47 protein-coding genes, 1 pseudogene and 1 riboswitch (2 of these 49 cut by a window edge) are annotated in these 57,671 nt (G+C 69.2%); of the genes and pseudogenes, 15 read left to right on the top strand and 33 right to left on the bottom strand.

Annotated elements, in window-relative coordinates; all coding sequences use genetic code 11:
- The 3 genes from treY to GPY60_RS07835 form a co-directional block, all read left to right on the top strand.
- Nucleotides 1–2,280 carry the 3' portion of a malto-oligosyltrehalose synthase gene (gene treY, locus GPY60_RS07845; protein ID WP_156687076.1) on the top strand. The gene continues 21 nt to the left of window position 1, outside the view, so only the last 2,280 of its 2,301 coding nucleotides appear in the window; its start codon lies off the left edge, out of view; the stop codon is at nt 2,278–2,280.
- Nucleotides 2,273–3,991, top strand: a complete 1,719-nt coding sequence (treZ, locus tag GPY60_RS07840) for a malto-oligosyltrehalose trehalohydrolase (RefSeq protein ID WP_156687075.1) — start codon at nt 2,273–2,275, stop codon at nt 3,989–3,991. Before treY ends, treZ begins: the two co-directional genes overlap by 8 nt.
- An 84-nt stretch (nt 3,992–4,075) precedes the next feature.
- A complete protein-coding gene (locus tag GPY60_RS07835) occupies nt 4,076–4,975 on the top strand; it encodes a class I SAM-dependent methyltransferase (protein WP_156687074.1) in 900 nt (299 codons plus the stop codon).
- Nucleotides 4,976–5,010: 35 nt separating this feature from the next.
- Here GPY60_RS07835 and GPY60_RS07830 read toward each other — a convergent pair whose 3' ends face one another.
- The 15 genes and pseudogenes from GPY60_RS07830 to GPY60_RS07760 all read right to left on the bottom strand — a co-directional run bounded on the left by GPY60_RS07830 (nt 5,011) and on the right by GPY60_RS07760 (nt 24,266).
- Nucleotides 5,011–6,084 (bottom strand): acyltransferase family protein, encoded by a 1,074-nt coding sequence (locus GPY60_RS07830; RefSeq protein ID WP_197283593.1) that lies wholly within the window; start codon nt 6,082–6,084, stop codon nt 5,011–5,013.
- Between the two features lie 17 nt (nt 6,085–6,101).
- Nucleotides 6,102–7,100: a cellulase family glycosylhydrolase gene (locus GPY60_RS07825; RefSeq protein WP_197283592.1), complete on the bottom strand. Its 999-nt coding sequence runs from the start codon at nt 7,098–7,100 to the stop codon at nt 6,102–6,104.
- 53 nt (nt 7,101–7,153) lie between these two features.
- On the bottom strand, nt 7,154–8,296 hold the full coding sequence (locus GPY60_RS07820) for a glycosyltransferase (RefSeq protein ID WP_231639453.1): 1,143 nt from the start codon (nt 8,294–8,296) through the stop codon (nt 7,154–7,156).
- A 35-nt stretch (nt 8,297–8,331) separates the two neighbouring features.
- Entirely contained in the window at nt 8,332–8,955 is a 624-nt protein-coding gene (locus GPY60_RS07815) for a YveK family protein (RefSeq protein WP_156687070.1), read from the bottom strand.
- The gene (locus tag GPY60_RS07810) at nt 8,952–10,175 is read right to left on the bottom strand and encodes a GNAT family N-acetyltransferase (RefSeq protein WP_156687069.1); all 1,224 of its coding nucleotides are present in this window, start codon (nt 10,173–10,175) and stop codon (nt 8,952–8,954) included. Before GPY60_RS07810 ends, GPY60_RS07815 begins: the two co-directional genes overlap by 4 nt.
- Nucleotides 10,172–11,011 carry a glycosyltransferase family 2 protein gene (locus tag GPY60_RS07805; RefSeq protein ID WP_197283590.1) on the bottom strand — a complete coding sequence of 280 codons (840 nt, stop codon included), beginning with the start codon at nt 11,009–11,011 and terminating at the stop codon, nt 10,172–10,174. The genes GPY60_RS07810 and GPY60_RS07805 overlap by 4 nt, the downstream gene beginning before the upstream one ends.
- Complete coding sequence (locus GPY60_RS07800) at nt 10,984–13,245, bottom strand: glycosyltransferase (RefSeq protein ID WP_197283589.1); 2,262 nt, start codon at nt 13,243–13,245, stop codon at nt 10,984–10,986. The genes GPY60_RS07805 and GPY60_RS07800 overlap by 28 nt, the downstream gene beginning before the upstream one ends.
- Nucleotides 13,242–14,624: an O-antigen ligase family protein gene (locus GPY60_RS07795; RefSeq protein ID WP_156687066.1), complete on the bottom strand. Its 1,383-nt coding sequence runs from the start codon at nt 14,622–14,624 to the stop codon at nt 13,242–13,244. Before GPY60_RS07795 ends, GPY60_RS07800 begins: the two co-directional genes overlap by 4 nt.
- A complete protein-coding gene (locus GPY60_RS07790) occupies nt 14,617–16,017 on the bottom strand; it encodes a lipopolysaccharide biosynthesis protein (RefSeq protein WP_156687065.1) in 1,401 nt (466 codons plus the stop codon). Before GPY60_RS07790 ends, GPY60_RS07795 begins: the two co-directional genes overlap by 8 nt.
- Nucleotides 16,014–17,096 (bottom strand): hypothetical protein, encoded by a 1,083-nt coding sequence (locus tag GPY60_RS07785; RefSeq protein WP_156687064.1) that lies wholly within the window; start codon nt 17,094–17,096, stop codon nt 16,014–16,016. Before GPY60_RS07785 ends, GPY60_RS07790 begins: the two co-directional genes overlap by 4 nt.
- A gap of 159 nt (nt 17,097–17,255) precedes the next feature.
- Nucleotides 17,256–18,233: pseudogene (gene gmd, locus GPY60_RS07780) on the bottom strand (GDP-mannose 4,6-dehydratase); the annotation flags it as partial.
- 85 nt (nt 18,234–18,318) lie between these two features.
- On the bottom strand, nt 18,319–19,299 hold the full coding sequence (locus GPY60_RS07775; protein WP_156687062.1) for a GDP-L-fucose synthase family protein: 981 nt from the start codon (nt 19,297–19,299) through the stop codon (nt 18,319–18,321).
- 45 nt (nt 19,300–19,344) lie between these two features.
- The gene (locus GPY60_RS07770; RefSeq protein ID WP_231639451.1) at nt 19,345–20,622 is read right to left on the bottom strand and encodes a sugar transferase; all 1,278 of its coding nucleotides are present in this window, start codon (nt 20,620–20,622) and stop codon (nt 19,345–19,347) included.
- Nucleotides 20,623–21,072: 450 nt separating this feature from the next.
- Nucleotides 21,073–22,398 carry a PPE family protein gene (locus GPY60_RS27515; RefSeq protein ID WP_156687060.1) on the bottom strand — a complete coding sequence of 442 codons (1,326 nt, stop codon included), beginning with the start codon at nt 22,396–22,398 and terminating at the stop codon, nt 21,073–21,075.
- Between the two features lie 1,205 nt (nt 22,399–23,603).
- Entirely contained in the window at nt 23,604–24,266 is a 663-nt protein-coding gene (locus GPY60_RS07760) for a LuxR C-terminal-related transcriptional regulator (protein ID WP_156687059.1), read from the bottom strand.
- Between the two features lie 96 nt (nt 24,267–24,362).
- On the opposite strand from GPY60_RS07760, the gene GPY60_RS26570 reads away from it, so the two are divergent.
- Nucleotides 24,363–24,518: a DUF6131 family protein gene (locus GPY60_RS26570; RefSeq protein ID WP_197283588.1), complete on the top strand. Its 156-nt coding sequence runs from the start codon at nt 24,363–24,365 to the stop codon at nt 24,516–24,518.
- A gap of 40 nt (nt 24,519–24,558) precedes the next feature.
- Entirely contained in the window at nt 24,559–25,152 is a 594-nt protein-coding gene (locus GPY60_RS07755) for a mismatch-specific DNA-glycosylase (protein WP_370462667.1), read from the top strand.
- Here GPY60_RS07755 and GPY60_RS07750 read toward each other — a convergent pair.
- On the bottom strand, nt 25,142–26,449 hold the full coding sequence (locus GPY60_RS07750) for an aminotransferase class I/II-fold pyridoxal phosphate-dependent enzyme (protein WP_156687058.1): 1,308 nt from the start codon (nt 26,447–26,449) through the stop codon (nt 25,142–25,144). The two genes, GPY60_RS07755 and GPY60_RS07750, sit on opposite strands and share 11 nt — an antisense overlap.
- 40 nt (nt 26,450–26,489) lie before the next feature.
- On the opposite strand from GPY60_RS07750, the gene GPY60_RS07745 reads away from it, so the two are divergent.
- Nucleotides 26,490–27,176 carry a pyridoxamine 5'-phosphate oxidase family protein gene (locus GPY60_RS07745; protein WP_156687057.1) on the top strand — a complete coding sequence of 229 codons (687 nt, stop codon included), beginning with the start codon at nt 26,490–26,492 and terminating at the stop codon, nt 27,174–27,176.
- On the opposite strand, the gene ilvA is transcribed toward GPY60_RS07745, so the two are convergent.
- The 6 genes from ilvA to dnaE all read right to left on the bottom strand — a co-directional run bounded on the left by ilvA (nt 27,158) and on the right by dnaE (nt 36,453).
- Nucleotides 27,158–28,438, bottom strand: a complete 1,281-nt coding sequence (ilvA, locus tag GPY60_RS07740) for a threonine ammonia-lyase (RefSeq protein ID WP_156687056.1) — start codon at nt 28,436–28,438, stop codon at nt 27,158–27,160. The two genes, GPY60_RS07745 and ilvA, sit on opposite strands and share 19 nt — an antisense overlap.
- A gap of 32 nt (nt 28,439–28,470) precedes the next feature.
- Nucleotides 28,471–28,908 carry a nitroreductase family deazaflavin-dependent oxidoreductase gene (locus GPY60_RS07735; RefSeq protein WP_156687055.1) on the bottom strand — a complete coding sequence of 146 codons (438 nt, stop codon included), beginning with the start codon at nt 28,906–28,908 and terminating at the stop codon, nt 28,471–28,473.
- A 45-nt stretch (nt 28,909–28,953) separates the two neighbouring features.
- Entirely contained in the window at nt 28,954–29,763 is an 810-nt protein-coding gene (locus tag GPY60_RS07730) for a COG4705 family protein (protein ID WP_156687054.1), read from the bottom strand.
- A 64-nt stretch (nt 29,764–29,827) separates the two neighbouring features.
- Complete coding sequence (locus tag GPY60_RS07725; protein ID WP_156687097.1) at nt 29,828–30,574, bottom strand: DUF6065 family protein; 747 nt, start codon at nt 30,572–30,574, stop codon at nt 29,828–29,830.
- A gap of 234 nt (nt 30,575–30,808) precedes the next feature.
- The gene (locus GPY60_RS07720) at nt 30,809–32,722 is read right to left on the bottom strand and encodes a lysophospholipid acyltransferase (protein ID WP_156687053.1); all 1,914 of its coding nucleotides are present in this window, start codon (nt 32,720–32,722) and stop codon (nt 30,809–30,811) included.
- A 188-nt stretch (nt 32,723–32,910) separates the two neighbouring features.
- Nucleotides 32,911–36,453 carry a DNA polymerase III subunit alpha gene (gene dnaE / locus GPY60_RS07715; RefSeq protein ID WP_156687052.1) on the bottom strand — a complete coding sequence of 1,181 codons (3,543 nt, stop codon included), beginning with the start codon at nt 36,451–36,453 and terminating at the stop codon, nt 32,911–32,913.
- Between the two features lie 91 nt (nt 36,454–36,544).
- Between dnaE and GPY60_RS07710 the strand changes: the two genes are divergently transcribed.
- The 3 genes from GPY60_RS07710 (at nt 36,545) to GPY60_RS07700 (ending at nt 40,651) form a co-directional block, all read left to right on the top strand.
- Nucleotides 36,545–37,141: a TetR/AcrR family transcriptional regulator gene (locus tag GPY60_RS07710; RefSeq protein WP_156687051.1), complete on the top strand. Its 597-nt coding sequence runs from the start codon at nt 36,545–36,547 to the stop codon at nt 37,139–37,141.
- Nucleotides 37,142–37,349: 208 nt separating this feature from the next.
- Nucleotides 37,350–37,754 (top strand): MmpS family transport accessory protein, encoded by a 405-nt coding sequence (locus GPY60_RS07705; RefSeq protein ID WP_156687050.1) that lies wholly within the window; start codon nt 37,350–37,352, stop codon nt 37,752–37,754.
- Complete coding sequence (locus tag GPY60_RS07700) at nt 37,751–40,651, top strand: MMPL/RND family transporter (RefSeq protein WP_156687049.1); 2,901 nt, start codon at nt 37,751–37,753, stop codon at nt 40,649–40,651. The genes GPY60_RS07705 and GPY60_RS07700 overlap by 4 nt, the downstream gene beginning before the upstream one ends.
- On the opposite strand, the gene GPY60_RS07695 is transcribed toward GPY60_RS07700, so the two are convergent.
- From GPY60_RS07695 to GPY60_RS07685, 3 genes are all read right to left on the bottom strand, one after another.
- A complete protein-coding gene (locus tag GPY60_RS07695; protein WP_156687048.1) occupies nt 40,652–41,083 on the bottom strand; it encodes a type II toxin-antitoxin system Rv0910 family toxin in 432 nt (143 codons plus the stop codon). It abuts the gene before it with no gap.
- Between the two features lie 104 nt (nt 41,084–41,187).
- Nucleotides 41,188–41,991, bottom strand: coding sequence for an SDR family NAD(P)-dependent oxidoreductase (locus tag GPY60_RS07690; RefSeq protein ID WP_156687047.1), 804 nt, complete (start codon nt 41,989–41,991; stop codon nt 41,188–41,190).
- Nucleotides 41,992–41,995: 4 nt separating this feature from the next.
- The gene (locus tag GPY60_RS07685) at nt 41,996–43,048 is read right to left on the bottom strand and encodes an SDR family NAD(P)-dependent oxidoreductase (protein WP_156687046.1); all 1,053 of its coding nucleotides are present in this window, start codon (nt 43,046–43,048) and stop codon (nt 41,996–41,998) included.
- A 280-nt stretch (nt 43,049–43,328) separates the two neighbouring features.
- On the opposite strand from GPY60_RS07685, the gene GPY60_RS07680 reads away from it, so the two are divergent.
- Together GPY60_RS07680 and GPY60_RS07675 are read left to right on the top strand one after the other, a co-directional pair.
- Nucleotides 43,329–43,733 (top strand): group I truncated hemoglobin, encoded by a 405-nt coding sequence (locus tag GPY60_RS07680; protein WP_156687045.1) that lies wholly within the window; start codon nt 43,329–43,331, stop codon nt 43,731–43,733.
- A 37-nt stretch (nt 43,734–43,770) separates the two neighbouring features.
- The gene (locus GPY60_RS07675) at nt 43,771–44,529 is read left to right on the top strand and encodes a class I SAM-dependent methyltransferase (RefSeq protein ID WP_156687044.1); all 759 of its coding nucleotides are present in this window, start codon (nt 43,771–43,773) and stop codon (nt 44,527–44,529) included.
- Nucleotide 44,530: 1 nt separating this feature from the next.
- On the opposite strand, the gene GPY60_RS07670 is transcribed toward GPY60_RS07675, so the two are convergent.
- On the bottom strand, nt 44,531–45,457 hold the full coding sequence (locus GPY60_RS07670; RefSeq protein ID WP_156687043.1) for an RluA family pseudouridine synthase: 927 nt from the start codon (nt 45,455–45,457) through the stop codon (nt 44,531–44,533).
- Nucleotides 45,454–46,059 (bottom strand): signal peptidase II, encoded by a 606-nt coding sequence (gene lspA, locus GPY60_RS07665; RefSeq protein WP_156687042.1) that lies wholly within the window; start codon nt 46,057–46,059, stop codon nt 45,454–45,456. The genes GPY60_RS07670 and lspA overlap by 4 nt, the downstream gene beginning before the upstream one ends.
- Before the next feature lie 86 nt (nt 46,060–46,145).
- Between lspA and GPY60_RS07660 the strand changes: the two genes are divergently transcribed.
- On the top strand, nt 46,146–47,096 hold the full coding sequence (locus tag GPY60_RS07660; RefSeq protein ID WP_156687041.1) for an asparaginase: 951 nt from the start codon (nt 46,146–46,148) through the stop codon (nt 47,094–47,096).
- Here the strand turns inward: GPY60_RS07660 and GPY60_RS07655 are convergent.
- Complete coding sequence (locus GPY60_RS07655; RefSeq protein ID WP_156687040.1) at nt 47,061–48,452, bottom strand: DNA polymerase IV; 1,392 nt, start codon at nt 48,450–48,452, stop codon at nt 47,061–47,063. The two genes, GPY60_RS07660 and GPY60_RS07655, sit on opposite strands and share 36 nt — an antisense overlap.
- A gap of 24 nt (nt 48,453–48,476) precedes the next feature.
- Between GPY60_RS07655 and GPY60_RS07650 the strand changes: the two genes are divergently transcribed.
- A complete protein-coding gene (locus GPY60_RS07650) occupies nt 48,477–49,046 on the top strand; it encodes a class I SAM-dependent methyltransferase (protein ID WP_156687039.1) in 570 nt (189 codons plus the stop codon).
- Complete coding sequence (locus GPY60_RS07645) at nt 49,043–49,537, top strand: hypothetical protein (RefSeq protein ID WP_197283587.1); 495 nt, start codon at nt 49,043–49,045, stop codon at nt 49,535–49,537. The genes GPY60_RS07650 and GPY60_RS07645 overlap by 4 nt, the downstream gene beginning before the upstream one ends.
- A gap of 52 nt (nt 49,538–49,589) precedes the next feature.
- On the opposite strand, the gene GPY60_RS07640 is transcribed toward GPY60_RS07645, so the two are convergent.
- The 5 genes from GPY60_RS07640 to GPY60_RS07620 all read right to left on the bottom strand — a co-directional run bounded on the left by GPY60_RS07640 (nt 49,590) and on the right by GPY60_RS07620 (nt 56,802).
- Entirely contained in the window at nt 49,590–50,504 is a 915-nt protein-coding gene (locus GPY60_RS07640; protein WP_156687037.1) for a hypothetical protein, read from the bottom strand.
- 155 nt (nt 50,505–50,659) lie between these two features.
- Nucleotides 50,660–53,818 carry an isoleucine--tRNA ligase gene (ileS, locus tag GPY60_RS07635; protein ID WP_370462666.1) on the bottom strand — a complete coding sequence of 1,053 codons (3,159 nt, stop codon included), beginning with the start codon at nt 53,816–53,818 and terminating at the stop codon, nt 50,660–50,662.
- 319 nt (nt 53,819–54,137) lie between these two features.
- On the bottom strand, nt 54,138–54,395 hold the full coding sequence (locus GPY60_RS07630; protein ID WP_156687036.1) for an Rv1535 family protein: 258 nt from the start codon (nt 54,393–54,395) through the stop codon (nt 54,138–54,140).
- A 278-nt stretch (nt 54,396–54,673) separates the two neighbouring features.
- A riboswitch (M-box (ykoK) riboswitch) is annotated at nt 54,674–54,843 on the bottom strand.
- A 139-nt stretch (nt 54,844–54,982) separates the two neighbouring features.
- The gene (locus GPY60_RS07625; RefSeq protein WP_156687035.1) at nt 54,983–56,107 is read right to left on the bottom strand and encodes an NAD(P)H-dependent flavin oxidoreductase; all 1,125 of its coding nucleotides are present in this window, start codon (nt 56,105–56,107) and stop codon (nt 54,983–54,985) included.
- A gap of 101 nt (nt 56,108–56,208) precedes the next feature.
- The gene (locus GPY60_RS07620; RefSeq protein ID WP_156687034.1) at nt 56,209–56,802 is read right to left on the bottom strand and encodes a carboxymuconolactone decarboxylase family protein; all 594 of its coding nucleotides are present in this window, start codon (nt 56,800–56,802) and stop codon (nt 56,209–56,211) included.
- Nucleotides 56,803–57,564: 762 nt separating this feature from the next.
- On the opposite strand from GPY60_RS07620, the gene pks2 reads away from it, so the two are divergent.
- Nucleotides 57,565–57,671: the 5' portion of a sulfolipid-1 biosynthesis phthioceranic/hydroxyphthioceranic acid synthase gene (pks2, locus tag GPY60_RS07615; protein WP_231639449.1), read on the top strand. It continues 6,136 nt past the right edge of the window; 107 of the gene's 6,243 nt are visible here — the first part of the coding sequence; the start codon lies at nt 57,565–57,567; the stop codon falls past the right edge of the window.

The following is a 57,671-nucleotide window of genomic DNA, read 5'->3' as shown; positions in this document are numbered from 1 at the left end:
ACCTACCGGTTACAGCTGCGCGGGGAGGCGAGCGGGTTCGCGTTCACCTTCGCTGACGCCGAAAAAATGCTCGACTACCTCGGCACCCTCGGAGTGTCGCACCTGTACCTGTCGCCGATCATGACGGCGGCGTCCGGTTCGAATCACGGGTACGACGTCACCGACCCGACCACCGTGTCCCCCGAACTGGGCGGCCGCGAGGGGCTGGAGCGGCTGTCCGCGGCGGCGCGCGAGCGCGGCCTCGGGGTGATCGTCGACATCGTGCCCAACCACGTGGGCGTCGACCAGCCACAGCAGAACGCGTGGTGGTGGGATGTGTTGCGCCACGGCCGTTCCTCGGAATACGCCACCTACTTCGACATCGACTGGGACCTCGACGACGACGGCCGGATCATCCTGCCGATCCTCGGCTCGGACGAGGATGTCGCCGACCTGAAGGTAAACGGGGACCTCCTGCGACTGGGCGATCTGGCCTTGCCGATCGCGCCCGGAACGTCCGAGGGCACGGGCCCGGAGGTGCACGACCGCCAGCACTACCGGATGGTGGGCTGGCGCAACGGGGTCTGCGGTTACCGTCGTTTCTTCTCGATCACCTCGCTGGCCGGTCTGCGTCAGGAGGACCGTGCCGTCTTCGAGGCCACCCACGCCGAGGTGGCGCGATGGTTCGCCGAGGGACTCGTCGACGGGATCCGCATCGACCACCCCGACGGATTGTCCGATCCCTGCGGGTATCTGGCGTGGTTGCGCGGGTTGGTGGGGCCGGACGCCTGGATCGTCATCGAGAAGATCCTGGGCGTCGACGAGGCGCTGGAGCCCACCCTGCCGGTGGACGGAACCACCGGCTACGACGTGTTGAGGGAAGTGGGCGGCGTCTTCGTCGACCCGCAGGGGGCGCCGGCGCTCACGGCGCTGGTCGAGTCGGCGGGTGTGGACTACGAGGCGACGCCAGAGATGCTGGCGGAGCTGAAGATTCGCTCGGCAACCGACACGCTGGGCAGCGAGCTGCGCCGGCTGCGGCGCGCCGTCGTGGCGGCGGCCGGCGCCGACGACCCGCTGCTGCCCGACGCGGTGGCCGCGCTGCTCACCCACATCGACGTCTACCGCAGCGACTATCCGGGGCTGGCCGCCGTCATGCCGGCCGCGATGGCCGAAACACAGGCGGCCTCACCGGAACTGGCGTCCGCCCTGCAGGTTCTCGCCGCGGCGCTCGCCCGCGGTGGAGAGCCGGCGACCCGCCTGCAGCAGTTGTGCGGCGCGGTGACTGCCAAGTCGGTCGAGGACTGCTACTTCTACCGCGACGCCCGCCTGGTGTCGCTGAACGAGGTCGGCGGCGAACCGCACCGCTTCGGCGTCGGCGCGGCGGAATTCCACCAGAGCGCGGCCACCCGCGCCCGGATGTGGCCGCAGACGATGACGACACTGACCACCCACGACACCAAGCGCGGCGAGGACGTGCGGGCGCGGATCGGCGTGCTCTCGCAGGTGCCCTCGCTGTGGACCGAGTTCGTCGCACGCTGGGAGATCGCCGCGCCCTCGCCGGACCCGGCGACCGCACAGTTCCTGCTGCAGAACATCTTCGGCGTCTGGCCCGTCAGCGGAGAGGTCACCGACGAACTGCGTGACCGGCTGCACGCTTACGCCGAGAAGGCGATCCGGGAGGCAGCCTGGCACACAACGTGGAACGATCCCGACACCGACTTCGAGGACGCGGTGCACAAGTGGCTGGACACGGTGCTCGACGGCCCGGTGGCCGGCCAGCTCACCGAGTTGGTCGGGCAGCTCAACCCGCACGCGGCCAGCGACGCGCTCGGCCAGAAGCTCCTCGCGCTCACCGTGCCCGGGGTTCCCGACGTCTACCAGGGCACCGAACTGTGGGACGACAGCCTGGTGGACCCGGACAACCGCCGGGCCGTGGACTACGCCGCCCGGCGCGCGGCCCTGTCGACCCTGGAACACCCCAAGATGCGGGTGGTCACCACGGCGCTGCGGCTGCGGCGCGCGCATCCAGAAACCTTCAGGCAGGGCGGCTACCTTCCGGTGCTCGCCGACGGCGAGGCCAGCGAGCATGTCATCGCCTTCCGGCGCGGTGACGACGTCGTCGTCGCGGTGACGCGCTGGACCGTGCGCCTCAAGGAGAAGGGCTGGGGCAACACCGTCCTCCCCCTACCCCCCGGCACCTGGAAGGACGCGCTCACCGGCGCCATCGCGGACGGACCGACGTCGGCCGCACAACTGTTCGCCGACCTTCCCGTCGTCCTACTGGAGCGCCACCATGACTGAATTCCGGGTCTGGGCACCCAAACCCGAGCTCGTGCGCCTCGACGTCGACGGCCAGGTGCACCCGATGACGCGGTCGGATGACGGTTGGTGGCATGCGGACGTGGACACCGCACCGGACGCGCGCTACGGATACCTGCTCGACGACGATCCGACGGTGCTGCCCGACCCGCGGTCGCCCCGCCAGCCCGACGGAGTGCACGAGCGCTCCCAGTTGTGGGACCCCGGTCGGGTGGCGTGGACCGACGGTGACTGGGCCGGGCGCCCGGTCGACGGCGCGGTGATCTACGAACTGCACCTGGGCACCTTCACCCCGCAGGGCACGTTCGACTCAGCCATCGAAAAGCTCGACTATCTGGTCGATCTCGGGGTCGACTTCGTCGAGCTGATGCCGGTGAACTCCTTCGCGGGCACCCACGGCTGGGGATACGACGGCGTGCTGTGGTATAGCGTCCACGAACCCTACGGCGGTCCCGACGGGCTGGTCCGGTTCGTCGACGCCTGCCACGCCCGCGGGCTCGGCGTGCTGATCGACGCGGTGTTCAATCACCTTGGGCCGTCGGGCAATTACCTACCCAAGTTCGGCCCCTACCTCTCCTCCGGCAGCAACCCCTGGGGCGAGGGCATCAACATCGCCGACGCCTACTCCGACGAGGTGCGCCGCTACATCATCGGCTGCGCGCTGCGTTGGATGCGCGACTTCCACGCCGACGGCCTGCGACTCGACGCCGTGCACGCGCTGGTGGACACCACGGCGATCCACATCCTGGAGGAGCTGGCCACCGAAACCGATTGGCTGTCAGAAGAACTGGGCCGCCCGCTGTCGCTGGTCGCCGAGAGCGACCTCAACGACCCACGACTGATCACCGGACGGGACCGTGGCGGCTACGGGCTGACGGCGCAATGGGCCGACGACATCCACCATGCGATTCACACCGCGGTGTCGGGTGAGCGCCAGGGCTACTACGCCGACTTCGGCTCCCTGGCGGCGCTGGCGCAGACGCTGCGCCACGGGTATTTCCATGCCGGCACCTACTCGTCGTTCCGGCACCGCCGCCACGGGCGGCCGCTCGACGTCGCGAGCATCCCGGCCACCAGGCTGGTCGCCTACACCTGCACGCACGACCAGGTGGGCAACCGCGCGCTCGGCGACCGGCCCTCGCAGAACCTGACCGCCGGCCAGTGCGCCGTGAAGGCAGCGCTCGCGCTCGGAACCCCCTTCACCGCAATGCTGTTCATGGGTGAGGAGTACGCGGCGTCGACGCCCTTCCAGTTCTTCAGCTCGCATCCCGAGCCCGAACTGGCCAAGGCCACCGCCGAGGGACGCAAGGCCGAGTTCGCCGAGCACGGATGGGACGCCGACGACATCCCGGACCCGCAGGACCCGGAGACCTTCCAGCGCTCCAAGCTGAAGTGGGACGAGGTCGGCACCGGTGACCACGCCCGCCTGCTCCAGTTCTACCGCGACCTGATCGCCCTGCGGCGCAGCGACCCCGACATGGCCGACCCGTGGCTGGGCGACCTGACCGTCGATTACGACGAAGACGAGCGGTGGATCGTCGTGTCCCGCGGCGCGGTCCGCATCGTGTGCAACCTGGGCGAGGACCCGGTGAAGGTGCCGGTGAGCGGTGACGTGGTGCTCGCGTGGGGGGAGCCGGCCGTCGACGCCGACAGCACGGTTCTGGAGGGCCATTCGGTCGCGGTCCTGCGCTGAGCGCGCCGGCCGCCGCTTGGGTACAGTGGAGCCATCACTTAAATGGGCTAACTAACGCGGGGCCGCGCGGGAAGGGGTTCGTCGATGGCCCGCACCGAGAACGACACCTGGGATCTGGCGTCCAGCGTCGGCGCGACGGCAACCGCCGTCGCCGCTTCCCGGGCGATGGCGTCCCAGGGGCCCGATCCGTTGCTGAACGACCCGTGGGCCGATCCGCTCGTGCGCGCGGTGGGCATCGACACCTTCGTCAAGCTGATCGACGGCGAACTCGGCCCCGGCAACGATCCCCTGCTGAGCCGCCGGGCGATGAACGAGCAGATCACGGTGCGCACCCGGTTCTTCGACGACTTCTTCGTGCGGGCAACGGCTTCCGGCATCCGCCAGGCCGTCATCCTGGCCTCCGGGCTGGACACCCGCGCCTACCGGCTGCCGTGGCCCGCCGGCACCGTGGTGTACGAGATCGATCAACCGGAGGTCATCGAGTTCAAGACGCGGACCCTCGCCGGTCTCGGGGCCGAACCCGCTGCGGAGCGGCGCACCGTGGCCGTCGACCTGCGCGACGACTGGCCGGCGGCGCTCACCGACGCCGGATTCGACGCCGCCGAGCCGACCGCCTGGAGCGCCGAGGGCCTGCTGGTCTACCTGCCTCCCGAGGCGCAGGACCGGCTGTTCGACAACATCATGGGCCTGTCGGCGCCGGGCAGCCGGATCGCCACCGAGCACATGGACATGCGCCGCATCCCGGAGGACTGGGCCGAGCGGCTCACCGAGCGGTCGCGGCGCATCGGCTCCAACATCAACCTGGCAGAGCTGTTCTACACCGGCGACCGCAACACCGCCGCGGACTACCTCGCGGCCCACGGCTGGCGGCAGGACATCCGGACCACCGAACAGGCCTACGCCGCCAACGGTTTCGGGGTGCCGCAAGACGAGTTTGCCTCGTTCGGCGACGCCTTCGGTTACCTGACGGCGTACCTCGACTAATTGGGCGGTCGAAACCCTCGTCATCGCCCTTCCGGCTACGGGCGGCGGCTCCGCGAGCGCCCGAAAGCCGGAGGCGTCGGGCCGTCGAAGACCCAGCCGAGCCCGGCACGCCGAAGCGCGCTTGCCGCGAGGAGCGAACCGGCGACCCCGGCGATGAGTCCGACCGCGACGAGCGTCGCCGTCGACTGAACCCCGAGCTTGACGAGAACGATTCGTGATCCCGAAGCCATCACGATGTGGATCAGGAAGATGTCGAGGGACCGGCGACCGCAGAGTCCCAGGAACAATGACGCCCATTCCCCCCGGGCACACAGCAGCACGGCGAATGACATCAGCACCGAGAGAGCAACGCCGAGCGCGACGGTCGACACCGTGCGCTCGGACCAACATGTCGTCGGAGGTGTCGGCCGCAGGTGCACGGCCACCGCCACGCCGGCCGAAAACAGGCCGCCGCCGGCCAACCCGGCGGCCAGCGAGGGCAGCGACGCCAACGCCGACCGGAGCCGACGCACACCGCACACCATCCCGCCGACGAAGAACACCACCAGGCCGAGTCCCTGGGTGCCGATCACCCCGTCGTCGAGGCCCCAGAAGGCGACGCTGAGGATCGCCGACGCAGCCAGGATCCAGGGACCCCGTGTGGACCGCCACGGCCGCATCGGCACCAGAACCAGCGTGGCCAGCACGAGGAACGGCAAGTACCACAACTGGCCCTTCGGAGCCCACAGCTCGAGCAGGAAGCCAACGGAGCCCGGATGGTTGACGATTCCCGCGGCCCAGATCTGGATGACCCCTTGCAGCTGGGACCACAGCACGTACACGAATATCAACCGAAAGGACCGCTCGTACAGGTACGCCGGCAGGGACCGTTTGGCCACCGCGTCCCTCACGAAAACCCCTCCGAGAAAGGCGAATACAGAGAGACCCCAAAGACTGAGCACCCGGTCCATTGCAGGGAACCAGTCGCCGCGGCCCAGCAGGTGTGCGGCGTCGAGTCCCCGCAGCACGTGCACGAGGACGACCGAGACGATGGCGATACCACGGGCGACGTCGACGCTCGCGTCCCGCTCCGGCTTGGTTGCCCTCCCGGGGACTTTGTCCCGTGTCACGCCGGTACTCTTCAGAGTCATTCCATCAACGCCTTCGCGGCCGGTTTCGGAGTAAAATCGTTTCGCACCACGCCGAAGTTCTGCTCGATGTCGTGCGGGTCGGTGCCCTCGTCGCGAAGCTCGTAGTAGATCAGCGGCCCCGCCCAGTCCCACTGCCGGACCTGGCGGCGGGCCGCCACGATGCTCTCGGCCTGTTCCCCGGGAGACAGCGCGGCGGAGTCGCGACCGGTGGCCGCGCCGAACTCGGTGATCCAGATCTTCTTCCCGGAGTCGCCATGCCGGACCATGAGGTCGCGCAGCTTCGGCAGATCGTTGAATCCCCCCGTGAAGCCGCGCGGTTCCGCCATCGGTAACCACGGGAAGCTGTAGGGGTGAATGGCGACCGCGTCGGCGAGTCGCGCGGCACCGTTCGCGTAGAGCCGCTCGAGAAAGGTTCGCTGAGAGAGCCTTTCACCGTCGGTTGCGTCGGTCCCCCGGGTGAGCCCCCCCGTCAGCAGGGTGGCACCCGGGTCCGCGGCGCGAACCGCGCCGGCCGCGGCCCGGAACAACTCTCCGTAGGCATCCGGATCCGGCCGGGGCTGCCAGAAGTCGCCGGAATTGGGCTCGTTCCAGATCTCCCAGGTACGCACGCCGAGGGACGCATAACGCGTGGCCGCGGCATGCGCGAACTCGGCGTAGTCGGAAAAACGTTGCGGCGGACTGTGACTCGTCGTGCCCGGGGCGCGTGCCCAGTCGGGTGTGTAGTCGAGGATGGCGACGACGTTCATCCGTCGCAGCGACGCCTCGTGTACCACGCGATCCGCGTAGGCCCAGTCGAACCGTCCGCGCTCACCTTCGATCCCCGACCAGTCGAAATCCGCCCTGACCCACGTGACCTTCATCGCCGCCAGCAGGTCGAATTCGCGGCTGATGGTCGCGGCGTCGCCGTCGACGATGTTGATGCACATGCCGAGCTGAACGGGGCCGAGTGGTGTCCAGTGCGACAGGGCGAGGGCGGCGATCAGTCCGACGGGCACGACCAGCCACGCGAGGGCTAGTCGTGCGTGCCGCGGGAAACGCCGCCCGAACCTCAACTCGCGGATCCCTCCGCCAAAGCGCGGGTCACCACGTCGGCGATCCGAACCGGTTGGCCCGGGGCGGGATCCGTCCGGTAGTCGCGCAGCGGCCGCTCGAGCGCGGCCCGCAACGCCGCCACGTCGTTGGACCGGAACGTCGAGTGGCATGCACCCGAGACGCGGGCGGCCTCGACGAGGCCGGGCCTGTCGGCGATCAGCACCGGGACACCGGCGCGCGCCGCTTCGGCGACCACCAGCCCGAACGGCTCCAACCACACCGAGGGGACAACGAGCACGTCGATCTCGTCGAAGAACCGGGTGTGATCGACGTGGCCCCGCCACTCCACCTGGCTCGGCGCGCGGCCTCTGAGCCGGTCGACGAAAGAGGGGTCGCCCTCGCCCGCCACGATCAGGCGCCTGTCGGTGCGCTCGATCGCGGCCAGGAGAACGTCCACGCCCTTGGCATCGGTCACCCGACCCAGGTAACCGACCGTCGACGGCACACCTGTGGCGCGGGGCGCGTCGGTGGAATCCACGCTTGCGGCCGCCGCGGTCGGGTGCACGACCACCGCGTCGGTGAAGTCGGCGAGGCCTCGTCGCCCGTGCTCTGCCAGCACTGCCCTTGACACGCCGACGATCTGGCCCCCCGGCCAGCGTCGGCGGCTCGCGCCAACCCGCGGAGCGCACGGCCGGCAGACGCGGTCGCAGACCGCGCCGTTCCACAGAGTTGTCGAGTTGCACAGCAGGCCGTAGTCGTGGACGACATGCACGAGCGGGATGCCGCGCTCCGCGGCGACCACCCACGGCGCATACCCCCAGCCCCGCAGGTTGTGGCTGATGACGACGTCGGGGCGCACTTCGTCGAGGATGCGATCGACGCGTGAGCGGGCGGACAAAGAAAGGGTGTCGACCGCGTGCCACAGCGCGCGCCGGGCGAATCCGCGCCGCCGGCCGTCGAAGGGCCAGAACATGTTTGGGATCGCGTGCGCCGACACCTCGCCCGAACCACGGCCACGCGGCCGGAGCCCGCGGTTGTGCACGAGAAAGCCGGCGTCTTCGAGCTGTTCGCCGAACGAGCCCACCACGCGCTCGGCGCCACCGTACCGGGCGGGTGGCACGAGCGAGGACAACTGCAGAATCACTCGCGCTTGCCGCAATGTCGCCTCCATCGGGTAGGGAACGGGATCGCTTGTCAGGACAGCGGTACGGCCCGCCGCCATGCCGCCCGTTCGCGCAGGAACTCCAACCCGACGGCCACGAACGACCCGAGCACCAATCCGGCGATCGCGCCCACCCCGGCATGAATGAGGAGATGCAGCCGCGACGATGGCCGCGGCACCACCGCCGGACCCACCGCCGTGACTTTGACGTTGCCGTTCTCGACGCGAGACACGGCCTGGCCGATCTGCGCCAGTGTGGCGTCCGCGATGCGGGCCGCCATCACCGGATCGTTGTACTCCACGCTCACGTCCAGAATGGCCTTGTCTGCCGAACTCTTCGAGGTCACGCGTCCGGTGAGCGTCAACGGCGTTTCGTCGAGGTGCAGCCCGTTTACGACCGGGGTCAGCACCGGGGTGGTCTTGCCCAGCTGCGCGTAGCTGGTCATCCGGTCCAGGATGTACTGGGAGCCGTTGGCCATCGCGTACGGCGTCCTGGTTTCCGGCGAAGCGACCGAGAACAACCCCTCGGCGGTCGCCTTGTACATCGGCGGATTGAACACGGCGAAGATCGCCCCCATCGCCGCCATCGCCCCGGTGATGGCGGCGATGATGAGCCACCTGTGCATCATGGCCCGCAGCGCGGTATCGACTCTCATGCCACTCCCCTCGTCCGAACGACGTCCGCCGCGCGACGGCTGGCTTCGCGCACCCTGCGGGTGAGCTTGGTGTCGTCCCTGGTGCGGTGCAGCCTCGCCTCGTGGTAGTGGTCGAGCGCCAGGCTGGCGTGGGTGAAACCGCCGTACAGCCAACGGGATCGGCGGTCGGGACGCACGATCGCGAAATCGTGATAGGTGGTGATCGTCGAACTCCAGCGGTTTTTCGCGACCCCGGGCCCGGTTGAGAGGTTGAGCGCGGTCCGCCTCAGCGAGACCGCATCCTCCAGCGCGTTGTAGATCAGCATCGTGTTGAGGCTGAAGTCCCAGTAGCGGGGGTCCAGGCCACTGACGGACACGTAGTCGGTGCGGCCGTCGGACAGCACGAGTTGGGCCGCCACAGGCTCTGAGGCGTGCTCGGCCACGTAGATGCGGGCGAGCCCGTATTCGGCGAAGTGTTGCACCGTGTCGGCCAGGAATGCGCTTTCCATCCCGCCGAGGATGTCGGCGTGCTCCACCTTGCCCGGCATCGCGGCGCGCATGCGGTGCAGCTCCACGAGTTTGGGCACCGTCGCGTCGAGTTCTGCGACGTCCGAGGCGCTCCGAAAAGTCATCGAGCCGAGCTTCGCCGAGCGGTTGCGGCTACGGCGGATCGATTCCCGCACGTTGCGCTTGAGCCGCGACTTGAGGCCGGCCACATCGGTCGGCAGGTCGTCGAAGACGACACACGGACGTGTCTTGATGTGCCGAAGCATCGCGTTGGCATGGTCGTCCAGCCATTGCGGCACCAACCAGCCCTGGGTAGGCCCGAGGGAAAGGTGCGCCCAGTTCCAGCCTTCCAGCGATTCGAGGTGGTGGAGCACCGCCCGCATGACGTCACTCGTGCGCTCGGGCCGGGCGAGCACCTGGACAACCTCGGTCAGGGCCTGGTGGCGCCCCGTGCCCAGGGGCTGTAGGCAGGTGGCGCCGACCCCGGCCACGCCCCTGTGGCGCCGGTAGAGCGGCGCGAAGCCGATGAGCGAGTCGCTCTGTGCGTGGTCCCGCACCGCGACGCACTCCAGGTCGGCCTCGGGTACGTAGTACTTCGCCCACGTCTCGGCCCATGCCGGGTGTTCGAACGGCGAGCCGGGCGCCGCATCCTCGTGCAGGCCGGCCCACTCCTTGCGGATCGCGGCCAGCTCGTCGAATCGGCGAACCGCGGTGACCTCGATCCGCCCGTTCATCGCGGTCCTCCCGCGAGGGCCGGCGTCGCCGAAATGGCCTGCGGCGGAGAGCTCTCCGGCCTCAGGGCCGCGGCGCGGAAGGTTTGGGCGAGGAAACGAGAAACCGCCCAGCCCAACGCCAGCACGTTGTCCAGCGTCCGCCAGCGCATGATCGGGGCGTCCAGGCTACGGCGGATCCGCACGTTGTTGCGGTAGTAGCTCCACCAGGACACCTCCGCGCTGATTCCCGTGCAGTCGAAGTCACAGAGGAAATCGGCGAGGGGCAGGGGCGGCGACGCGGCGGCGGCACGCATGATCAGCAACTGATCGGCCGCCAGGCCGAACTCCTCGTCGTACCCACCCAACTCCCAGAACAGGTCGCGCCGTATCGCGCTGGCCTGGTGCGGGATCGGGCGCTGCATGATCGCGGAGTTGAACATCTTGAAGGGGACGAACCCGAGGGTGGAGTGCACACCCCCGTCCGGACCCACCACGCGAGCGAGGCCGTACATCCACCCCGGACGACGGTCACCGCATTCATCGATCGCGGCCGCGACGCGCGTCAGGACCCCGGCGTCGCCGAAGACGTCGCCGGCATGCATGAACCACAGGTACTCGCCGCGGGCCAGGCGGGCACCCTTGTTCATCGCGTCGTAGCGGCCGCGGTCCGGCTCGCTCACCCAGGTCCCGTCGAAGCCGGCCGCCAGCCACTCCCGGGAGCCGTCGGTCGAGCCGCCATCGATGACGATGTGTTCGAAGTCGCAATAGAATTGGGACCGTAGCGATTCGACCGTGCGCTGCAGACCTTCCAGGTTCTGGAAGGTGATCGTCACGATGCTGTATAGCGGTTTCGCCACCAGCTCTCCTTCATGATCGTGCTGTCGTGTCCGGTTGGGAGCGTCCCGCCGTCGGAGTGGGACGTGCCAGCGCGCGGTCCTGCCTTCGACTTCTGAAACAGGCGGCGGTATTCGGGTGGGAGGACAAGCGCGGGGTTGTCCTTGCGCAATTCGACGAGGAGCTCGAACTGCTCACGGATGCGACGCTGGCGCGCCGGCCGGCGGGCGAGGGCCCGGATCATCTCGGCCGCCGATGGGGCGTCATCGAACTGCCAGTCGTCGGGCAGCATCGAATGGTAGGCGGCGTTGCGCCGCATCACTACCGGAAGCCCGGCCTGCATGGCGTCGATCGCCGCGATCGGCAGGGCGGCCTCCCATCCCGCCGTGTGCAGGTACACGGTCTGGCTCGCCATCGCGGCCGGGACCTGCTCTACCGGTAGCCAGCCGGTCACCGACACACCGGCCGATTCCAGGGCGTCGCGCGCATTGCCGGCCCCATCGCCAACCCAGGTGGCGTGAACGTCACCGGCGTCGGCGAGCATCGTCACGATCCGGACGAACAGGCCCGGATCCTTCTGTGGGGCAACCCTTCCCACCGTCACGATCCGCATCGCGGCCGCGTCCGCGCCGGGCATGGAACCGAAGGCCGAGGTCGCCGGCGCCGGGGAGAAGGAGTTCAGCAGGTGAACCACGTCGGCCCTCGACGCCAGCCGCCTGGCGAGCCCGGCCTCGTGGGGACTCACGCACACGAACGCGCCCGTCCGTCGCGCAAGGAGAAACTCGACACCGTGAAAAGCCCACCTGCGCATCGGGGAAACGTCGCGCCGCTCGAATGCGAAGCAGTGGGGGCTGTAGACGATCGGCGTGTGCCCGAGGGCAAGCCGCAGCCGCCCCACCCCGCCGGCCATCGACGAATGCAGGTGAACGATGTCCGGGTTGTCCTCCTTGACCGCCGACCCGATCGCCCGCCACAGGTTCGCCAAGCCCGGACCGACGATGCGCGCCGCGGTGAACGGGGACGATCCGCCGAGTTCCGTCAGCAGGCCCGATCCGCGATCCTGTGCCAGCAGCATCGATTCGACGCCGTGGTCGCGGACGGCCCGGGCGTATCCGATGATCGCGGAGCCGGTTCCCGCCGAGAACGTCTCCGTGACGTGCAACACGCGCAACGGCACGCGCCTCCCGTCGTCGTGTGCGGGCTTGGCGCCCGCGAAGATTTTGTCGGCGGCGCCGGCCCACGTGAATCGGGCGGCGTTGCTTCGCGCGCGTGCGGCAAGCTCATGGCGAAGGTCGGTGCTGGAGAGGATCCGCCTGACCACTTCGACGCAGCGGTCCCAATCTCCCGGCGGGAAGCCGCATCCGCTCTCGCCGGCCACTTCGGTCAACGCGGAGCCCGTCGCATACACCGCGGGGCACCCCAGCCTGCCCGCCTCGACGATCGGCAGTCCGAAACCCTCGTAGCTGGACGCGGCCACGAGCACTCCGGCGGTGCCGTACAGCCGCCGCAGCTGCCGATCGTCGATGCGGCCGAGGAAACACACGGCGCTGGGGCGGTCCGGCGCGACGTCGCGGAATACCTGCTGGGCGCCCCCGACCACGACGACGGGCACGCCGCCGCCGGAAAGCGCACCGGCCGCGGCGATCACATTCTTGTGCGGAGCCAGGTTGCCGACGATCAGGGCGTACGACCCGGGAGCGAATGGGAGCGGGGTGCCCGCATCCGCGAGGGGCCGGGCGTCCACATGGTCGGCCCCGCAGGGGGCCAGCTCGAATCGGCGTTCCGGAACGCCCAACACGGAGGAGAGTTCCGTCCGGCTGAACGACGACACCGTGAAAAGCCGCGTCGCGGTTCGCGACAGCACCGTGTACATGAAGCGGTACCAGACGATGAAGGCCAACCGGAACGTGCCCGGGCAGCGAAACGGCATGGCGTCGTGCATGACCACGGTCTGCTTGCGCTTGAGAAGCGGGGCGGGCCCGGCAAGCGAATACAGGTGCGCTCCCCGGGACAGCCACGGCAACGCCAGTTGCTCGAACAGCTGGCCCCGAAGGCGGGACCGGACGATCCGGAAGCGCCCCGCCCAGGGCGGTTCCGTCGCATCCCGCGGCACGATCAGCGTCACGTGTGGCGCGATCGGCGTGGCGCTGACGGCGCGCATCACCCCCGTCGCGTACCGCTGCGTACCGGACGCGGGCTGCGCTAGCCACTTGCCGTTGACGCACACCGAAACGCTGCGCCCGCCGTTCACCGTCACGGGACCAACTCCGCGACGGTGTGGCCGGACTGTGGCTGCGACACGTCTTCCCGCCCGGTCGATCTCGGGAGGCGTCGCACCGCCGGATAACTGAGTAAGGCCGCCGGGCACGCCCACGTCAGCCAGTCGGTGAAGTCGAGCGGCCAGGGCCGCTCGGTCAGCGACAGCATGAAGACCGGCAGCAGCACGCACCCGATGACCAGGCTGTAGCCGCGCCGGGACTGCCAGATCAGCACGCCCAGCGCGGCAAGGTACAGAACGAGGCCCAGGAGCCCGGTCGAGAACAACACCTGCAGCCATTGATTGTGAACGGAGTACGACGCGGACGGGTCGATCATCCCGCTGTCGCGCACGTGCTGCCATCCGTACATCCCGGTTCCGTGGATCAGGGTGGCCGGGTCGGTGAGGGCCTCCCGCGCCATGATCCACAACGCGGCCCGTCCGTGGTAGGCGTCCGGGTCGGTGGTCAGGAACGGTGTCACGAAGCCGATCACGGCCATCGCGCCAAGCCCGGCGTACAGCAATGCGTTGCGTACCGGTGCCGCGGCGTTTCCCCTTCGGACGTTGGGTCGAAACACAAGCAGGGCAAGGAAAGTGACGGCGGCGGCGGTCATGCCCGAGCGGCCGCCGGTCATGAGGGCGAGACACAGGATGTAGCCGCTGAGGGCAGGACCCTCCCACGAGCCGAAACCCAGGTAGACGAACGGCATCGCCAGCGCGAGATACATTGCCAGGGCGTTCTCGTTCTCCATGGTGCCCCGGAAGTCGAAGTCGAACAGCCCGCATTTGTCCGACGTGAAAGTGCCCACGCTGCAGGAGAAGACACTGAAGTCTCGCTGGATCAGGAACGTGAAGCCGCTCGCAATCGCGGCGATCGTGCACGCCGTGCCGACGCCGATGTGAATTCCCAATCCCCGCGGCGCCACCGTGCATGCGAGGACGACAGTCAGGAAGACCAGCGAGAAGGGCCGGAAGGGGTTGTCGCCGTGCAGCAACGCCGACTCCGCCGAAACGACTTCGATCAGCATGAAAAGCACTGCGGGAAGGTTGATCAGCGTACCGCGCCGCTTGAGCATCACCACGAAGACTGCGGTGGCGCTGACGGCCAGCAGCACCAGGATCAACCGGTTGGCTTGGTGTGCCAGGTCCGGCTTGACCCAGGTCACGGTCTTGTAGGCGTTGCGCACCTTGGTCCATTTGCCGAGGTAGGTCACGGCCACCTCGACCAGGCTGGTGGTCGTCACGATGATCACGGCGCCGAACGTCGCGGTGCGCGACCACTCCCCCGCCGCTCGGATTTTCCGCAGCCCGCTGAACAGGATCAGAACGGCCACCACGCTGAGGGTGACCATGACCGCGGTGGTGATCGAGTCAGCCACGGGGTGCCTTCCCGGGCGCCTCGGCGCGGGGTGACGCGATCCGGTTCGCGACCACCGCCCCGGGCACCAGCTGACAGGCGGCCACGGTGATCGCCGAGGCCCACACGGGACCGGACGGGCCCCAGGATCCGGCCAGGACCCACGAAAGCGGAAGGTTCACGAGAACGAGAACGACGACGCAGACCGCCTGGAAGCGCAGCTGTTCCGGCGAGATCAGCATGATGCCGGAGGTGAGGTGCAGCGACTGCACCACCAGCAGCGCGGCGAACGCGAGAAGCATGGACCACCCCGGGCGTGCGGTCCCCGCGCTCATCCATACGACGACAACGGGGCTCAGCGCCACAAAGCAGCCCGCGGCGACCACCCCGGCGCCACCGAGGATCTTCAGTCCCGTCAGCCAGCTCCTCCGAAGTGCGTCGACGGCCAGGTTGTCGGCCGCGAAGTGAGGCCACAGCGCCAGTCCCGCAACGGAGATGACCGACCACAGCGGCGCGTAGAGCTGGGCCACGTAGGAATAGCCGGACAGCGCCACCGGGGCGACGCGGTGCGCGAGCACGATGCGGTCCGACTGCAGCGCCAGCGGCAGCCCGATCATCACGACGAACATCGGTGCGGCAGTTGCGGATATCGCAGCACCCGGGAATCGCCTCGGGCGCAGCACCTTGCGCAGCAGCCCGCCCATGATCCGCTTGTCGGTGTGCCGGGCCCGCATGGCCGACAGGACATAGCCGAGCAGCAAACCGACCGGAATCGGCAGCGCGTACGCCAGCGGCGGGGCGTGCATCAGGTACAGCGCGGCCGTCATCGCGAGGGACGCCGGGCCGGAAACCCCGCCCAGGACAACGGCTTCGTGCAGTCGCCCACTCCCCCGGAGCACGTCCGCCCCGAGGGCAAAGGGTATCGAAACGCTGAACGCCGACAGCGCCAGCACGGCAGCGAGATTGGCCCCGTCGCCGACGCCGCCGTGCATGCCCAGCAGCGCCGGCCAGACTCCGGCCAGGCCGAGGACGACGGCGAGCAAGCCCAGCACGACGGCGGCCGCCAGGGTGGTGCGGATAGCCGTGAGCATGGTCCGCCGAAACTGCTCGGTCGCCGACGGCGAGTCGTGCGCTTGCGTTCGTCCGGTGGCGACTGCCGCGCCCGCGCCGAGGTCCGCAAACATCAGGAGCTGACTCAGCGTCGCCACGAGCATCACGACACCGAACTGATCGATACCCACGGCGAGTGTCGTCAGCCGCGCGACCACCAGCCCGCAGACCGCGCTTACGGGGAGCACCACCAAGCGCGCGCCGCCCGAGGTCAGTATCAGCCGCCAGATAGGTTGCGGCTCAACGCTCTCCACGCCGCCATGGGCTTCACCAGGCAGGACGGTCGGCAGGGTCTTCGTCGTCATTGGCCCGGCCGCCGGGGGAACTCACGTCCATCGCCGATGCGGAGCACCATGACGTCGCCGTCGACGCGGCGCTCCGGCTTCGCTTCCGGGCGGGCCGGCGGCTCGAAGGAGGGTGCCAATTCCTGGCGTGGACGTGGCCGGGAGGGCCGGACGGGTGGCCTCCGATACCCTCTGGCCGCGCCCTTCTGGTGTCTGCCGCCGTAGCGCGACCGGATGACGTAGTAGGCGGCCCCGCCCAGGCCCACTCCGCCGAGCAGCCCGATCAACGTCTTGACCAGGGCGCCGTTGCCTTCCGGTGCGTCCGGAACGATCGCCGGCTGCACCGGCACCAGCTGAATCGGTGAATGCGGGCCGCCGCCCGCCTCCAGCGTGGCTACCGAGCGCACCAGGTTCGCCATGACGGCGTCGGCCATCCGCGCCGCGGTGTGCGGGTCGCGATCCGTAGCGGTGACCCAGAGCATCACGCCGCCGGTGGTGGTCACCTTCACGTCCGGGGCGGCGCCGTCACCGAGGTGAAGGTCGCGCATCGCTCCCTGGATTACCTGCGGCGACGTCGCGAGCTGCGCATAACTTTGCACGCGCTGCAACGCGAACTGCGAGCTCCCGAACGGGTCATTGCTGTTCGGATCGTCGACCGGGAGGGCCGTCATGCTGACGAAGGCAGCCGACTCCGCCTCGTAGGTCGGCGTCGTCGCGGCCGTCGCCGCCAGGCCCCCGAGCAGCCCGATGGCGCCGCAGAAGGGAACGACCAGCCAAATCTTGGGTCCGCGTCGGACATTTCGTCGGGCGGTCCCCTGGCGAAGTTGCAGTTCGCCGCGGGAGGCGGACGCGCCGTCCGTCACGAGTTGATGCCGGCCCCCCTCCTCTGCGTGAAGGGGCGCCGCATCTTCGGCCGCTTGCGGAGGCGCCTGGGCGTCGGCGGCGGGGGACTTGCCGAGCCGCGTCTGGGCCCATTCGCTGGTGGAAAGGCCAAGCGCTTGGGGCACACCCAGTCGCGCGCCCTCGTCCACCTGACGCCAGACGCCCGAGACGATCTGATCGAGCCCCTTGGTGAATTCTTCGGCTTCCTCGGGATTCATGGATTCCGCCGTTCCCCGTCACGTGGATGGTTACGAAGCGCCGAGGGCATTCTTTTCCTCCAGCCGTGGTTGCGGCTCCCAGCGCCGGTGGGAACGCAGGGCCGTCACCGCCCCGCCGTCAGCTCTCTGCGGCTGCCGATCGGTCTCATCGCGCGCGGCCTGGGCGTGGGCGGCCCGGCAGTCGGCGTCCACCATGAGCCGGGCCAGGTCGTGCATGTAGACCTGCGGCTTCCAGCCGAGCAGCGCCTCCGCCTTGGAGGCGTCACCGACGAGGGAGTCCACTTCGGCGGGCCGCACGTAGCGCTGGTCGAACTTGACGTACTTCTCCCAGTCGAGCCCCGCATGCTCGAACGCGACCCTGACGAAATCGCGCACCGTGTACGACGTCCCGGTCGCGAGCACATAGTCATCGGGCTCCGGTGCCTGCAACATCCTCCACATGCCGTCGACGTAGTCCTTGGCATAGCCCCAGTCCCGAGCCGCATCCAGGTTGCCCAGGTACAGCTCCCTGTCGAGGCCCGCCTTGATGCGCCCGACGGCACGCGTGATCTTGCGAGTGACGAAAGTCTCTCCCCTGCGCGGTGATTCGTGATTGAAAAGAATCCCGTTGACCGCGTACATGCCGTACGCCTCGCGGTAGTTGCGGGCCATCCAGTAGCCGTACACCTTGGCGACGCCGTACGGACTGCGGGGATGGAACGGGCTCAGCTCGTTCTGCGGCGGTGGCGTCGCGCCGAACATCTCCGAGCTCGAGGCCTGATAGAAGCGACAGTCCAGCCCGATCATGCGGATCGCCTCCAGCAGCCGAGTGGTGCCGACACCCGTCGTGTCGCCAGTGAACTCCGGCTCGTCGAAGCTCACCCGCACATGCGACTGCGCCGCAAGGTGATACACCTCGTCGGGACGGACCTTCTCGAGGAGCGTGACGAGCCGTGAGCCGTCGGTCAGGTCTCCGTAGTGCAGGAAGAGGCGCGCCCCGTCCTCGTGCGGATCGGTGTAGAGATGCTCGATCCGCGACGTGGTGAACGTGGAGGCTCGCCGGATCACACCGTGGACCTCGTAGCCCTTCTCGAGCAGTAGCTCCGCCAGATAAGAGCCGTCTTGACCAGTGATTCCGGTGATCAGAGCCTTCTTCATGCGCGCCTCCCCGGCTCCTGGGCCGCAGCTCGGCCGATCGTTGTTGCACAGCGTTTTTCGGGTCGTCCGGCGATCGTCACGACGCTCATCGACGCACCGCCTCGAGCCGGGCGCCCTCGTGATGCTCGAGGAACCAGCGGTAGGTGCTCTCCAGGCCCGATCGCAGGCCGATGGTCGGCCGCCAGCCCAGATCGCTGATCCGTGACACGTCGAGCAACTTCCGCGGGGTTCCGTCCGGGCGGGTTCGGTCCTGGACGATCCGGCCCCCGAACCCGACGACCTCGGCGACCAGTTCGGCCAGCTCGCGGATGCTGATGTCCTGTCCCGAGCCGACATTGATGATCTCGGGCGCGTCATAGGAGTCCAACAGGCACACAACGGCCCGGCCCAGGTCGTCGGAATGCAGGAACTCGCGGCGCGGCGTTCCGCTCCCCCACAGCTCGACTTCGTCGCGTCCTTCTTGCGCGGCCTCGTGGAAGCGGCGGATCAACCCCGGCAAGACGTGCGAGCCCTCGCGGTCGAAGTTGTCCCCGGGCCCATAGAGATTCGTCGGCATCGCCGAGATCCACGCCATGCCGTACTGACGGCGAACCGCGGCGACCTGCGTCAGCCCGGCGATCTTCGCCACCGCGTACGCGTCGTTGGTCGGCTCCAAATCGCCGGTCATCAGGCTGGATTCCTTGATCGGTTGCTCGGCGTGTTTGGGGTAGATGCACGACGAGCCGAGGAACAGCAGCCGGCCGACGCCCGCGGCCAGCGCGGCGTCCAAGACATTGACCTGGATCCGCAGGTTGTCGGACAGGAAGTCGACGGGGCGCGCGCTGTTGGCGACGATCCCGCCGACGCGCGCCGCCGCCACGACGACGACGTCCGGACGCACCGACCGCACGTAGGAGAAGGCGGCGTCTCGCTCCCGCAGATCCACCTCACGCGACGACACACCGAACATGTTGCGAAAGCCGGCATCACGCATGGCGCGCCAGATTGCCGATCCGGCAAGTCCCTTATGTCCGGCGACATACACCCGCGCGTCTCGCGGAATCGGTTGCGTATCAACCACGGCCATCCGCCCCTTTCGGCGTCGATCGGTTTCGCGCATCCTCGCCTCCCATCACCGGCCCCCGCGGAAGACGACCTCGGTGAAGGTCCGCAGGACGATCTTCATGTCCAGCCACAGGGACCAGTTCTCGATGTAGAAGTTGTCGTATCGGGCCCGGTCGGCGATCGAGGTGTTCCCCCGCAGCCCGCTGACCTGTGCGAGGCCGGTGAGCCCGGCCTGGACCCGGTGCCGGTGGGCGTACCGGTCGAACTGCGCGGAGAATTGCTCGACGAAGTGCGGTCGCTCGGGACGCGGACCGACCAGCGTCATGTCTCCCCGGATGATGTTCCACAGCTGAGGCAGCTCGTCGATCGAGGTGCGGCGGAGGAACCGGCCGACCGGGCCCACGCGGGGATCGGTGGCCACCGACCAGGTCGTGTCCGACTCCGCCTTGTCGGCCGGCTTCATCGTGCGGAATTTGAGCACTTCGAAGCGCTTCGCGTTTCGTCCGATCCTGGTCTGCCGGAACAGGATCCCGGGGCCGCCTTCGATGCGCACCGCGACCGCCGCCACCACCATCAACGGCCCCGCCAGCACCGCGGCCGTCAGCGCGATGACGATGTCGAACATTCGCTTGATCAGCCGCGACGGCCCGCGCAGGTTGGGCGTGCGGATCCGCATCACCGGAATGGAGCCGATGTGGTCCGCCATTCCGGTCTGCGTGTGGAAGTGATGCATGCGCGGGACGATCAGCAGGTCGGTCCGGTGACACGCGGGCGTGCGCACGGCATCAAGGAGCACGCGTTCCTGGAAGTTGCCGTCGGCGATCAGCAGCACGTCGGCGGACGTCGCCTTGACCGCCGCGTCGAGTTCGCGCAGCGTGCCGAGGCGCGGCACCTCCGCCTGGGCATGGTGGTCGTCGCCGTCGTCGACGAAACCGTGTACCGCCAGGCCGTATTCGCGATGCTCGCCGAGGATCTTGGCCAGTTCGGCCGCCAGCGGGCCACCACCGATGCAGACGGTGTGGTGCCTGGTGATTCCCGAACGTCGGCCCAGCGCGATCAACTGCGTGGTGATGACCCGTCCGCCCACCACAAGCAGGATTGCCAGGCAGGCCGTGTCGAGGAACATCAGCACGGCCTCCTTCTGGTGAAGCAGGGCGATGATGAGGGCGACGGCAGCCGCGGCGGTCAGCAATCGCGCCACGATGGTGGGCAGTTCGTCGAGGACGCTCAGGTGCAGCCGCGCGCGATACCTGCCGCCGCCCGAGAGCAGAAACAGGCCCAAGACGGCCATCACCAACACCGCATGAATCTGGTACGGCCGCCACACGATTGGGAGAGCCATCATCGCGAAATCCATGGGCGGCACGCACATCCATGCCCGGACACGGCTGAGTAGCCATACGCCCCGCCGAAGGTCGCGATCCCGGTGCGCCGCGGGAGCGTCCGTTGCCGCCGTGTCGACGACTTGCAGGCGCCCATTCCACGTTCGACCGCGGGAACCGCCAGCGACCCCGCGAGGATTCAGGACCGTACTCAGTCCGGCCTCCGGCACATCGAGGGCTTCGGGCCGCGTCATGGTGCCCGACCGACCCGAGTTGGATCCGCAGCCGCCACGGTCATCACCGGTGCCCTCCACGGTGAGACCCGACCGCGGCGGAAGTCGATGGACGGCACGCCGTCGTTGCTTGTGGTAACGAGCCGCTGATTGCGGTCATGGAAAGCCCTCCCCCTGGTGCAATTCGAAAAACCTGTTGAGCTGCCGTCCGATCGGGACGGCCGGCTCCCGTTGTCACGCCTAGGCTGACGCGTTTCCGTTCGACGGCAGGTACACGATCGCGGGCTGGTATCCCGGCGGCGCGTGGCCATTCGTCGGGAAGCCGGCCGGGACCGGGTAGGCCGCGGCGGCGGGACCGGTTGCCGCGGGCCCGTATCCCGCCGCCGGCGGACGGGTCATGACGGCGGCGAGCGGCAGCCCGTACTTGCCCGCCTTACCGCCCGCTCCGGCTGCGGCCCCCGTTGACGGGCCGCCCAGCATCATGGGCAGACCCAGGCCGCCACCGATATTCGGGTCGACCGACGCGATCGGCATCATGGCCGGGAAACCGGTCAGCATCGCGGGCGACCCGGCCGCCGCCCACCCCCAACTCGCCGGGACCGACAGGCCGCCGACGGCGGCTGCCTGACCCAGGCCCTCCATTCCGCTCAGGCCGGTGAGGGCGCCGATTCCGTCGGCGGCCGCCGCACCGTCGGCCGCCGCGGCCTCGGCCCCGTCGGCCACCGCTGCGGCCGCCGTCTGCGGAGCGAAGCCCAGGAAGGTGCTCGGGTTGAACAGCGGGGCCAAGGCGTTGGTGGCCATGAACATCGCGAACAGCGATGCGTTGTCACCGTTTTGGCCCAGGAGCATCGTCGTCAGGCTGTCGCTGGACAGATTGCCCAGGAGTCCCCCGCCCGCGGCGGACGCATTGGGTGAGGCGAGGCCCTGCAGCGTCTCGGGTATCGACGAGACCAGTTCGGACAACGTCGACTGCGCACCACCGATCGACGTGCCGGCCGACTGAGCGCCGGCCGCCGTCTGCGCGGAGAGCCCGCCGGCGCTGGTCGTCTGCGGCGCCGCGGTGAACGGTGTGACGCTCGAGGTCAGCGCCGCCGAGTTCCCGGCATAGCTGTACATCGCCGTCGCATCCTGCGCCCACATCTCGGCGTATTCTGCTTCCGTCGCGGCTATCGCCGGTGTGTTGATGCCGAGGAAGTTGGTGGCGATGAGCGCCATCAGCTGGGCGCGGTTCGCGGCAATCACCGGCGGCGGCACCGTCATTGCGAACGCTGCGTCGAACGCGCCCGCCACCGCCCGCGCCTGCGCGCCCGCCAGTTCGGCCTGAGCTGCCGTCGCGGTCATCCACTCCACGTAGGACGTGGCAGCGGCATCCATGGCCGTCGCCGACGGCCCGATCCACGGCCCGCTGGTCAGCGACGATATCGCCGACCCGTAAGCCGAAGCCGCAGAACTCAATTCGGCCGCCAACGCGTCCCAGGCCGCCGCGGCGGTCAACATCGGGCCCGAACCCGGCCCAGCGTACATCCGCCCGGAGTTGAACTCCGGCGGGAAAGCCCCGTAATCCATGGCGAATGCGCGGACTAGGGGGTGATGACGGAGTCGGCGCGCTCGACGCACGCACGGGAACCCGCACCGGTTCCCCGCGAGCTGACGAGTCGTCGATCGACCCCGGCGGCATGTGTCCTCAACCGCTGGAATGGAACGGTCGCCGCGGCGAACCGCACGGCCGTGTGCGCCGCCTCGGCGGCGGCGTTAAACCGCTCGGCCGGTTGGCATTTCGCAGAAACATCCCGGTGGCCCGCGCAGCCGATGCCGCGCGGTCGCCCCGACCCGGATGAGGACACGGCTGCGCGTGTCATCACAAAAAACATCTATCCCCCCGAGAGAACCGGCCCGTGCGAGCCGATCTCGCTGCACTGCAATCCCGCCCGCTGATGGGTACCCGAAACCCGTCCGCTCGAACTTTACATACCTCCGGTCGGTTTGCAACCGCTCGAACCGACTTGCGGTTTCCGCAGATTGATGGGCCCGGGGAGTGCCCTGATGCGCCCGCTCGCAAATGCGGCCCGTCTTTGAGGGAACCGAGAAAGGGCTCGTCAACGACCTTTTCGAGTGGTCGAACGCCCACTCGGGCAACGGCGGTGAAAACGCCGTTCGCATTCGGATCGGGCGGTCACTAGAAACTGAGTATGGGCGTGTGCAGAATTGCGGATACGCCCCGACAAGACCGCGCACGCTTCTCGAGCGAAAGCGATCGTCTCCCATGGGCACCTCGACCACGCTGGGCCTGGATTACGTTCTGCCCCAGCGCTTTCGGGGATGCTCGGGCATTTCGGCCCGTGAGCGCCGCAACGAAATCGCCGATCCCAACTTTCTCGATCTTTGTCCGCCACCGATATTCCGGTGAACCTCCAAGGGTTGCGCTTTTCGCGGCGGCCGAGAAATGGCTTCGCTATAGCCGTTCGGGACCGTGCCCGAGTTGAAGGCTTGCGCGCCGGAGTCGATCACCACAGTCGGAGACGGCCGCAATTACGACGGCCTCGGCGCCGTGACACTCGCCGCATCACCCCCTCGTGGGCTTCGGCGGCGAGGAAGCGGCGATCTGACCGAATCAACGGGAGCCCCAGGGGCGCTCAGCAGGCGTTATGGCCCCCGTCGCCCCGATCTGACCCCTCTTTCGGCCCGGTCGCCGAATGAGACGAGGATCACTGCCGCCGACTGTCGTGACGCGGCGTCCCGAGCGGCCGACGGAACCCGCGATGAGGGCCGCGTTACGGCCCGCCGCGCCAGTGCTCGATGCGGTGGTGGTCGGGCGTGAAGCCATGATCGACACCCCACAGCACGGCCTGGGTGCGGCTGCCAACGCCGAGCTTGCGGTAAATCGTTCGGATGTAAGACTTCACGGTGTTCGGGCTGAGGTAGGTCAGCCGGGCGACGTCGGCGTTGCTCTTGCCCTGCGTGATCAACGCCAGGATTTCCGCCTCACGGTCGCTCAACCCCTCGCCGCGGCCCGGCCAGTCCAGACCGGGTGCGCTGCGGGTACGCGGCGGCACGTCGCTGACGATCTCCTGACCGGAATGCACGGCCTCCAGTGCCGCCACCAGCTCGCGCGCCGGCAGTGTCTTGGACAGGTAGCCGTGCGCGCCCTGCCGCCGGGCGCTATCCACGAGGTCGGGATGAAAGTTCCACGTGTACACCACAACTCGGTGCGCCCGCGGATTGGCGACCAGGACGCCGATCTCCTCGTGGTCGGATTCCGGCTGGGCGAACGAGTCATACAGGACGATGTCGACGGTGTCCTCGACGGGCATGGTGGAGTCGAGCTCGGCGACGACTATCCGGTCGCGGTAGGGATCGAGCATGTTGGCCACGCCCTTGACGACCACGTCGTAGTCGTCGACCAGCGCGACGGTGATCGGCTCACGGGGTGGCATGCCCGGAACATTACCTACCTAGGGGTGTATTGCCACCCCCCTAAGGGGTGGTCGACTGAGGCCGTCAACGTCATCACAACTACAGGGAGGCTCGTCGTGATCATTCTCGGAATCATCCTGCTGATCGCGGGATTCCTGCTCAAGATCTCCATCCTGTGGACCATCGGGATCGTCGTGCTCGTGATCGGCGCGGTCCTGTGGATCCTCGGCTCCACCGGGCGTGCGGTTGCTGGCCGCCGGCACTGGTACTGATCGGCCGCGGTCCGACCGGACCCTCCTGCAATACTGCGGTGTGGCCAACGCTGCGCGGGACGGAGTCCGGTTCGGCCGCGACGAATTGAGGCGGTTCAGCGGTAAGACGCTGCCGGACCTGATCTCGGGCGAGGTCCAGCTTCTGTTCGTCGGAATCAATCCCGGCTTGAGAACCGCTGCGGTGCAAGCCCATTTCGCCCCCCGCGGCAACCGGTTCTGGCCGGCACTCTACCGCGCGGGCATCACCGATCATCTGATCGACGCCTCGTCGGGCTTCGCGCCGGCCGACCGAGAGTACGTGTTGCGCCGCGGGATCGGCATCACGAACCTCGTCGAGAGGGCCACGGCGGGCGCCGACGAGCTCACGCCCGCGGAGCTCGTCGAGGGCCGGCGCAAGCTGGACCGGACGGTTCGGCAGTACTCCCCGAAGGTTGTCGCCGTCCTGGGAATCACGGCCTTCCGGGACGCTTTCGGCGACAGCCGAGCGCGCGCCGGCAGGCAGGTATCGCCCTATCCCGCAACGGAACTGTGGGTCGTCCCCAACCCGAGCGGCCGCAACGCTCATGCGTCGCTGGAGGGTCTCGCGGCGGCCTACGGCGAGGTCGCCCGCGCCGCCGGCATCGCTACACGCTGAACCGGCCGCCGGTCAGCACGGCATCGGCGATCGATTCGGCGAGCCGATCTATCTCGTCGGCGGCCAGAGTGGCGACGGTCAGCCGGATGCCCGGCGGGGTGCGGATGCGGAACCTCGCGCCCGGCGCCGCGGCCCATCCGGCGGCGAGCAGCCGCGTGACCGCGACGGTCTCGTCGGGCACCGGAACCCACACGTTGAGCCCCGACCGGCCGTGCGCGACGACGCCGCGCCCGGCCAACGCGCGACACAGCCGTGTTCGGTTGTCCGCGTATTGTTTCTCCGCTGCGGCGACGCGGCGCGCCGCCGCCCCGTCGGACCACAGGCGGACCGCCAGGTCCTGCAGCAGATGGCTCACCCATCCCGGCCCCAACCGCAGACGCCCCTGCACCCGTTCGACGGTGCGGGGGTCCCCCGTCAGCGTCGCCACCCGAACGTCGGGCCCGTAGGCCTTGGACGCCGAACGCACGAACACCCAGCGCTCGGTCGAGCCGGCCAACGTGTGCAGCGGGGCGCCGGAGATACCCGCGCAGTGATCGTCCTCGACGACCATCACGTCGCGACCGGCCACCAGGTCTCGCAGTTCGCCGGCCCGGTCCGCGGACAACGCCGCGCCAGTGGGGTTTTGCGCCCGGTTCGTGATCAGGAGCGCGCGCACGCCGCCGGCGAGCGCGCGGCGCACATCCTCCGGCAGCGGGCCGTCGTCGTCGACCCGCACCGGATGCGGGGAAAGACCAAGCGCCGCAAGCAGATCGAGCAGATTTGCCCAGCCGGGATCCTCAACCGCCACCCGGTCGCCGGGACGCAGGTGCGCGCCGAGCGCCCGTTCGATGCCGTCCAGCGCCCCGCTGGTCACCGCGAGATGGTCGGCGGGCACGCCGTCGGCGGTGAGCGCTGCTCGGGCGCGCTCCACCAGCTCCGCCGACATCGCCGGTTCGCCGTAAAGCACCGGCCTGGCCCGCGGCATGTCAACCAGGGCGATGGGCAGCAGGGCCGGATCCGGGTTGCCGGTGGACAGGTCACGCGCGCCAGCGGGAACGTCGAGCCCCAACAGTGACCGCGGCGTCGTCGCGGGGCGGTGCCGCACCCGGGTGCCGCGCCGGCCGGCCGTCTCGACGACGCCGCGGTCGCGCAGCAGGCGGTAGGCCGCGGCGGCGGTGTTGGCGTTGACCCGGAGTTGCGCGGCCAGCTCACGCACGGGCGGCAGCGGGTCGCCCGGCGCGAGTCCACCGCTCGAGATCGCCTCTTCGACGCTGGCGGCTATGGATTCCGCCCCAGCTCCCGTATATTGTACTGGCACGAGATATATTATGTACTAGAACAATACTGAAGGCAATCACGTGGACATCACCTACGAACCCACCCCACGCACCACGCCGACCCGCTACCGCGAGCGCGCGCGCTACGACCGCGACACCGTCCACGCCATCCTTGATGAGGCCCTGATCTGCCACCTCGGATACCTCAGGGACGGGCGGCCGGTGGTCCTGCCGACCACCCACGCCCGCCTCGGCGAAACGCTCTACCTGCACGGGTCGACCGGCTGCGGTCCCCTGCTGGCGGCCAGGGCGGCCGAGGCCTCGGGGTCCGGCCTGCCGGTGTGCGTGACGGTCACCCTGGTCGACGGTCTGGTGCTGGCCCGCTCGGCGATGCACCATTCGGTGAACTTCCGCTCGGTGGTCGCGGTCGGCGCGGCTCGCGTCGTCGACGACGCGGCGGAAAAGGCGCGCGCCCTGGGCAGCCTGCTCGACCACATCGCGCCGGGCCGCGCCACCGACTGCCGAAGCCCCAACGCACGCGAACTGGCCGCGACCGGGATGCTCGCCCTCGACCTCGCCGAGGTCTCGGCCAAGGTGCGCACCGGTCCCCCGGTCGACGACGCGGAGGATCTACCGCTGCCGCACTGGGCTGGCGTCGTTCCGCTGAGCCTCGAGAGGGGCGCACCGGTGCCGTCGGCCGACCTCGACGCGGCCACACCGCTACCGGCTTACCTCGGATCTCCGGCCGGTCAGAGCAGGTATCGGTAGGCGGCCGAGCCGGGGTCGAGGGCCTCGATGTGCAGGTCGGTGGCCCGCATCCGGGCCATCAGGCCCTCCAGATCGGCCGACGACCCCAGCTGGATGCCGACCAGCGCCTCACCGGTCTCCCGGTTGTTGCGCTTGACGTACTCGAAAAGGGTGATGTCGTCGTTCGGCCCGAGCACCTCGTCGAGGAACCGGCGTAGCGCACCCGGCTCCTGCGGGAAGTCGACCAGGAAGTAGTGCTTGAGCCCCAGGTGCACCAGCGACCGCTCCAGCACCTCGCCGTAGCGCGACACGTCGTTGTTGCCGCCCGAGATCAGGCACACCACCGTCGAGCCGGGCTCGATGTCCGCCTCAAGCAGGCCGGCCACCGACAGCGCGCCCGCCGGCTCGGCGATGATGCCCTCGTTCTGATACAGGTCCAGCATCGCGGTGCACACCGCACCCTCGTCGACCGTGGTGATCGACACCATGTCACCGGCGGCGGCCAGCGCGGCATACGGCAGCGTGCCGGCTCGCTTGACCGCGGCGCCGTCGACGAACTGGTCGACGTGATCCAGCGTCACCGGTGCACCGGCGGCCAGCGCGGCCATCATCGCGGCGGCGCCGGCGGGCTCGATGCCCAGCACCGACGTGTTGGCGGTCCGCTCGGCCAGGTAGGTGGTGATCCCCGCGATGCAACCGCCGCCGCCCACCGGCACGACCACCACGTCGGGCTCGACCTCGAGCTGGTCGAGCAGTTCGACGGCGATCGTGCCCTGGCCGGCAATCGTGCGCAGGTCGTCGTACGGCGGCACCAATGTGGCGCCGGTGCGTTCGACGTCGGCCAGCGCCGCCTCGGCGGCCAGGTCGTAGGTCGCCCCGCCCACGATCAGCTCGATGAACTCCCCGCCGTGGTAGCGGATCCGGTCGCGCTTCTGCTTGGGCGTCTTGGCCGGCACGTAGACCCGGCCGTGCACACCGAGCGCCCGGCACGCGTAGGCGAAGCCCTGCGCGTGGTTGCCGGCCGACGAGCACACGACCCCGGCCGCGAGCTCCTCGTCGGACAGCTGCACCAGCAGGTTGTAGGCGCCGCGCAGCTTGTACGAGCGGACGATCTGCAGGTCCTCGCGCTTGAGGTACACCTGCGCGCCGGTGATCGACGACAACCGGTCGCTCAGCTGCAACGGGGTCGGCGCGACCACCGGGGCGATCCGTTTCGCCGCCCCCTCGATGTCAGCCGCGCACAGCGGTGCCACGCTCGGGCTCTGACTCAGTTCGGCGGACACCGATCAATGGTGCCATGCCGGGCCACCAGGGATTAGCTCACCGGGGTGAGGACGAACACCGGGATCTGGCGGTCGGTCTTCGTCTGGTAGTCGGCGTAGTCCGGCCAGGCCTCGACGGCGCGCTCCCACCAGGCGGCTTTCTCGTCGCCGAACACCTCCCGCGCCTCGTAGTCGCGCGTGACGGAGCCGTCCTGCAACTCGACCCGCGGGTTCTTCTTGATGTTGTAGTACCAGACCGGGTTCTTCGGCGCGCCGCCCAGCGAGGCGACGACGGCGTACTCGCCGCCGTGCTCGACGCGCATGAGCGGCGTCTTGCGCAGCTTGCCGGTCTTGGCGCCGACGGTAGTCAGCAGGATGATCGGCTTGCCCTTCATGTCGGCGGCCTCGGTACCGCCGGATTCGGCGTACTTGTCGGCTTGTTCCCGGGACCAATCCCACGGGCTGGGCGCGTATTCACCTTGGAGCGGCATACGCCCAACTCTAGGCGCGGCGCGGCGCGGGCGCCGCATGCGGAATCACTGCGCCACCTCGTCGTCCGCGTCCGCGGCCGGCGCGCGCCCCTCGGCCCCGCCGGGGTGACGGCCCGGACGCTGCGGCAGGACGACGATCAAGCCGATCATGACGGCGGCGATCACCGCCGAGGCCAGCGGCCGGCTGAGCGCCAGGCCGCCGTCGGCGACCGGCTTGTCGAGGAAGTCCCCGACTGTCGCGCCCAGCGGCCGCGTCAGGATGAACGCGACCCAGAACAGCGCGACGCGCGACAACCCGGTCCAGTAGTAGAGGGCCACGACCACCAGCAGGGCGCCGGCGAACACCAACGCGCCCCGCTCGTAACCGAAGTCGCGGGTGTCGGCGAGCCAGTCGCCCAGCGCGGTGCCCAGCGTCTGCGAGAAAGTGATGGTCGCCCAGTAGAAGGCCTCGACCTTCGGCGTCGACACGGTGCTCACAGATACCGTGCCCTCCGACCACCGCCAGAGCCCCAGGGTTGCCAGAAGGCAGCCGAGCAGCAGCAGCGATCCGCCGGTGTAGCCGATCCCCAGCGAGCGATCCGCGAAATCGGCCAGCGTGGTGCCGAACGTCGTCGAGGCGACGATGGTCGCCCAGTACAGGCTCGCGTGGAAGCGCTTGGCGACGATCTGCGCGGCAACGAGGATGAGCAGCGCGGACCCGAACAGGACGACGCCGGCCACGTAGCCCCAGTTCAGCGTCATCGTCACGGTGTCGCCGGCGGTTTCGCCCAGCGTCGTCGCCAGGATCTTGATGATCCAGAACCCCAGGGTGACCGCCGGCACCTTGGTGAGCGCCTCGCTCGTGACCTCACTCATCAGTCAGTGCTCTTCCGGCTCGGGGGGGTGTGGCCGCATTAGTTCGAGCGGCATACGCGCAACTCTAGGTCGCGCCGCGTTCCCCCGCGAAGGGATGCAGGCGGCGGCGGGCCTGGTGATCCGGGGCCCCCGCGTCACCGTCGGCGTGTCTGCCCCGCGCGTAGTCGCCCTGCCACGGGATACCCGCGACTGTGTCGGCGTGGGCGGCCGCCTGACGTTGCCCGAGCTCGTAGCGGGATTGCAGGAACACCTCGTCCTTGCGGCGAAGATCTTCGTCGGACTCGATCGGCCTGAGTTCGGGCCTGAATTCTTCAAGCTCGCGCCGGCGCTGCGGGACGAGCAGGCAGATCGGCTCGTCGACCTCGAACCGCACCGGCATGAATTGGCGGGTGAGCTTCCAACTCATGCTGAACCTCGCACTGGCCCAGTCGGTTTCGACGACGCCCTCCAACGGCCACGCGCCGTCCTTCGGATAGTTCACCGGTCCCCGCACCCACAAGTTGTAGCCGGGTGGGGTGCGGAACAGCAGGGGCAGGTGCCAGGTCAGGATCCCATGACCGAACTCGCTGCAGGGCAGTAACTGGCCCGCGTCGCGCTTGTCGGGTGTGATTGTCACCCCCAGACGATCGTCTCGGCCCATCCACGCGGCGGTGAACGCGCAGGGGTTGCGCAGCTCCCAGCCACTCTGGTTGGCGATGAGCATGGGCAAACACCGGTTGGCCCAGCTCAACGACTTCTCTGACATCCACGGCCGCCCAACGGGCGCCGGCACGATCGGCGGCACATTGCCGCCGGCGACAAATCCGATCAGCGGCCGAACCGGACCGGCAACGTCATCACCATTCTGACCGGCCGGGTCGTCTGAGCGCGGCGCCGAATCCGTTGTCACAGCTGTCGAATCCCTTCCCCCCGGGGCACGATGCGCACGTCACACCCCGCATCGCGACCGCATATCGGCTGGCCCGGCCGAAGCCTACCGACAGTGGTTGACGAGAAGGTGAATCCCTCGGGCGACCGCTCGCGGGCCGGCCCCGGATCGGCGCGCTCAAAACTGCGTTTTGGCCATCTCCGCGATCGTGTTGACCCGGCGGATCGCCGTGGCGATCTCGTCGGCGAACTCGCGGCGCCGCCGCCCGATGTCGGACGCGTCGCCACCGTCGACGAGTTCCCGGTGCCGGGCCAGGCGCAGCGCGGTCTTGAACAGTTCCATCGACCTCGATTCGGCGCTGGCGATCCTGCGCTGCAGCTCCCACTGCTTGCCGACCTGAAGGCATTCGGCGAGAAACGCTTCCTCGTCGAACGCCTCGTCCTCGTAAGCGGCCAGCCGGTCGGCGACGATGTGGTAGGCGTCCAGGAACGGACGCAGCACCAGGTGCGCCAGCAGCAGGTCCGCCTCTTCGAGCAGGCGCCGCACCTCGGCCGCGCTGGCGGCCCGGGTGGTATCCACCGGCGGCTCGGCGGGCCCGATGAGCCGGACCTCGTCGGCCAGGTCCTTCTCGAACTGCGCCCGCGCCGAGAACAGGAACTCGAACTTCAGCAGCTCCCGAAGGCTGAGCGCCTCGTCCCGCACGGCGGCCGGCAGAACCGAACCGTCCGCGGAGGTCTCGGCCGTTTCGGACGCGGCGAGCAACGCCGTCTCGGCGATGGCGCGGTCGACCAGGATGTGGATGGCGGTGTTGCGGTAGAACGCGGCCACCAGGTGCTGGTCGGGACACATCCCCCACACCGCCTCGGTGCCGGCGTCGTAAACCGTCACCACGCCGGAGGCGACCAGCTGGTGCAGGGTCCACCGGATCGTCGAGCGATTCGTCAGGTCGGCCGCCCCGGCCACCGCCCAGTTGCGGGCGGCGATGTAGCTGGCCAGCGGCCGGACGGTGGCCAGCACCTCGCTGATCGAGAGGGAACGGTCCGCACCGAGCAACGCCAGGCTCACCACCGCGGTGGGTGTGACGGGCGTGGCGCGGTTGATCCGGTGCTCGACGTCCAGGGCGATGCGCTCGATCTCGGTGCCGGTCCCCGATGCCGAGGTTTCCAAGGCGCGCAGTTCCTCCAGGCGCTGACGCAACGGAAGCGGCTCACCGAAGTCCAGGTAGGCGCGGCCCAGCCGCTGCCCCTGCTGGCGCGCCAGTCGGATCAGGAAGCGCAGGTCTTCCGGCCGCTTGGTGGCGCCGTAGGCCTCGGTGGTCATCGCCTCGACCTCGTGCAATTGGTCGTACACGATGGACGTCGGCACCAAATACACCTCGGGACCGTCGATTTCGTCCACGGCGTCGGTGATGTAGCGCAGGATCCCGAACACCGGCGGCCGCAGCTTGCCCGTCCTGGTCCGCCCGCCCTCGATCGACCACGTCAGGTTGGCGTGGTTCTGCACCAGCTGGGCGGCGTAGGCCCGCAACACGAAGCGGTAGACGGGGATGTCCTTGGTCTGGCGCCGGATGAAAATCGCACCGGTGCGCTTGGCCCACGTCCCCATCGGGAAGAAGTTCAGGTTCGCGCCGCCGAACGTCAGCGCCGGCGAGAGCCGGTTGGCCGCGATCACCTCGGGCAGCAGCATGCCGTCCAGGTAGGAGCGGTGCGAAAAGGCAAACGCCAGAGTGGCTTTGCGGTCGAGCTTGCGCAGCTGCGCGATCTGGTCCTCGTCCACCAGCACGTCGTAGGCCCGCATCAGCCAGCGGCTGAAACCACGCCACGCCTCCACGGCCCCCTCGTCGAGCGAGGCGGCCATCTCGCGCAGATAGCCCGCGGCCTCCGCCCGCACGCTCGCCGGGTCGCGCCCCAGGTCGTCGGCGAGCTTGGCCAGCCGCTCCTCGTACCAGGGCGTCGCCAGCAGCTGGACGACCTCGACCGAGTCGGTGGGCAACGGCGAGGTCGATTCGCCGACGATGCCCGTGCGCTGCAACAGCTTCCGCACGCCCGAGCGGCCGAGCTCGCGGACGGTCGCCGCCGCTCCGCCGCTCATGCCGGCCGCGCCGTTGTGCTCATGTCCGACCTCTTCCCGTCTGGTACCGCACCCGGTGAGCGTACGTCCGCGCTCAGGTCTAGGGAATGGTTTCAACGGCGTCGATCAACGGACCGCGAGCGCGCGTATTGCACGACGACACGCCGCGACTGCCGTGCGTCTGCGCACGCTCGCGGCGGCGAGACCCGTCAGCCGCCCAGGCAGCCGGGGCCGAGCAGCTCCTTGAGGTCGCCCATCAGCGCCGGCGACGGCGTGACGCGCAGCGACGCGTCGAGCTCCAGAGTGGTGATGCGGTCGCCGCTGATGAGCCGCAGGTGCACCTGCGAGGTCCCGGGGTGCCGGGCCAGCACCTGCTTGAGCGCGCTCACCTTGTCGATGGTGCACTGCCGCGTCGGCAGGCTCACCGCGAGCGGCCGGTCGGCCTGGGCGGTCGAGAAGTCCGGCACCACAAGCTCGTTGGCGATCAGGGCGACACGGTCGTCGCGGATGGCCACCTTGGCGTTGATCAGCACCACCGCGTCGTCGGCGATGTCTGCGCCGTAGGCGGAGTAGGCATGCGGGAAGAACATCACCTCGATGCCACCGGTGAGGTCCTCCAGTTGCGCCGAGGCCCAGGGCATTCCGTTCTTGTTGACGCGCCGGTTCACCGACGCGAGGATGCCGCCGACGCGCACCTGGGTCTCGTTGGGGACGTCGCCGTCGAGGATGGCCGGGATCTGGGTGTCGACCTGGGTGGCCAGCAGGTGCGCGACCTTGTTCAAAGGATGCCCGGACACGTAGAGCCCCAGCATTTCCCGCTCCAGGGCGAGCTTGTGTTTGTCCTCCCACTCGTCGTCGGGCACCTTGATGGTGAACACCGCCTCGGTGCACCCGTCGTCGCCGCCGAAGAGGTCGAACTGACCCATCGCCTCGGCCTTCTTGGTGCCCAGCACCGAGTCGACGGCGTCGGTGTGCACCAGGAACAGGCCCTTGCGGGCATGGTTCAGCGAGTCGAACGCGCCAGCCTTGATCAGCGACTCGGTGACCTTCTTGTTGCAGGCCGAGATGTCGATCTTGTTCAGGTAGTCCGAGAAGTCGGTGAACTTGCCCTTCTCGTTGCGGGTCTTGATCAGCGACCCGACGACGTTGGCGCCGACGTTGCGCACCGCGCCCAGCCCGAAGCGGATGTCCTTGCCGACCGAGGCGAAGTTGACCAGGGACTCGTTGACGTCGGGCGGCAGCACGGTGATGCCGAGCTTGCGGCAGTCGGCCAGGTAGACCGCCGCCTTGTCCTTGTCGTCACCGACCGAGGTCAGCAGCCCGGCCATGTATTCGGCCGGGTAGTTGGCCTTCAGATAGGCCGTCCAGTAGGACACCAGCCCGTAGCCGGCGGCGTGCGACTTGTTGAAGGCGTACCCGGCGAACGGAAGAATGGTGTCCCACAACGCTTTCACGGCCCGCTCCGAGAACCCGTTGGCGGTCATGCCCTCGCGGAAGCCCTTGTACTCGGCCTCGAGCACCTCGAGCTTCTTCTTGCCCATTGCCTTGCGCAGCGCGTCGGCCTTGCCCATCGTGTAGGAGGCGACCTTCTGGGCGATCGTCATGATCTGCTCTTGGTAGACGATCAAACCGTAGGTCTCCGAGAGGATTTCGCGCAGCGGCTCCTCGAGCTCGGGGTGGATGGGCTTGATCGGTTGGCGGCCGTTCTTTCGGTCGGCGTAGTCGTTGTGGGCGTTCATGCCCATCGGGCCCGGCCGGTACAGCGCCAGGACGGCGACGATGTCGTTGAACTCGGTGGGCTGCATGCGGCGCAGCAGGTCGCGCATGGGTCCGCCGTCGAGCTGGAACACCCCGAGGGTGTCGCCGCGACCCAGCAGCTCGTAGGTGGGCTTGTCGTCCAGGGGGACGGACTCGAGGTCGAGGTCGATGCCCCTGTTGGCCTTGATGTTCTCGATCGCGTCGCCGATGATCGTCAGGTTGCGCAGGCCCAGGAAGTCCATCTTCAGCAGGCCGATGGCCTCGCACGACGGGTAGTCCCAGCCGGTGATGATGGCGCCGTCCTGCGGCCGCTTCCACAGCGGGATGGCCTCGGTCAGCGGCTCGCTGCTCATGATCACCGCGCAGGCGTGCACGCCGGCGTTTCGGATCAGGCCCTCGAGGCCGCGCGCGGTCTGGTAGATGGTCCGCACGTCGGGGTCGGTCTCGATGAGACCGCGGACCTCCGCGGCCTCCTTGAACCGCTCGTGGGCCGGGTCGGTGATGCCCGACAGCGGGATGTCCTTGGCCATGATCGGCGGCGGCAACGCCTTGGTGATCCGGTCGGCGATGGCGAAACCGGGCTGGCCGTAGTGGATGCGCGCCGAGTCCTTCAGCGCCGCCTTGGTTTTGATGGTGCCGAAGGTGATGACCTGTGCTACGCGGTCGTGGCCCCACTTCTCGGCGGCGTAGCGCACCATCTCGCCGCGCCGACGGTCGTCGAAGTCGATGTCGATGTCGGGGGCCGACGGGCGCTCGGGGTTGAGGAACCGCTCGAACAGCAGGCCGTGCGGGATGGGGTCGATGTTGGTGATGCCCAGCGCGTAGGCCACCAGGGAACCCGCCGCCGAACCGCGGCCCGGACCCACCCGGATGTCGACCGACCGCGCGTAGTTGATGAGGTCGGCGACGATCAGGAAGTAGGACGGGAAGCCCTTGTCGCAGATGACCTTGATCTCGTAGTCGGCCCGGTCGAGGTAATCCTGGCCGACACCGTCGGGGAAGCGGCGCCCCAGCCCGGCCATCACCTCGTGGCGCAGCCAGGACGCCTGGTCGTGGCCCTCGGGCACCGGGAAGACCGGCATCCGGTCGCGCGGCTCCCACACGCCGGCGTAGGACTGCACCCGCTCGGCGATCAGCAGCGTGGAGTCGCACGCGCCAGGCACCGAGTCGTCCCAGATCCGGCGCATCTCGTCGGCCGATTTCAGGTAGTAACCGTCGCCGTCGAACTTGAACCGGTTGGGGTCGGAGAGCGTCTTGCCCGTCTGCACGCACAGCAGGGCCTCGTGGTTGTGCGCCGCGTCACGGGTGACGTAGTGGCAGTCGTTGGTGGCCAGCGGCGGGATGCCGAGCTTGCGGCCGATGTCGAGCAGGCCCTCGCGAACCCGCTGCTCGATGGACAGCCCGTGGTCCATCAGCTCGAGGAAGTAGTTGTCGGCGCCGAAGATCTCGCGCCACTTCGCGGCCGATTCCAGCGCCTCGCGGTCGTGCCCCAGCCGCAACCGCGTCTGCACCTCGCCCGACGGGCAGCCCGTGGTGGCGATGATGCCCTCGGCGTGTTCGGCGATGAGCTCGGCGTCCATTCGCGACCATTTGCCGAGCTGGCCCTCGAAGGACGCCAGCGAGGACAGCTTGAACAGGTTGCGCAGCCCCGTGGCGTTCTCGGCCACCATGGTCAGGTGCGTGTAGGACCCGCTGCCGGAGACGTCGTCGGACTTCTGTCCCGGGTCCCCCCACAGGATCCGGCGGGTGTCGAATCGGGAGGCCGGCGCGATGTAGGCCTCGACGCCGATGATCGGCTTGATGCCGACCTTCGTGGCCGCGTTGTAGAACTCGCTGGCGCCGAACATGTTTCCGTGGTCGGTCATCCCGACCGCCGGCATGGCCAGCCGCTCGGCCTCGGCCAGCATCGGCGTGATCTTCGCGGCCCCGTCCAGCATCGAGTACTCGGTGTGGTTATGCAGGTGCACGAAGGACCGCGAAGACGAAGCGCTCATAGGGACGCCAGTCTATGACCGAGCACCGACGGGTTTCGGGCGTGTCGCGAAGTGTGTCTCGAACTGGTTTCCCGGATCTACAGTGGGCGTCATGACTCAGACCGCTGACCGGTCCGCGGAGGCGTCGCCGTGGTCGCCCCGCGAGTCAGAGTTGCTGGCCGTGACGCTGCGGCTGCTCCAGGAACACGGGTACGAGCGGCTGACGGTCGACGCGGTCGCCGGCGCCGCCCACGCCAGCAAGGCCACGGTGTACCGGCGCTGGCCGTCGAAGGCCGAGCTGGTGCTGGCCGCCTTCATCGAGGGCGTGCGCCAGGCCGCCGTCGCACCGGACACCGGCAGCCTGCGGGGCGACCTGCTGCAGATCGGCGAGGTCTGCTCCGAACAGGGACGCCAGCACGCCAGCACCATCCGCGCGGTGCTGGTCGAGGTGTCACGCCACCCCGCCCTCAACGAGGCCATGCAGCGTCAGTTCCTCGATCAGCGCAAGGCCCTTCTGGACCTCGTGCTGCGCCAGGCGATCGACCGGGGCGAGATCGCCGAGGCCGCCGTCAACGACGAGCTGTGGGACCTGCTGCCCGGCTACCTCATCTTCCGGTGCATCATGCCGAACCGGCCGCCCACCCGCCGCACGGTGCAGGCCCTCGTCGACGAGGTCATCATCCCGGGACTCACCCGGTCGCGCGCGTGAGCGGCGCGCGCCCGCTCCGCGCCCCGCGCGAGGCGACGGGGCGCATCGACTCGCCGCCCGGCAAGAGTGTACGTTCTCGTCTCTTGTGCAGTACGGATCAGTACCGTACTCTAGACCCAACGATCGGCGCGGTTGCCGTGTTACCCGAGCATCGAAAGGCCAACGGGTGAAACGGATTTCGATTGGACGCTACGTAAAGCGAGGGTGGATGGCGCTCGTCGCGGTCGTCGTCGTGACGATCACAGGATTCGCCATCTACCGACTGCACGGCATCTTCGGCTCGCACGCCAACACCTCGGCCAACAGCGGCCTGGCCAACCAGATCGTCCCCTTCAACCCCAAGAGCGTGGTCCTCGAAGTCTTCGGCGCCCCCGGCGCGACCGCGACCATCAACTACCTTGACGTCAACGCCCAGCCGCAGCAGGTGAAGAACGCCCCCCTGCCCTGGTCGTACACGATCACCACCACCGAGCCCGCCGTCGTCGGCAATGTCGTGGCGCAGGGCGATGGCGACACGCTGGGTTGCCGCATCACCGTCAACGGCCAGGTCAAGGACGAACGCACCGTCAACAAGGTCGACGCGTACACCTACTGCCTGGACAAGTCGGGATGACCGACGACGACCAGCCGCGGCCCCGCGTGCCGCGCACCATCCGCCTGCTGGCCCTGCCCATCCTGCTGTTCTGGATCGCGCTGGCCGCCGTCACCAACAGCCTCGTGCCGCAGCTGGAGAAGGTCGGCGAGACCCACAACGTCGCGCTGAACTCGCCCGACGCGCCGTCGCTGAAGGCGATCAAGCGCATCGGCCAGAAATTCCAGGAGTTCGACACCGACAGCCAGGCCATGATCGTGCTGGAGGGCGACAAGCCCCTGGGCGCCGACGCCCACCGCTTCTACGACGAGATGGTCCGCAAGCTCGAACAGGACACGAAGCACGTCGAGCACGTCCAGGACTTCTGGGGCGACACCCTCACCGCGGCCGGGTCGCAGAGCAGCGACGGCAAGGCCGCCTACGTCCAGGTGTTCCTGAAAGGCAACCAGGGGTCGGCGGTGGCCAACGAATCCGTCGGCGCCGTACGCAAGATCGTCGAGCACACGCAGCCGCCCCCGGGCGTCAAGGCCTACGTCACCGGCGCCGCGCCGCTCATCTCCGACCAGTTCGACGTCGGCAGCAAGGGCACCGCCAAAGTCACCACGATCACCATCGGCGTGATCGCGGTGATGCTGTTCTTCGTCTACCGTTCGGTCTTCACCACGCTGCTCGTGCTCGTGACCGTGCTCATCGAGATGTCCGCTGCCCGGGGCATCGTCGCGTTCCTCGGCAACGCCGGGATCATCGGGCTGTCGACCTACGCGACGAATCTGCTGACACTGCTGGTGATCGCCGCCGGCACCGACTACGCGATCTTCTTCGTCGGGCGCTACCAGGAGGCGCGCGGCACCGGCGAGGACCGGGATCGGGCCTACTACACCATGTATCACGGGACGGCGCACATCGTCCTCGGCTCCGGCCTCACGGTCGCCGGCGCGGTGGCCTGCCTGAGCTTCACCCGCCTCCCCTACTTCCAGAGTCTGGGCATTCCGGCCGCCATCGGGATCGTCGTGGCGCTGGTCGCCTCGCTGACGCTGGGCCCCGCCATCCTCACCCTCGGCTCCCGGTTCCACGTCTTCGACCCCAAGCGCGCGATGAGGACGCGAGGGTGGCGGCGAATCGGCACGGCCATCGTCCGCTGGCCCGGCGCGGTGCTCGCGGCGGCGTCGGCGCTGGCGCTCGTGGGCCTGGTCGCGCTTCCGGGCTACAAGACAAGCTATGACACCCGCCCCTACATGCCGGCCGACGCGCCCGCCAACGTCGGCTACACGGCCGCCGAGCGGCACTTCTCGCGGGCCCGCCTCGAACCCGAATTGCTCATGGTCGAGACGGATCACGACCTGCGCAACCCGGCCGACATGCTGATCCTGGACCGGGTGGCCAAGGCGGTCTTCCACGTGCCCGGCGTCGCCCAGGTGCAGACCATCACCCGGCCCCTGGGCACCCCGCTCGACCACAGCTCGCTCGCGTTCGTCATCAGCAACCAAAGCGCCGCCCAGCAGGAGAACCTGACCTACCAGCGGGATCGGGCCGACGACCTGCTCAAGCAGGCCGGCGAACTGTCGAAGACCATCGACATCCTCAAGCAGCAGTACGCGCTGCAGCAGCAGCTCGCCGCCGCCACCCACAGCGAAACGCAGAGCTTTCACGACACCGTCGACACGATCAGGGACCTGCGCGACAAGATCGCGAATTTCGACGACTTCTTCCGGCCGATTCGCTCGTACTTCTACTGGGAACGGCATTGCTTCGACATCCCCGCCTGCTGGGCGATCCGGTCGGTCCTGGACGCCCTCGACGGCATCGACCAGCTCACCGAGAAGTTCGAAAACCTCACGGCCACACTGGACAAGCTCGATGCGCTGCAGCCGAAGCTGGTCGCGCTGATTCCGCCCCAGATCGACAGCCAGGAGACCAACCGCGCGCTGACGCTGGCGAGCCAGGCCACCCAGTCCGGCATCTACGCGCAGACCCAGGCCGCGATCGACAACGCGACGGCGCTGGGTCGGGCCTTCGACGCCGCGAAGAACGACGACAGCTTCTACCTGCCGCCCGAGGTGTTCAACAACCCGGACTTCAAGCGCGGCCTGAAGCTGTTCCTGTCCCCCGATGGCAAGGCGGCCCGCATGATCGTCACCCATGAGGGGGATCCGGCGACGCCGCAAGGCATCTCACACATCGGCCCGATCCTCAACGCCGCGCACGAGGCGCTGAAGGGCACGCCGGATGCCGACGCACAGCTCTACATCGGTGGCACCGCGGCGACGTACAAGGACATTCAGGACGGCGCCTTCTACGACCTGATCATCGTGGGACTGGCCGCCCTCACCCTCATCCTGCTGATCATGATGATCATCACGAGAAGCCTGATCGCCGCTCTCGTCATCGTCGGCACGGTGGCGCTGTCGCTCGGCGCCTCCTTCGGGCTGTCGGTCCTGGTGTGGCAGTACATGTTCGGCATCCAGCTGTACTGGGTCGTGCTGGCGCTGGCCGTCATCCTGCTGTTGGCGGTCGGCTCCGATTACAACCTGCTGTTGATCTCCCGGTTCAAGGAGGAGATCCATGCCGGGCTCAAGACCGGCATCATCCGCGCGATGGCCGGTTCGGGCTCGGTCGTGACCTCCGCGGGCCTGGTCTTCGCGGTCACCATGTGCGCGTTCGTGTTCAGCGGTTTCCAGGTCCTCGGTCAGATCGGGACCACCATCGGGCTCGGGCTGCTGTTCGACACGCTGATCGTGCGGTCGTTCATGACGCCTTCCGTCGCAACGCTTCTCGGGCGCTGGTTCTGGTGGCCGCAACGGGTGCGGCCCCGGCCGGCGAGCACCATGCTGCAGCCCTACGGATCCCGCGCGTCCGTCCGTCAGCTGTTGCTGTGGGAGGACGACGACCCGGCCGTGCTGCCGGCCAAGTCTCGCTAGCTATCCGTACAACTCGACGAACTGCTCCAGCGACTTCTGCACGTCGCCCTTGACGGCCCGCGCCGCCGCCGAGCCGACCGGGCCGAACAGCGGCCGCCCGCCCAACTCCAGGCGCAGCCCGAGCGTGGACCCCGCATCGGTGGGCCGCACGGTGAGCGTGACCGCGTACTTGGCGCCGCCCTTGCCGGATCCCGACAGCGCGACCCGGTGCGGCGGGTCCCACGTCGTCACGGTCCACGTCACCCGGTTGCGGAAACCCTTCGCCCGCGCGACGCCGACGACCTGCGCACCCTCGGAAAGCTCGTCGGGCAGCTCGCTGCGCCAGCCCTCGTGCATGACGAGCCAGTCCCCTAGGTCCGACAGGTCCGACACCCGGGCCCACATGTCCTGGGGCGTCATGGGCACATCGGCGGTCATGTCCACAGCAGCCATTGCCCGAGCCTAACGAAGGGCGACGCGGCGCGACAAGCGCCCCGACACCGGCGCGAATCAGCCCTTGCCAGTGGGGAATTCGCTCGTCGTCCGGCGACCCTTCGTCAGCGGTCCGGTCCGCCGCGCAGCCGCTGCCCGATCCGCAGCACGGGGAGCAGCAGTGTCCTGGGCGCGTACCGGCCGCCCGCGCTGACGGCCTTGGGCACCACGCCCGGCACCACACTGCGCCGGCCGGCCAGCATCCCTCCGATCGCCGCCTGGGCGACGTCGCGCGGCGACACCTGGGCCGCCGGGATGCTGAAGCGCTCGGCGTTGGCGATTTCGGCCCACTCGGTCGGCACGGGACCCGGGCACAGTGCGGTCACCGACACCCCCGTGCCGTGCAGCTCCTCGTGCACGGCCTCCGAAAAGGTCTGCACGAAGGCCTTGCTCCCCGAGTAGACCGCCATGTACGGGATCGGCTGGAAGCCCGCGATCGAGGCGATGTTCATCACCGCGCCGGCGCCGCGCTCGACCATGCCGGGCAGGGCGGCGTGCGTGAGCTCCATCAGCGCCAAGGCGTTGAGGGTCACCTGCTCACTCTCGCGTTCGATCGGCAGCTCGTAGAAGACCCCGCTGGTGCCGAAGCCGGCGCTGTTGCACAGGCCGGCGATCGGCTCGCTGCGCAGCCGGGCCGCGAGCTTCCCACGGGCGTCCGCATCGCCGAGGTCGAGCGGCATCACCTCGACCGCGACCGAATTCTCCTGTCCCACTTCGTTGGCCAGCTCGTCGAGGCGGTCGCGCCGCCGCGCCACCAGGAGCAGCGGGTAGCCGCGGCGCGCCAGGCCGCGCGCCAGTTCGGCGCCGATCCCGGACGACGCCCCGGTGATGACCACCGTCGTGTCGGTGTCGGGTTTGGGGAGGCTCATCGCGTCACCAGTGAATCCCGCGGGTGGCGCGCACGAAGATTTCGCTCCGCTTGTCGAATTGCGTTTCCTCGGTTGACGTTTCGCCGCCCTTGGCCGCGGCGGAATCGTCGAACATCGTGTAGGCGCGGTTGCGGACGCGGTCGATCACCGCCGGGTTGACGGCGTCGGCGACGGCGGCCAGTTGTCCGAAGGGCGAGCTGACCCGGCGGGGCCGGTGCACGATGGCGTCGGAGATGACGCCCGCGGCCTGGTCCGGCGTCAGCGCCGGGAACTTGTCGTACATGGTGGTAGGGCTGATCATCGGGGTGCGGACCAGTGCCATGTGCACGGTGGTGAATCGAACGTTGTCCTCGACGGTCTCGGCCTGCAGCGAGTCGCAGAGGCTGTCCAGCGCCGCCTTGCTGGCGATGTAGGCGCCGAAGCGGGGAGCGCGTGTCTGTACGCCGACCGACGAGACGTTGATGATCTGGCCGCTTTGGCGCTCCCGCATTCCGGGGATGAATTTCAGGATGAGTTGGACGGCGCCGAGGTAGTTCAGTTGCATGGTGCGCTGATAGTCGTGGATCCGGTCGTACGACAGCGCCAGCGAGCGGCGGATCGAGCGGCCCGCGTTGTTGACGAGGATGTCGACCCCGCCCAGGTCGTCGAGCACCTGGTCGGCCATGGCGGCGATGGCGTCCATGTCGGCCAGGTCGCACGGGTAGACGTGCGCGGTCCCGCCGTTGCCCCGGATCTCGTCGGCGACCTTTTCCAGGTTCTCCCGGGTGCGGGCGACCAGCACCACAGCTCCCCCGGCCTCCGCGATCTTCTTCGCCGCCGCCTCGCCGATCCCCGACGAGCCCCCGGTGATCAGGACCGTCTTGCCCCGCACGGCGTCCTCGAGGGTGCGGCCCTGCACCGCGTCGAGCAGGTTCCGCAGGTAGAAGGGCCGGTAGCGGCCGGACGAGTTGGGGGTGTTGATCAGGTGGGACACCGCCGCCAGCGGCCGCTCCACCAGCGTGTTCGACACCGCCGCGAGCGGTTTCTCCACGAGATTCGTCAAGTCGCCCAGATTCATCGGTTTTCGCTCCTGAGGTCGGCCCCCCGACCGCGAGCGGCCCGGCCGTGCGCCGGAACCGCCTTGCGGGGCAGTGTTGGTGTTGTGACGTCGGTCATAAACCAAACCTAGGACATCGCCCGCCCACCGGATGCAGATTGCCGCCACGTCGCACGGGACGCCGCCTCACGGGGCCGCCCGGGCGAGCGTCACCCGACGGCAATCCCGTTGTTACTCAGGGTCATCCGCGCGTGATCGCGCACTAACTGAGGGGCAACGCCGGAATGTTCCAATCGGGGTTATGAAAATTCTGGCGCACTTCCGCAAGTCCCGGCCGCAGTCCGTCTACGACCGGATCGGAGGGCACGAAGCCATCGAGGTCGTGGTCGAGGACTTCTACGCCCGGGTGCTCGCCGACGACCGACTTTCTGGCTTCTTCACCGGCACCAACATGAATCGCCTCAAGGGCAAGCAGGTCGAGTTCTTCGCGGCCGCCCTCGGCGGACCCGAGCCCTACACGGGCGCGCCGATGAAGCAGGTCCACCAGGGGCGCGGCATCACCATGCTCCACTTCAACCTGGTCGCCGGGCACCTGGCCGACGCCCTGACCGCGGCCGGGGTGCCGTCGGCGACCGTCACCGAGATACTCGGCGCCATCGCGCCGCTGGCCCCCGAGATCGCGACGAGCGACCGCGCGAAGGTCTGATCCGGACCGCCATCGCGCGGCGGGGCACAATGCTCGGGTGGCTCACACCTTCGACGACCTCGTGGCGGAAGCCGAGTCGGCGCCGGTCGACGGCTGGGACTTCTCCTGGCTGGACGGCCGCGCGACCGAGGAGCGCCCGACCTGGGGTTATCAGCGCCTGATGAGCGAGCGGCTCGCCAATGTCTCGTCCGCGCTCGACATCGACACCGGCGGCGGCGAGGTGCTCGCGGGCGCCGCGACGTTCCCGCCCGCGATGGCGGCGACGGAGTCGTGGCCACCGAACGCCGCGTTGGCCACCCAGCGCCTGCACCCGCGCGGCGTGGTCGTCGTTACCACCACCGACGAGCCGCGATTGCCGTTCGCTGATCGGGCTTTCGACCTGGTGACCAGCCGCCATCCCATCGACGTGCGATGGGCCGAGATCGCCCGGGTGTTGCGGCCGGGCGGCGCTTACCTCGCCCAGCAGATCGGCCCGGCGACCATGTCCGAGCTCGTCGAGCAGTTCGTCGGGCCGCAACCGCAGAAGTGGGCGGAGCTCCATCCCGACGCCCAGCGCGCCGAGGCGCGGGCCGCCGGCCTGGACGTGGTCGACATGCGCATGGAACGGATGCGCGTGGAGTTCTTCGACATCGGCGCCGTCATCTACTTCCTGCGCAAGGTGGTGTGGACGGTGCCCGACTTCACGGTGCAGCGCTATCACGGGCAACTCCGGGCCCTTCATGACCGCATCGAGGCCGAGGGGCGGTTCACCGCCCAGTCCTGCCGGGTGCTCGTCGAGGCCCGCAAGCCCGGCTGAGTCACCCCTCGTCGCGCAGGACGTCCAGCGCGTGCTGCAGGTCGGCCGGATAGGAACTGACGAACTCGACCCGCCTGCCGTCGTGCGGATGGGCGAACGCCAGCGAACGCGCGTGCAACCACTGGCGTTCCAGCCCAAGCCTTTTCGCAAGCTTGGGGTCGGCCCCGTAGACGAGGTCGCCGCAGCAGGGGTGGTGCAACGCGGAGAAGTGCACGCGGATCTGGTGCGTGCGGCCGGTTTCCAGATGGACGTCGAGCAGGCTGGCGGCCACGAAGGCCTCGATCGTGTCGTAATGGGTGAGGCTGTGGCGGCCGCCCGTTGTGACGGCGAACTTCCACTCGCCGCCGCGGTGCCGGCCGATCGGCGCGTCGATCGTCCCGCTCGACGGGTCCGGATGCCCTTGCACCAGCGCGTGATACCGCTTCTCCACCGTCCGGGACTTGAACGCCCGCTTGAGGACGGTGTAGGCGCGCTCGGACAGCGCCACGACCATGACGCCGGAGGTGCCGACGTCGAGGCGGTGCACGATGCCCTGCCGCTCCGGCACGCCCGAGGTGGTGATCCGGTACCCGGCGGCCGCGAGACCCCCGAGCACCGTCGGCCCCGTCCAGCCGACCGACGCGTGCGCGGCCACGGCCGCAGGCTTGTCGACCACGACGATGTCGTCGTCGGAATAGAGGATCGCCATGCCCTCGATGTCGACGGGCGTGTTCTGCGGCGCCGCCGGCGCCTCGGGCAGCCGCACCTGCAGCCAGGCCCCGCCGGTCAGGCGGTCGGACTTGCCGGCCTGCACACCGTCGAGCTCGACCCCGCCGTCTTCGGCGATGGCCGCCGCGGCGCTGCGCGACAGCCCGAGCAGGCGCGCCAGTCCCGCGTCGACGCGCATGCCCGCCAGGCCTTCCGGGACGGGCATCGAGCGGTCGGTCACCGCTGGTCGGCCTTAGGGCGACCGGGCGAGTCCTCGCCCGCCCGGCGCCGACCAACGGTGTCGAAGTCGTAGCCGAAGATCGACAGCACGACCAGCAAAATGGCGCCGCCGACCACCGACGGGTCGGCGACGTTGAACACCGGCCACCAGCCGACGGAAAGGAAGTCGACGACGTGGCCGCGCAGCGGACCGGGTGCCCGGAAGAAGCGGTCGACCAGGTTGCCCATCGCGCCGCCCAGGATCATGCCCAGGCCCACCGCCCACCACGTCGATACCAGCCGCCGGCCCATCCAGAAGATGCCGACCACCACGCACGTCGCGATCAGCGTCAGCACCCAGGTGTAACCGGTCGCCATCGAGAAGGCCGCACCGGAGTTGCGCACCAGCGTCCAGGTCACCGTGTCACCGATGATGGACACCGGCTGGCCGGGCGGGAGCAGCTTGACGGCGAGCACCTTCGTGACGACGTCGAGCGTAAGGACCACGGCCGCCACCGCCACCAGCAGCCGCAGCCGCCTCGGCGGCCGGGGCGCAGCGGAATCGTCCTCAGCCTGGTCTGCTGAGGTCACCGGCTCTGTCGATCCAGTTGATTCCTCGGGCACTCTCTCATCATCCCTTAGGCGGCCGCGGGCCGGCATCATCCCCTGGGCGGCCGGTGTTCGCCGTCGGCGTGCGCGATCATTCCACTATGCCGTCCCATCAGCCGTCCGCCAGGTCCCGCCTGACCGTGATCGCCACCGGAGGCACGATCTCGACCAGCACCGGCGCCGACGGGGTGCGCCGGCCGAGCCGCAGCGGGTCGGACCTCACGGCGGGCCTCGACGTGGACGTCGTCGACCTGCTGTCGGTGGACAGCTCCGAGCTGACGCTGCCCGACTGGGACCGGATCGGCGCGGCGGTGCGGGACGCGGTCGACGGCGGCGCCGACGGCGTCGTCGTCACCCACGGCACCGACACCCTCGAGGAGACCGCCCTCTGGCTCGAGCTGACGTACGGCGGCCCGGCGCCGGTGATCCTGACCGGCGCGATGCGCAGCGCCGACGCCCCCGGCGCCGACGGGCCGGCCAACCTGCGCGACGCGCTGGCGCTGGCCGCCGACCCCGCGGCGCGCGGGCTCGGGGTGGCGGTGTGCTTCGCGGGCCGAGTGCTGCAGCCGCTGGGCATGTACAAGGTGGCGACGCCCGACCTCAGCGGCTTCACCGGACAGCTGCTCGGCTCGGTGAACGGCGGGGTGACGCTGACAAAGGCCAAGACGCGCCCACATCTCGGTGAGCTGAGCGCCGCCGCGGCGCCGCGGGTCGACATCGTCGCCGCGTACCTGGGCAGCGACGGCGTGGCGCTCGACGCCTGCGTGGCCGCCGGCGCGCGGGCCGTGGTGCTCGAAGCGCTGGGTTCGGGCAACGCCGGGGCCGCCGTCGTCGACGCGGTGCGCCGGCATTGCCGAGACGGCGTGGTCGTCGCGGTGTCCACCCGCGTCCCGGGCGGGCGGGTCGGGGCCGCCTACGGGCCGGGGCACGCCATGGCCGCCGCGGGGGCGGTCATGGTGCCGAGCCTCCGGCCGCCGCAGGCGCGGGTGCTGCTCATGGCGGCGTTGGCCGCCGGGCTACCCCCCGCCGACGTCTTCGCCCGGTGGGGCTGACTCCGCGTCAACCTGCAGCGCGCCAACGTATTCCGGCCAATCCAGCGAATCGACCGGGTTGGCCCTCACGAGTTCGGCGGTGCCGGCCGGGAAGGTGCGAGCCTGCCCGGCGCCGGTGCCGCGCGTCTCGAACCGCACGGTGACAACGCCATGACCCGCGCCCTGTACCCAGCCGTGGCCGAGGTCGCGGTGCGCCACGTCGTCCCCCACCTGCCAGCCGGCGTCGCTGTCCGCCGCAGGCAGCGCCTCGAGGGTGTGATGGTCCTCCTCCGACTCCAGCGCCGAGAACTCCAGGTCGGGGAACAGCGACTCCTGCCGGACGTCGCTCAGTCCCGAAAAGCCAACGCCAACAAGGCGAATCGGCCCGATCTCGCGCGGATCGAGCAGCAGCCGGCGGGCCACCGCCACGAGCGCGCCGGGTTCGGTCGTCGCGTAGGGCAGGGTCGCCGACCGGGTCAGCGTGCTCATGTCGGACTTCTTCAGCTTCACCGTGACGGTGCGCGCGCCACGGCCGTCGCGCAGCAGGCGCTGGTGCGCGTGTTCGGCGATCGGGCCGATCGCCTCGTGCAACTGCTGCAGGCTGGTCAGATCGACGGCGAACGTCGACTCGGAGCTGATCTGCTTGGCCTCGGCGCGCTCGGCCACCGGGCGGTCGTCGATGCCGCGCGCCAGCCGGTGCAGCGCCGGCCCGATCGTCGCGCCCAGGATGTTGGCCGCCTCGGCGTCGGTCAGCGCGGCCAGCTGGCCGATGGTCTCGATACCGAGCCGATTCAGCTTCTCCTCGGCGACCGGGCCTATCCCCCACAGCCGGCGCACGGGCAACCCGCCCAGGAGGGCTCGTTCGTCGGCGCGCCGCACGACCCGGATGCCGTCGGGCTTGGCCAGCCCGGAGGCGATCTTGGCGACCTGTTTGCCCGAGCCCGCCCCGACGGACGCGGTCAGCCCGGTTTCCTCCCTGACCCGTCGCCGCAGTTCCTCGCAGAACACCTCGACGTCCGCGGCCGACGCCCCGGCGAGTTGCGGAGGTTCGCCGAAGCCCTCGTCGAACGACAGTTGCTCGACGACGGGCACGATGCCGCGGATGGTGTCGAAGACGCGCCGGCTGGCCACCCCGTACACCACGCCGCGCGGAGGCAGCACCACCGCCGTCACCCCGATCAGGCGGCGGGCCTGGTGCATCGGCATGGCTGACCGGGCGCCGAAGACGCGGGCCTCGTAGCTCGCCCCCGCCACCACCCCGCGCCCGCCCAGGCCACCGACCAGCACCGGCCGCCCCCGCAGCGTCGGCCGGGTCAGTTGTTCGACGGAGGCGAAGAACGCGTCCATGTCCAGGTGCAAAACCCAGCGCGCCTCCACAGCAGCAAATGCTATTCGTGGTGTATGGCGATGAACCTCTGTCACAGGTGGTGTTGCAATTCCGACCGGTGGGCCCGAGAGGTCGAGGACCACCTGCTGCCGTGGGTGCTCGCCGATGTGGATCTCGGCGACAACACCCTGGAGATCGGGCCGGGCTACGGCGCCTTCCTGAGGGTCCTCGTCGACAAGACGCCCCGGCTCACCGCCGTCGAGATCGACCCCGAGATGGCGCGGCGGCTCCAGGACCTGTACGGCAGCCGGGCGCGGATCATCAACGGCGACGGCACCGATACGGGCCTGCCGGGCGGCGAGTTCAGCTCGGTGGTGTCCTTCACGATGCTGCACCACGTACCGACGGCCCAGCTGCAGGACCGGTTGTTCGCCGAGGCGCTGCGGGTGCTTCGCCCCGGGGGCATCTTCGCCGGGAGCGACGGGGTGCCGTCGCTGAAGTTCCAGGTGCTGCATTTCCGGGACACGTGCAATCCGATTCCCCCGGCGACCATGCCGGATCGCCTGCGCGCCGCGGGGTTTCGCGACATCGACGTCGAAGTACGCGCCGGCCGACAACGTTGGCGCGCGGTGAAGGCGGCATGATGCACAGCGACGCCCCCGGCACGCGTCTGGCCCGGCTTCGCCGCCAGTGGGACGAGCGGCTGGCCCCCGGTGAACAGGCCACCGTGCTGGCGTGGGCGTCCTTCACGCTCACGTTCGCCGGCCTGCGCGGGCTCACGCATTGGATCCGGGCCGGCCACGGACCGTCGGGCGGTGGGGTCTCCGTGGGCGGCAGGCACTTTCATCACTACAACCTCGGCATCGGGATGTTGGCGACGGTGGCCGGGGTGGGCCTGAGGGGCACGGAACGGCAGCGCCGGCACCCCGCCGCGGCGGTCGCGTACGGCGCGGCGAACGCGATGATCGTCGACGAACTCGCGCTGCTGCTCGACCTCAAGGACGTCTACTGGGCGCAGGACGGGCGCGAGAGCGTCGACGTCGCGGTCGGCCTGATCGCCACCGGGGCGACCGTGGTGGCCGGGATGCCGTTCTGGCCGCACGCGCGTCACGCGCTGCGGTCGCGAACCTCCTGACGGCACGACGGTGAGGCCGGACATTCGTCCGGCCTCACCTTGGCGACTCGCGTCAGTGGTGCTGAATCGGCTGTTGCTGAACCGGCAGGGGGTGCACCGGCTGTTGCTGAACGGGCAACGGGTGGACCGGCAGCGGGTGCACCGGCTGCTGCTGCACCGGCAGCTGGCAGGCAAGGCACTGGATCGGCGGGTGGCCGCCACCTTGCTGCGGCGGGTTGCCACCACCCTGCTGCGGCGGGTTACCACCACCCTGCTGCGGCGGGTTACCACCACCCTGCTGCGGCGGGTTGCCACCACCCTGCTGCGGCGGGTTGCCGCCACCCTGCTGCGGCGGGTTGCCGCCACCCTGCTGTGGGGCCGAGGGCACGGGAACCGGGATGGGCACCGGGACCACGACGGGAACGTCGACGGTCACCGATGTTCCGGGGGGCGGGGTGCCCGGGTCGGCGGCCGGCGGCTGGGCCGGCGCGGCCGGCGGAGGCGCCGCCACGGGAGCTTGCGGCGCCGGGATGCTCACGAGGGGTTCTTGGCCCGGTCCGGTCACGCCCGGCGCGGCCTGCCCGGCGTCCGCCGGAGCGGCGACCGATGGGGCCGGCGGCGCGGCGGGCGACGGCGGAGCTGCGCTGGGAGCCTGTGGCGCCACCGAGCCGACGCTGGCGTTCGGCACAACGACGGCCGGCTTCTGTTCCTTGGAGTCGGTGGCCCCGAGAAGTATCGCGCCCAGCCCGGCCACCGCGCCGAGGGAGGCGACGACGGCCCCGGCCACGATGGCGTTCCGTGCCCTCGAGCGCGGTCGCGCGATGACGGTAGTGGCCGGCCCGTCGTCGGCGGCTGCCGCCTTGGCCAGGGAGCCGTCTTCGATCGAGGGGTCGCCCAGCGGGCTCGACGCCCACGCCTCGGCGACGGTGAGGTCCTCGTAGGGGACTGCGGCGAAGGTGGCCGACTGGAAGTCTTCGATGGTGCTCATGGTGGGGTCCTTAACTGTGGTCGCGGCCCCCGTTGGGCCGTCGTCACAGGTATGAGCGGCCACCCCCGATCACTCGGACACTTTTTTCGAAAATTTTCGGCGGCGTCCCGGCGGCACGGCGACCGTCGGCTCGCGGCGCTTCCCACCCCGGAGGATCACGCCTTCCCGATGCTCACCCGCACACCGTCGCCGATCTCGGCACCGTCCGTCCCGGGGTCACCGAACTCGAAGCTCGTCGCGAGGGTCTCCCCGGCGATCAGGTCCCGGTGCGTGCGCGCCCAGTCGGCCCGCTCGGCGGGCACGGCCATCACCAACCGGATGCGGTCGGAGACGTCCAGGCCGGTCGACTTTCGCAGCTCCTGCAGTTCGCGGATGCGGTCCTTGGCCCAGCCCTCGGCCTCGAGTTCCGGGGTGACGGTGCCGTCGAGCACCACCAGTCCGGCGCCGTCGGCCAGCGCCGCGGTGTACTCGGGGTCGGCGGCGACCAGCCGCGAGCTGTACTCCTCGGGCAGCAGGACCGCCGGGCCGGCCGTCAGGGTGCCGTCGGGATTGACGCGGCCCTCCCCCGCCTTGACCGCCCTGATGGCCGCCTGCACATCCTTGCCCAGCCGCGGCCCGGCCACGCGCGCGTTGACGGTCAGCTCGAACCGCCCGTAGGTGTCGATCGCGTCGGTCAGCTCCACCGACTTGACGTTGAGCTCGTCGGCGATCAGATCCGCAAACGGCTCCAGGCGCCCGGGATTGTCCACGGCCACGGTGAGTTTCGGCAGCGGCAGCCGCACGCGCAGCTTCTTGGCCTTGCGCAGCGACGACGCGGCCGAGCACACCTCGCGGACCTGGTCCATCGCGGCGACCAGGTCGGGATCCGCCGGTACGACGCCGTCCTCGGGCCAGTCGGTGAGATGCACCGAGCGCCCGCCGGTCAGCCCGCGCCAGATGATCTCGGTGACCGACGGAAGCAGCGGGGCAGCCAGCCGAGCCGTCACCTCCAGCACGGTGTGGAGCGTGTCGATGGCGTCGACGTCCTCGGTCCAGAAGCGCGAACGTGACCTTCGCACATACCAATTCGTCAATGCCTCGGTGAATTGTCGCAGCTGCTCGCAGGCCCGCGAGATGTCGCACGCCTCCATTTCCGCAGTGAGGTCGTCGCGCAGCACGGCCAGCTTGGCCAGGATGTAGCGGTCGAGCACGTGTGCCGAGTCGGTGCGCCAGGCGCCGGCCTTCGGCGCGTAGAGGGCCAGGAAGCTGTAGGCGTTCCACAGCGGCAGCTGGACCTGGCGCACGCCCTCGCGGATGCCCTGCTCGGTGACGATCAGATTGCCGCCCCGCAGGATCGGCGACGCCATCAGGAACCAGCGCATCGCGTCCGAGCCGTCGCGGTCGAACACCTCGGACACGTCCGGGTAGTTGCGCAGCGACTTGCTCATCTTCTGCCCGTCGGAGCCCAGCACGATCCCGTGCGCGACACAGGTTTTGAACGACGGGCGATCGAACAGCGCGGTGGCCAGCACGTGCAGAGTGTAGAACCAGCCGCGGGTCTGCCCGATGTACTCGACGATGAAGTCCCCGGGGTAGTGGCCGTCGAACCAGTCGCGGTTCTCGAACGGGTAGTGCACCTGCGCGTAGGGCATCGAGCCGGAGTCGAACCACACGTCGAGGACGTCTGGGATGCGCCGCATCGTGCTGCGGCCGGTCGGGTCGTCGGGGTTCGGCCGGGTGAGTTCGTCGATGTAGGGCCGGTGCAGGTTGGTGGGCCGCACACCGAAATCCCGCTCGAGTTCGTCGAGACTGCCGTACACGTCGATGCGCGGGTAGGCCGGGTCGTCGGACTTCCACACCGGAATCGGTGTGCCCCAGTAGCGGTTTCGCGAGATCGACCAGTCGCGAGCGCCCTGCAGCCACTTGCCGAACTGACCGTCCTTCACGTGGTCGGGATGCCAGGTGATCTGCTGGTTCAATTCGACCATGCGGTCGCGGAACTGGGTGACGGCGACGAACCAGGACGAGACGGCGCGGTAGATCAACGGATTCCGGCACCGCCAGCAGTGCGGGTACGGGTGCTCGTAGGTTTCGTGGCGGACGAGCACCGCGCCGTTGGCCGCCGCGGCACCGGTCCCGTCCTTCAAATCGCGGATGATCCGCGCATTGGCCGAAAAGACATGCTCCCCCTGGTAGTCCGGGACGGTGGCGCCGAACCTGCCCCTGGAGTCGACGGGCGTCACCGGCACGATGCCCACCGTGTCGGTGGTGGCCATGTCGTCCTCGCCGTAGGCCGGCGCCATGTGCACGATGCCGGTGCCGTCCTCGGTGGTCACGAAGTCACCGGGCAGCACCTGAAAGGCGTTGGCGGTATCCATGAAATACGGGAACGGCGGCAGGTACCGCATGCCCAGCAGGTCCGCGCCCCGATAACTGCCCAAAACCTCGGGCTCTTCCCCGAATTCGCGCGCGTAGGCGGCCAGCCGCGGCTGCGCCAGCACGAAACGACGGTCGCCGGCCCGGATCTGGACGTAGGTCACGTCCGGGTTGACCGCGACGGCCAGGTTCGACGGCAGGGTCCACGGCGTCGTCGTCCACACCAGGAGGTGGGCGCCGTCGAGCTCGCCGCCGACCACCCTGAACCCGACGGTGATCGCCGGGTCCTGCCGGCTCTGGTACACGTCGTCGTCCATCCGCAACTCGTGGTTGGACAACGGGGTCTCGTCGCGCCAGCAGTAGGGCAGCACGCGGTAGCCCTCGTAGGCCAGTCCCTTGTCCCAGAGCTGCTTGAACGCCCAGATCACCGACTCCATGTAGGGCAGGTCGAGCGTCTTGTAGTCGTTGTCGAAGTCCACCCAGCGCGCCTGGCGGGTGACGTACGCCCGCCATTCGTCGGTGTAGCGCAGCACCGACTCCCTGCACGCGTCGTTGAACGCGGCGATCCCCATGTCGTCGATCTGGGACTTGTCGGTGATGCCGAGCTGGCGCTCGACCTCGAGCTCGGCGGGCAGCCCGTGGGTGTCCCACCCGAAACGGCGGTCGACCTTGTAGCCGCGCATGGTCCGGTACCGCGGGACGATGTCCTTGACATAGCCGGTGAGCAGGTGCCCGTAGTGCGGCAGGCCGTTGGCGAACGGCGGCCCGTCGTAGAAGACGTATTCCGGTGCGCCGTCGCGGCGGGCGATGCTCGCCCGGAAGGTGTCGTCGCGCGCCCAGTAGTCGAGCACCTCGAGCTCGAGCGCCGGGAAGTCCGGCGCGCCGCCGGCCGGCTTCGGATAGACCCGGACGGAGTCGGCGTCGTCGGTCACAGCGTTTCCGGTATCGAAGTGCGTCATTCTCCCTGCGCCCCAACATCACTGGACGACGGGGACGACGACACGCAGGTTGCGCGGGCGCCGCGGTACCACCCCGCTTGCCGCGCTTGCGCACGGCCGCTCGATGACGGCTGTGACGGGCCTACCCGTTCGGTTCTACTGGGCCCTGCCGGCCGTTCTTCCGAAGGCTCCCCGGTGATGGCCGGATCGACGCCGCTGAGTCGATTCTACGGATCGGCGCAAATCCACGGGCCGGGCACTCCGAGGGGCCGCCTGACCTCAGGCGGTGCCTGAAGCCGGGTAGCCCCTCGGAGGCGCGATTGCACGCCGCCCACCGGGACTAGACCTGGACTTCGAGCACACCGACCCGCCACAGAGCCGCGTACAGGTGGCGCAGCGGGATGCTCAACAGGCGGGCCGCACCGTCCACCAGGGGGTCGCCGCCGCCGACGGGCGTGCGGGTGACCTTCTTGGGCCTGCGGGCGGGGTTCGTGTCGGGGATCGTGTCGACGTCGCGCACCACCGTCAGCACGGGGGCGGGAGCTACGGTTACCACTTCGTCGTGGAGAACTGCGGTGTCATACAGAACTGCGGTCATGATCGTCTCCTGGTCGGATCGCCATCTGGGACTGACTGGACTGACGCGTCCCGCCCCGTGCTGGTTCCGATCTGGAAAACGTTTGGCCCGTGAGGAAATTGACTACTCAGCCGCAAACGTCGTGCCGAAGATCGGATCGGGACGAGACGCAGTTCGGACTTCGGTCCGGACTGTCGCTGGAGCTCATGGGTCCCTCACCTCCTCATGGTCACGACGCGTGCGTCGGCCGCACACGGTGTACGCGCAGCAAGGAGAGCAGAAACCGACGACGTCGGTGATCGGCACCCCTCTCGTCAGAGCTTTGGCACCACACGACGTGTCCGAAAATCCGGAAGCCACCTGGGCTCAACCCTTAAGCCGGGAGGAGCTGTCCTGACCCGGGGCGTCTTTCGACGTTCGGGGTCAGTGGCCTGTATTCGTGTAGACGCCTCACCTAACGAGGTGCATACCGGACCGATAATGCACGACGGGTCTGACCGGGTCAACTTCCCTCGCCGGCGTTCCCGAATCTTTACGCGTCGTTCACCTCGACGCGCCAGCCAGCCCCGACTTTGCCGCTGACCAGCGCAAACGACCCGCGCCGCGCGTCACCTCTCGACCAGGCCCTCGAGTCTCGAGATGGTGTCGATGAACTCCTCGAACATGTCGAGCACCACCGCACGGGTCGGCCGGACCCTGTCCAGCGAGCCGACCACCTGCCCGACGAAGTAGGTCGCCAGGTCGCGGGCCTTGGCGCCGGGATGACCGGCGGCCTGGTTGATGCGGACCTGAGGCTCGGTGACCAGCGCGCTTTGCAGCGGCATGCCCAGCGGGTCGGGACTGTCGGGCCGCTCCCACTCCTCGGTCCAGGCCGTCCGCAGCATGCGCGCCGGCTTGCCCGTCATCGAGCGCGACCGCACCGTGTCCGACGAGCTCGCGGCCAGGAACTTCTCCTTGACCACCGGCGCGGTCTCGGCCTCCTCCGTGGTCAGCCACACCGACCCGCACCAGACGCCCTCCGCGCCCAGGGCGAGGGCTGCGGCGACCTGGCGACCCCGACCGATCCCGCCCGCGGCCAGCACGGGGACCGGCGCGATCGCATCCACCACCTCCGGGACCAGGACCATGGTCGACACCTCCCCGGTGTGGCCGCCGGCCTCGGTGCCCTGCGCGACCACCAGGTCGACCCCGGCCGCCGCATGCCGCTGGGCGTGTCGCGTGGTGCCGGCAAGCGCGGCCACCAGGACGTCCTGGTTGTGGGCCCGCTCCACCAGGTCCGCGGGCGGCGGCCCGAGGGCGCTGGCGATGAGCCGGATGTCATGGGCGAACGCGACGTCGAGCAGCGGCTCGTACCCCTTGGGCGAGATGTTGAGGCCGCCGGCCGACGCCCGCGTTTCATCCGCCGGCGCAGCGATGCCGTACCGGGTCAGCAGATCGTCGACGAAGGCGCGGTGCTCCTCTGGCAGCAGGGCGCGGGCCTGCTTGGTGTCGATGCCGCCCTCCTCAGCGCCAACGTATTTCGGCGGCAACAGCAGGTCCACCCCGTAGGGCTTCCCACCCGTCTGCTCGTCGATCCACGACAGCTCGCTCTCGAGCCGCTTCGGGCTGTGGGCAACGGCGCCGAGGACGCCGAACCCGCCCGCGTTGGTCACCGCGGCGACCACGTCGCGGCAGTGACTGAAAGCACATATCGGAAATTCCACGCCGAGCATCTCGGCGACTCGGGTGCGCATCCGGGTGACGCTAGGAATTACCGACCGACAAGTCAATCAGCCGCACGGCGCCGCGCCGAACGTGAAGCCACGGCGAGAAATCGCAGCGGATCCCGCCCTGGCTACACGCTCGGCGGAGGAGGCGCGGTCGGCTGGGGCGACCGGCCGTCCGGCGGCCAGCCGGACACGCCATCTTCCAGCGGGACGCCCAGGCTCTGCAAGATGGACGCGACCATGCGCCAGGCGCCGATGGCGGCCACGAGCTCCAGGAGAACCGTTGCGCCACCGCTCAATTCGCGCTCACAGTCGGCCCAGGTCCGCTCGCTGATGGCGCCTTCGCGCATGACGTCGTCGGTGGCCGCCAGCACCGCGCGCTCGACGGCGCCGAACCCGCCATAGGACCGCCAGTCGCGCACCGCGAGGAGGTCGTCGGGCGTCACACCCAGCCGGGAGGCGACTCGCCAGTGCTGTGTCCACTCGTATTCGCATCCGGTCAGCCAGCCGATCCGCATGATCACCAGCTCCCGCAGCCGCGGGTCCAGGTCACCGTGCCAGAGCATGGTGGCGAGCAGGTCGTTGATGGCGCGCGCCAGCGGCGGGTGGTGCAACAAGACCTGGAAGATGCTCAGCTCCGCCATGTAGTCGGGCACGGCCGCTTCGTCCGCGGCGGCCTTGGCCTCGGCGAGCGGCAGCAGGGGTATCCGTGGGGTCGTCATGACCTGAGCATTCCGTGTCCCGGTCGCCAGGGCCATGGGCTGCGGGCGAACGGTCTTGACTTGCAATCTTCGAGATTTCTCGATTCGCCCACGCGGAATCGCAACACGCTCTAACATGGCCTGACTGGGGACTTCCGATGCGACGTTTCGACGCGTCTAATTGGCGCCGCCCTGCCTTTCTAAGGTGGGGCTGAATTCGCATGCAGGCGCATACAAGCTCACGGTATTGAAACTGCGTGTTCCGCTGGCCACCAGCCCGTTACACGCTCTTCACACGGGTGGCGCGCGCGGCGTCCCGACCCCCGAACGGACGCGCAGCACGCCGTCGTGACGAGTCGGGCCGCGATCGGGCCCGGTCCCGCCGAACGCGCGGGCGCCCTTGGCGCACAAGCCTTCTAGCTGCGGATATAACGGGAATGTAACGTGCAACACACCGGATCCGATGATGGCTCAAACATCGTTTGACCAGCCTTGGAGGATCGACGCCTTGTTAAATTTTTGTACGTACGCCCGATTTTTCCACGCGTGTGAAGCGAAGCCGCTACGCTGCTGATCGCGCCAGCTTCTTCGGGCCGGGTTTACATGGGGGGTCGGTGGGTTTTTCGCGCGTTGTCACCGGACTTCGCCGGTGTGACAAAAAAACTCAGCGATATTTCTCGAAGCCCTGATAAGAGCTCGCAGCAGTGATAGGAACTTGTGGATGGGCAAGGAGAGGTGAAGGAAGTGGACAGGGCAGGCGTTACTCCGGTAGCTGTCATCGGGATGGCTTGCCGGCTGCCGGGGGGCATCAACTCCCCTGACCTCTTGTGGGAAGCGTTGCTCCGTGGGGAAGACCTTGTCAAGGAAATTCCCGCGGACCGCTGGGACAT

The sequence above is a fragment of the Mycobacterium sp. Marseille-P9652 genome, from assembly GCF_902652685.1.
GTDB lineage: Bacteria > Actinomycetota > Actinomycetes > Mycobacteriales > Mycobacteriaceae > Mycobacterium.
The sequence above is the reverse complement of the archived record's forward strand: the minus strand, read 5'-3'. Positions and strand labels throughout refer to the sequence as shown.

What these genes read in the sequence shown, in the direction of transcription:
- GPY60_RS07775 (WP_156687062.1), bottom strand. Translation starts at nt 19,299, where the DNA reads ATGGCCGTGGTTGATACGCAACCGATTCCGCGAGACGCGCGGGTGTAT.
- GPY60_RS07835 (WP_156687074.1), top strand. Translation starts at nt 4,076, where the DNA reads ATGGCCCGCACCGAGAACGACACCTGGGATCTGGCGTCCAGCGTCGGC.
- ileS (WP_370462666.1), bottom strand. Translation starts at nt 53,818, where the DNA reads ATGACGCACTTCGATACCGGAAACGCTGTGACCGACGACGCCGACTCC.
- treZ (WP_156687075.1), top strand. Translation starts at nt 2,273, where the DNA reads ATGACTGAATTCCGGGTCTGGGCACCCAAACCCGAGCTCGTGCGCCTC.
- GPY60_RS07685 (WP_156687046.1), bottom strand. Translation starts at nt 43,048, where the DNA reads ATGAATCTGGGCGACTTGACGAATCTCGTGGAGAAACCGCTCGCGGCG.
- GPY60_RS07625 (WP_156687035.1), bottom strand. Translation starts at nt 56,107, where the DNA reads ATGCGCACCCGAGTCGCCGAGATGCTCGGCGTGGAATTTCCGATATGT.
- GPY60_RS07790 (WP_156687065.1), bottom strand. Translation starts at nt 16,017, where the DNA reads ATGACGACGAAGACCCTGCCGACCGTCCTGCCTGGTGAAGCCCATGGC.
- GPY60_RS07760 (WP_156687059.1), bottom strand. Translation starts at nt 24,266, where the DNA reads ATGCCACCCCGTGAGCCGATCACCGTCGCGCTGGTCGACGACTACGAC.
- GPY60_RS07650 (WP_156687039.1), top strand. Translation starts at nt 48,477, where the DNA reads ATGGCGATGAACCTCTGTCACAGGTGGTGTTGCAATTCCGACCGGTGG.
- GPY60_RS07710 (WP_156687051.1), top strand. Translation starts at nt 36,545, where the DNA reads ATGACTCAGACCGCTGACCGGTCCGCGGAGGCGTCGCCGTGGTCGCCC.
- GPY60_RS07785 (WP_156687064.1), bottom strand. Translation starts at nt 17,096, where the DNA reads ATGAATCCCGAGGAAGCCGAAGAATTCACCAAGGGGCTCGATCAGATC.
- GPY60_RS07700 (WP_156687049.1), top strand. Translation starts at nt 37,751, where the DNA reads ATGACCGACGACGACCAGCCGCGGCCCCGCGTGCCGCGCACCATCCGC.
- GPY60_RS07640 (WP_156687037.1), bottom strand. Translation starts at nt 50,504, where the DNA reads ATGAGCACCATCGAAGACTTCCAGTCGGCCACCTTCGCCGCAGTCCCC.
- GPY60_RS07620 (WP_156687034.1), bottom strand. Translation starts at nt 56,802, where the DNA reads ATGACGACCCCACGGATACCCCTGCTGCCGCTCGCCGAGGCCAAGGCC.
- GPY60_RS07810 (WP_156687069.1), bottom strand. Translation starts at nt 10,175, where the DNA reads ATGAACGGGCGGATCGAGGTCACCGCGGTTCGCCGATTCGACGAGCTG.
- GPY60_RS07680 (WP_156687045.1), top strand. Translation starts at nt 43,329, where the DNA reads ATGAAAATTCTGGCGCACTTCCGCAAGTCCCGGCCGCAGTCCGTCTAC.
- GPY60_RS07645 (WP_197283587.1), top strand. Translation starts at nt 49,043, where the DNA reads ATGATGCACAGCGACGCCCCCGGCACGCGTCTGGCCCGGCTTCGCCGC.
- GPY60_RS07705 (WP_156687050.1), top strand. Translation starts at nt 37,350, where the DNA reads ATGGCGCTCGTCGCGGTCGTCGTCGTGACGATCACAGGATTCGCCATC.
- GPY60_RS07770 (WP_231639451.1), bottom strand. Translation starts at nt 20,622, where the DNA reads ATGATGGCTCTCCCAATCGTGTGGCGGCCGTACCAGATTCATGCGGTG.
- dnaE (WP_156687052.1), bottom strand. Translation starts at nt 36,453, where the DNA reads ATGAGCGCTTCGTCTTCGCGGTCCTTCGTGCACCTGCATAACCACACC.
- GPY60_RS07720 (WP_156687053.1), bottom strand. Translation starts at nt 32,722, where the DNA reads ATGAGCGGCGGAGCGGCGGCGACCGTCCGCGAGCTCGGCCGCTCGGGC.
- GPY60_RS07735 (WP_156687055.1), bottom strand. Translation starts at nt 28,908, where the DNA reads ATGCCGCTCCAAGGTGAATACGCGCCCAGCCCGTGGGATTGGTCCCGG.
- GPY60_RS07690 (WP_156687047.1), bottom strand. Translation starts at nt 41,991, where the DNA reads ATGAGCCTCCCCAAACCCGACACCGACACGACGGTGGTCATCACCGGG.
- GPY60_RS07630 (WP_156687036.1), bottom strand. Translation starts at nt 54,395, where the DNA reads ATGACCGCAGTTCTGTATGACACCGCAGTTCTCCACGACGAAGTGGTA.
- GPY60_RS07815 (WP_156687070.1), bottom strand. Translation starts at nt 8,955, where the DNA reads ATGAGAGTCGATACCGCGCTGCGGGCCATGATGCACAGGTGGCTCATC.
- GPY60_RS27515 (WP_156687060.1), bottom strand. Translation starts at nt 22,398, where the DNA reads ATGGATTACGGGGCTTTCCCGCCGGAGTTCAACTCCGGGCGGATGTAC.
- GPY60_RS07730 (WP_156687054.1), bottom strand. Translation starts at nt 29,763, where the DNA reads ATGAGTGAGGTCACGAGCGAGGCGCTCACCAAGGTGCCGGCGGTCACC.
- GPY60_RS07660 (WP_156687041.1), top strand. Translation starts at nt 46,146, where the DNA reads ATGCCGTCCCATCAGCCGTCCGCCAGGTCCCGCCTGACCGTGATCGCC.
- GPY60_RS07695 (WP_156687048.1), bottom strand. Translation starts at nt 41,083, where the DNA reads ATGGCTGCTGTGGACATGACCGCCGATGTGCCCATGACGCCCCAGGAC.